General features: G+C 60.1%; 50 protein-coding genes and 1 tRNA gene (1 of these 51 running past the window's edge). 26 read left to right on the plus strand and 25 right to left on the minus strand.

What is annotated here, in order from left to right; all coding sequences use genetic code 11:
• Positions 1-305, plus strand: a 305-nt coding sequence (locus H567_RS0112510; RefSeq protein ID WP_028321659.1) for a transposase, incomplete at its 5' end; no start/stop codon positions are given.
• Between the two features lie 8 nt (positions 306-313).
• Here the strand turns inward: H567_RS0112510 and H567_RS0112515 are convergent.
• The 6 genes from H567_RS0112515 to H567_RS0112540 form a co-directional block, all read right to left on the minus strand.
• Positions 314-1,870 (minus strand): RNA/DNA-binding domain-containing protein, encoded by a 1,557-nt coding sequence (locus tag H567_RS0112515; RefSeq protein WP_028321660.1) that lies wholly within the window; start codon positions 1,868-1,870, stop codon positions 314-316.
• A 9-nt stretch (positions 1,871-1,879) separates the two neighbouring features.
• A complete protein-coding gene (locus H567_RS0112520) occupies positions 1,880-5,608 on the minus strand; it encodes a DUF6079 family protein (protein ID WP_028321661.1) in 3,729 nt (1,242 codons plus the stop codon).
• Between the two features lie 34 nt (positions 5,609-5,642).
• Positions 5,643-6,119 carry a BREX-3 system P-loop-containing protein BrxF gene (gene brxF, locus H567_RS0112525; RefSeq protein WP_028321662.1) on the minus strand — a complete coding sequence of 159 codons (477 nt, stop codon included), beginning with the start codon at positions 6,117-6,119 and terminating at the stop codon, positions 5,643-5,645.
• On the minus strand, positions 6,119-6,325 hold the full coding sequence (locus H567_RS0112530; RefSeq protein ID WP_028321663.1) for a helix-turn-helix domain-containing protein: 207 nt from the start codon (positions 6,323-6,325) through the stop codon (positions 6,119-6,121). Before H567_RS0112530 ends, brxF begins: the two co-directional genes overlap by 1 nt.
• 70 nt (positions 6,326-6,395) lie before the next feature.
• Entirely contained in the window at positions 6,396-6,722 is a 327-nt protein-coding gene (locus tag H567_RS30105; protein WP_153306180.1) for a gamma-glutamylcyclotransferase family protein, read from the minus strand.
• A gap of 98 nt (positions 6,723-6,820) precedes the next feature.
• Positions 6,821-6,896: transfer RNA gene (locus H567_RS0112540), tRNA-Asn, on the minus strand.
• A gap of 163 nt (positions 6,897-7,059) precedes the next feature.
• Here H567_RS0112540 and selB point away from each other — a divergent pair.
• From selB to H567_RS24735, 5 genes are read left to right on the plus strand one after another with little or no spacing between them, the layout of a single operon-like run.
• On the plus strand, positions 7,060-8,964 hold the full coding sequence (gene selB / locus H567_RS0112545; RefSeq protein WP_028321665.1) for a selenocysteine-specific translation elongation factor: 1,905 nt from the start codon (positions 7,060-7,062) through the stop codon (positions 8,962-8,964).
• Positions 8,961-9,788, plus strand: coding sequence for a selenium cofactor biosynthesis protein YqeC (gene yqeC / locus H567_RS24725; RefSeq protein WP_051184795.1), 828 nt, complete (start codon positions 8,961-8,963; stop codon positions 9,786-9,788). The genes selB and yqeC overlap by 4 nt, the downstream gene beginning before the upstream one ends.
• A complete protein-coding gene (locus H567_RS24730; RefSeq protein ID WP_051184796.1) occupies positions 9,763-10,893 on the plus strand; it encodes an XdhC family aldehyde oxidoreductase maturation factor in 1,131 nt (376 codons plus the stop codon). The genes yqeC and H567_RS24730 overlap by 26 nt, the downstream gene beginning before the upstream one ends.
• Positions 10,877-11,518 carry a lactate utilization protein gene (locus tag H567_RS0112560; RefSeq protein ID WP_244155471.1) on the plus strand — a complete coding sequence of 214 codons (642 nt, stop codon included), beginning with the start codon at positions 10,877-10,879 and terminating at the stop codon, positions 11,516-11,518. Before H567_RS24730 ends, H567_RS0112560 begins: the two co-directional genes overlap by 17 nt.
• Positions 11,519-11,809 (plus strand): hypothetical protein, encoded by a 291-nt coding sequence (locus H567_RS24735; RefSeq protein ID WP_051184797.1) that lies wholly within the window; start codon positions 11,519-11,521, stop codon positions 11,807-11,809.
• Here the strand turns inward: H567_RS24735 and H567_RS24740 are convergent.
• The 6 genes from H567_RS24740 to H567_RS0112595 all read right to left on the minus strand — a co-directional run bounded on the left by H567_RS24740 (position 11,746) and on the right by H567_RS0112595 (position 17,495).
• Complete coding sequence (locus H567_RS24740) at positions 11,746-12,306, minus strand: O-acetyl-ADP-ribose deacetylase (RefSeq protein WP_051184798.1); 561 nt, start codon at positions 12,304-12,306, stop codon at positions 11,746-11,748. The genes H567_RS24735 and H567_RS24740 overlap by 64 nt on opposite strands.
• Positions 12,307-12,348: 42 nt before the next feature.
• On the minus strand, positions 12,349-13,158 hold the full coding sequence (locus H567_RS0112575) for an esterase/lipase family protein (protein ID WP_028321667.1): 810 nt from the start codon (positions 13,156-13,158) through the stop codon (positions 12,349-12,351).
• 112 nt (positions 13,159-13,270) lie between these two features.
• Positions 13,271-14,170 carry a cytochrome b N-terminal domain-containing protein gene (locus H567_RS0112580; protein ID WP_028321668.1) on the minus strand — a complete coding sequence of 300 codons (900 nt, stop codon included), beginning with the start codon at positions 14,168-14,170 and terminating at the stop codon, positions 13,271-13,273.
• 132 nt (positions 14,171-14,302) lie between these two features.
• The gene (locus H567_RS27235; RefSeq protein WP_051184799.1) at positions 14,303-14,704 is read right to left on the minus strand and encodes a QcrA and Rieske domain-containing protein; all 402 of its coding nucleotides are present in this window, start codon (positions 14,702-14,704) and stop codon (positions 14,303-14,305) included.
• A 24-nt stretch (positions 14,705-14,728) separates the two neighbouring features.
• Complete coding sequence (locus H567_RS0112590) at positions 14,729-16,843, minus strand: PAS domain-containing hybrid sensor histidine kinase/response regulator (RefSeq protein ID WP_161626621.1); 2,115 nt, start codon at positions 16,841-16,843, stop codon at positions 14,729-14,731.
• 358 nt (positions 16,844-17,201) lie between these two features.
• Positions 17,202-17,495, minus strand: coding sequence for a hypothetical protein (locus H567_RS0112595; protein ID WP_028321670.1), 294 nt, complete (start codon positions 17,493-17,495; stop codon positions 17,202-17,204).
• A gap of 247 nt (positions 17,496-17,742) precedes the next feature.
• Here H567_RS0112595 and H567_RS0112600 point away from each other — a divergent pair, with 247 nt between their 5' ends.
• Both H567_RS0112600 and H567_RS0112605 read left to right on the plus strand, forming a co-directional pair.
• Complete coding sequence (locus tag H567_RS0112600; protein ID WP_028321671.1) at positions 17,743-18,531, plus strand: putative molybdenum carrier protein; 789 nt, start codon at positions 17,743-17,745, stop codon at positions 18,529-18,531.
• Between the two features lie 181 nt (positions 18,532-18,712).
• Positions 18,713-19,261 carry a hypothetical protein gene (locus tag H567_RS0112605; RefSeq protein ID WP_028321672.1) on the plus strand — a complete coding sequence of 183 codons (549 nt, stop codon included), beginning with the start codon at positions 18,713-18,715 and terminating at the stop codon, positions 19,259-19,261.
• Here H567_RS0112605 and H567_RS0112610 read toward each other — a convergent pair.
• Positions 19,248-20,519, minus strand: coding sequence for a M48 family metallopeptidase (locus H567_RS0112610; protein WP_028321673.1), 1,272 nt, complete (start codon positions 20,517-20,519; stop codon positions 19,248-19,250). The two genes, H567_RS0112605 and H567_RS0112610, sit on opposite strands and share 14 nt — an antisense overlap.
• Positions 20,520-20,534: 15 nt before the next feature.
• A complete protein-coding gene (locus tag H567_RS0112615; RefSeq protein WP_084517250.1) occupies positions 20,535-23,024 on the minus strand; it encodes a vitamin B12-dependent ribonucleotide reductase in 2,490 nt (829 codons plus the stop codon).
• 452 nt (positions 23,025-23,476) lie between these two features.
• Between H567_RS0112615 and H567_RS0112620 the strand changes: the two genes are divergently transcribed.
• The 3 genes from H567_RS0112620 (at position 23,477) to H567_RS0112635 (ending at position 30,062) form a co-directional block, all read left to right on the plus strand.
• On the plus strand, positions 23,477-26,134 hold the full coding sequence (locus tag H567_RS0112620; RefSeq protein WP_153306170.1) for a M16 family metallopeptidase: 2,658 nt from the start codon (positions 23,477-23,479) through the stop codon (positions 26,132-26,134).
• Positions 26,135-26,279: 145 nt separating this feature from the next.
• Positions 26,280-27,761, plus strand: a complete 1,482-nt coding sequence (locus H567_RS0112625; RefSeq protein WP_028321676.1) for a multiheme c-type cytochrome — start codon at positions 26,280-26,282, stop codon at positions 27,759-27,761.
• A 390-nt stretch (positions 27,762-28,151) separates the two neighbouring features.
• On the plus strand, positions 28,152-30,062 hold the full coding sequence (locus tag H567_RS0112635) for a SurA N-terminal domain-containing protein (protein WP_028321678.1): 1,911 nt from the start codon (positions 28,152-28,154) through the stop codon (positions 30,060-30,062).
• Positions 30,063-30,195: 133 nt separating this feature from the next.
• Here H567_RS0112635 and H567_RS0112640 read toward each other — a convergent pair whose 3' ends face one another.
• The gene (locus tag H567_RS0112640) at positions 30,196-30,705 is read right to left on the minus strand and encodes a DUF1285 domain-containing protein (protein WP_028321679.1); all 510 of its coding nucleotides are present in this window, start codon (positions 30,703-30,705) and stop codon (positions 30,196-30,198) included.
• 1,018 nt (positions 30,706-31,723) lie between these two features.
• Between H567_RS0112640 and H567_RS0112650 the strand changes: the two genes are divergently transcribed.
• Positions 31,724-33,019: a class II fructose-bisphosphate aldolase gene (locus tag H567_RS0112650; RefSeq protein WP_028321681.1), complete on the plus strand. Its 1,296-nt coding sequence runs from the start codon at positions 31,724-31,726 to the stop codon at positions 33,017-33,019.
• A gap of 37 nt (positions 33,020-33,056) precedes the next feature.
• A complete protein-coding gene (locus tag H567_RS24750; protein WP_051184800.1) occupies positions 33,057-34,100 on the plus strand; it encodes a 3'-5' exoribonuclease YhaM family protein in 1,044 nt (347 codons plus the stop codon).
• Here H567_RS24750 and H567_RS24755 read toward each other — a convergent pair.
• Positions 34,086-34,838, minus strand: a complete 753-nt coding sequence (locus tag H567_RS24755) for a protein-L-isoaspartate(D-aspartate) O-methyltransferase (protein WP_084517263.1) — start codon at positions 34,836-34,838, stop codon at positions 34,086-34,088. The genes H567_RS24750 and H567_RS24755 overlap by 15 nt on opposite strands.
• Before the next feature lie 392 nt (positions 34,839-35,230).
• On the opposite strand from H567_RS24755, the gene H567_RS0112670 reads away from it, so the two are divergent.
• Entirely contained in the window at positions 35,231-35,467 is a 237-nt protein-coding gene (locus H567_RS0112670) for a hypothetical protein (RefSeq protein ID WP_035254338.1), read from the plus strand.
• 112 nt (positions 35,468-35,579) lie between these two features.
• Here the strand turns inward: H567_RS0112670 and hemW are convergent, their stop codons facing one another.
• Positions 35,580-36,695, minus strand: coding sequence for a radical SAM family heme chaperone HemW (gene hemW, locus H567_RS0112675; RefSeq protein ID WP_028321683.1), 1,116 nt, complete (start codon positions 36,693-36,695; stop codon positions 35,580-35,582).
• A 10-nt stretch (positions 36,696-36,705) separates the two neighbouring features.
• The gene (gene lepA, locus H567_RS0112680) at positions 36,706-38,502 is read right to left on the minus strand and encodes a translation elongation factor 4 (protein WP_028321684.1); all 1,797 of its coding nucleotides are present in this window, start codon (positions 38,500-38,502) and stop codon (positions 36,706-36,708) included.
• Positions 38,503-39,113: 611 nt separating this feature from the next.
• Here lepA and H567_RS0112690 point away from each other — a divergent pair.
• The 3 genes from H567_RS0112690 to H567_RS0112700 all read left to right on the plus strand — a co-directional run bounded on the left by H567_RS0112690 (position 39,114) and on the right by H567_RS0112700 (position 44,013).
• Complete coding sequence (locus tag H567_RS0112690) at positions 39,114-40,784, plus strand: hydantoinase/oxoprolinase family protein (RefSeq protein WP_028321685.1); 1,671 nt, start codon at positions 39,114-39,116, stop codon at positions 40,782-40,784.
• Between the two features lies 1 nt (position 40,785).
• Positions 40,786-42,096, plus strand: coding sequence for a histone deacetylase family protein (locus H567_RS0112695; RefSeq protein WP_028321686.1), 1,311 nt, complete (start codon positions 40,786-40,788; stop codon positions 42,094-42,096).
• A 183-nt stretch (positions 42,097-42,279) separates the two neighbouring features.
• On the plus strand, positions 42,280-44,013 hold the full coding sequence (locus H567_RS0112700; protein WP_084517254.1) for a YcaO-like family protein: 1,734 nt from the start codon (positions 42,280-42,282) through the stop codon (positions 44,011-44,013).
• Between the two features lie 142 nt (positions 44,014-44,155).
• Here H567_RS0112700 and mobA read toward each other — a convergent pair whose 3' ends face one another.
• The gene (gene mobA, locus H567_RS0112705) at positions 44,156-44,800 is read right to left on the minus strand and encodes a molybdenum cofactor guanylyltransferase (protein ID WP_051184801.1); all 645 of its coding nucleotides are present in this window, start codon (positions 44,798-44,800) and stop codon (positions 44,156-44,158) included.
• Positions 44,801-44,976: 176 nt separating this feature from the next.
• Here mobA and infA point away from each other — a divergent pair, with 176 nt between their 5' ends.
• Entirely contained in the window at positions 44,977-45,192 is a 216-nt protein-coding gene (gene infA, locus H567_RS0112710; RefSeq protein ID WP_028321689.1) for a translation initiation factor IF-1, read from the plus strand.
• A gap of 51 nt (positions 45,193-45,243) precedes the next feature.
• On the opposite strand, the gene mce is transcribed toward infA, so the two are convergent.
• Positions 45,244-45,648 (minus strand): methylmalonyl-CoA epimerase, encoded by a 405-nt coding sequence (gene mce / locus H567_RS0112715; RefSeq protein WP_028321690.1) that lies wholly within the window; start codon positions 45,646-45,648, stop codon positions 45,244-45,246.
• Positions 45,649-45,704: 56 nt separating this feature from the next.
• Between mce and H567_RS28570 the strand changes: the two genes are divergently transcribed.
• From H567_RS28570 to H567_RS24765, 4 genes are read left to right on the plus strand one after another with little or no spacing between them, the layout of a single operon-like run.
• A complete protein-coding gene (locus H567_RS28570) occupies positions 45,705-46,088 on the plus strand; it encodes a hypothetical protein (protein WP_153306173.1) in 384 nt (127 codons plus the stop codon).
• 35 nt (positions 46,089-46,123) lie between these two features.
• A complete protein-coding gene (locus H567_RS29185; protein ID WP_035254340.1) occupies positions 46,124-46,372 on the plus strand; it encodes a hypothetical protein in 249 nt (82 codons plus the stop codon).
• 3 nt (positions 46,373-46,375) lie between these two features.
• Positions 46,376-47,281 (plus strand): hypothetical protein, encoded by a 906-nt coding sequence (locus H567_RS0112730; RefSeq protein ID WP_153306174.1) that lies wholly within the window; start codon positions 46,376-46,378, stop codon positions 47,279-47,281.
• Between the two features lie 7 nt (positions 47,282-47,288).
• Positions 47,289-48,194: a hypothetical protein gene (locus tag H567_RS24765; RefSeq protein WP_153306175.1), complete on the plus strand. Its 906-nt coding sequence runs from the start codon at positions 47,289-47,291 to the stop codon at positions 48,192-48,194.
• 4 nt (positions 48,195-48,198) lie between these two features.
• Here H567_RS24765 and glmM read toward each other — a convergent pair whose 3' ends face one another.
• From glmM to H567_RS28575, 4 genes are all read right to left on the minus strand, one after another.
• Positions 48,199-49,545 carry a phosphoglucosamine mutase gene (glmM, locus tag H567_RS0112740; RefSeq protein WP_028321692.1) on the minus strand — a complete coding sequence of 449 codons (1,347 nt, stop codon included), beginning with the start codon at positions 49,543-49,545 and terminating at the stop codon, positions 48,199-48,201.
• A complete protein-coding gene (locus H567_RS0112745; protein ID WP_028321693.1) occupies positions 49,542-50,813 on the minus strand; it encodes a hypothetical protein in 1,272 nt (423 codons plus the stop codon). Before H567_RS0112745 ends, glmM begins: the two co-directional genes overlap by 4 nt.
• Positions 50,814-50,833: 20 nt before the next feature.
• Positions 50,834-51,733: an RNase adapter RapZ gene (rapZ, locus tag H567_RS0112750; RefSeq protein WP_028321694.1), complete on the minus strand. Its 900-nt coding sequence runs from the start codon at positions 51,731-51,733 to the stop codon at positions 50,834-50,836.
• Positions 51,734-52,021: 288 nt separating this feature from the next.
• Positions 52,022-52,162, minus strand: coding sequence for a hypothetical protein (locus H567_RS28575; protein ID WP_153306176.1), 141 nt, complete (start codon positions 52,160-52,162; stop codon positions 52,022-52,024).
• A 65-nt stretch (positions 52,163-52,227) separates the two neighbouring features.
• Between H567_RS28575 and H567_RS24770 the strand changes: the two genes are divergently transcribed.
• The 4 genes from H567_RS24770 to H567_RS0112775 are packed head-to-tail and all read left to right on the plus strand — an operon-like array spanning position 52,228 to position 56,135.
• Positions 52,228-52,707, plus strand: coding sequence for a 4Fe-4S dicluster domain-containing protein (locus H567_RS24770; RefSeq protein ID WP_051184803.1), 480 nt, complete (start codon positions 52,228-52,230; stop codon positions 52,705-52,707).
• Positions 52,704-53,591 carry a CoB--CoM heterodisulfide reductase iron-sulfur subunit B family protein gene (locus H567_RS24775; protein WP_035254344.1) on the plus strand — a complete coding sequence of 296 codons (888 nt, stop codon included), beginning with the start codon at positions 52,704-52,706 and terminating at the stop codon, positions 53,589-53,591. Before H567_RS24770 ends, H567_RS24775 begins: the two co-directional genes overlap by 4 nt.
• Positions 53,575-54,597: an FAD-dependent oxidoreductase gene (locus tag H567_RS24780; RefSeq protein WP_084517257.1), complete on the plus strand. Its 1,023-nt coding sequence runs from the start codon at positions 53,575-53,577 to the stop codon at positions 54,595-54,597. Before H567_RS24775 ends, H567_RS24780 begins: the two co-directional genes overlap by 17 nt.
• Positions 54,594-56,135 carry a hydrogenase iron-sulfur subunit gene (locus tag H567_RS0112775; protein WP_084517259.1) on the plus strand — a complete coding sequence of 514 codons (1,542 nt, stop codon included), beginning with the start codon at positions 54,594-54,596 and terminating at the stop codon, positions 56,133-56,135. The genes H567_RS24780 and H567_RS0112775 overlap by 4 nt, the downstream gene beginning before the upstream one ends.
• A 269-nt stretch (positions 56,136-56,404) precedes the next feature.
• Here the strand turns inward: H567_RS0112775 and H567_RS0112780 are convergent, their stop codons facing one another.
• Positions 56,405-57,671: the 3' end of a hypothetical protein gene (locus H567_RS0112780; RefSeq protein ID WP_153306177.1), read on the minus strand. The gene runs 2,534 nt beyond the window's last position; only the last 1,267 of its 3,801 coding nucleotides appear in the window; its start codon lies off the right edge, out of view; the stop codon is at positions 56,405-56,407.

Genomic DNA, 57,671 nt, shown 5'->3' on the forward strand with positions numbered 1-57,671 from the left:
GTCCCACCGATATCCAGCAGAATCTGTGTGCCGATAAAGCCTATGATGGCAAACCCGCATTGAAGACCATCGTTGCCCACGGTTATATTCCCCACGTGAAAACACGGGGGGAGGAGCGCCAGGAAAAAAAGCGCAATCCCGCATGGAAAGCCAGAAGATGGGTGGTTGAAGTGAGTCATTCATGGTTCAATCGCTTCCGTAAAATCCTGGTTCGCTATGAGAAGCTCAGCGATACCTATATGGCTTTGCTGCATATGGCTGCTGCTATCATCGCCTACCGAAAAGTGGGCGTTATTTACGGATAAGATCTTAGTCACTTCCGGCCTCTTTCTATTGCTCTCATTACCTTCCGCCCCCTCTCAGTCAGCCGGTATTTCTGTTTTTTGCTTCTGGGCTTATCCGGAATTGTCATCTCCAAACAAGATAAATCCATCAAGCGTGAGAGCGCCTTCTTGAAGTTCCCCGTTCGGCTTTCGTATCCAAGCAGAGCAAGCAGTTCCGGTGTGTTTTGTGGAACATCGAGACAGGCGTGCAGGATCCTTTGTTCGATTTCGCTCATGGGCTCATGGGCCTCATCATGGGCCCCGTCATGGGCCTCATGGGCCTCATGGGCCCGACTCAGTCCCGACTTGGTCACCTGCTTCGGAGTGGCATCACCCGTCACTTCATCTGTAACTTCACCAACCGGTCCAAATTCAGGCACCTTGACGATGATTCGGAAAACGTCCCCTTCGATCATCTCCGGATCAGCGCCGCCATACGCCTTGCCATACCGCATCATCTTCCGCATACCCGAGCCGAGTTCGTCGGCACGGTGGATTTCCCGGAAGAATGCTCCGATTACCGGGTTTTTTGGGAAAGGCGTGAAATTCGCCGGGTCAAGAGCGCCGAAGCCGTTGGGTTTATTGCTGTTTTCAGTGCGGACCTGCCCCCGTTCGATGATCAGCTTGGCGGGAAAGGCGTTGGTGTATTCCCGATGGATCAGGATATTGGAGGCAACTTCACGGAAAATGGCATCGCGAAGACTTATGCGCTCCATGCCTTCGAGGAAAAAGGGGTCGGGCAGATGCTTCTGCACAAAGGCGATGATCCGTTCGTAGCTTTCAATCAGGTTGGTTCTGACCAGATCCCGGTCATCATAGCGATCCAGGTTGACCTTTCGCAAAATGAGATCGGTTCGGTGATGGGGTACTGCTGATAGAATAAGCTGGTCATTTCCAAGCAAAAGTATGCCTGCCAGCGTGATACCGCTTTTGCCGGTTTCCGGATCGGTCTGGTAAAGTTGGGCGCTTTTCAACAGGCCCATGTCGTCCATACCGAGCCAGGGATGATCATCCCGCCAGACTCCGGCCAGCCGGCGGCATTTGTCGATGAGATCAGAACGCAAATCGTCCAGCTTGGCAAAAGGATAGATTTTGTTCTCTGAGTAAGTGGCCTGTTTGCGCTGGTAGAGATCGCCCACCTGTCGAGTGTGATCAGTAATATCGAGATCACCATCCTCATTGCGGTCATAGATGCGCCCGTTGCATCTGTGGACCTGCGAGCTTTCAGGGACATACACGCGAAGTACCGGTTTTCCTTCAACCGTCACCTCATTTACCGATATGTAGGCCGGAGGGTGGATTTTTTGCGGGTTGTTGATGGTGGTAACAAAGTCTTTCTTTATTTGTGAAACAGCATCCGGTTCAATGCCTTGTATATCTCCGGAATCCGTGACCCCCAATAAAATCGTACCGCCATGCCGGTTCAAAAAGGCGCACACCGTTTCATAAACATCCCGATTGAGCTGGTTGCGGCAGGTCTTGAATTCAAGATCGAGGCTTTCGCCCTTGCGAATCAGTTGTATCAATTGGCGTTCGCTGGTGTTCATTCGCGATTCCTATTCCAACACGATCCGGACCTTTCCGGGCTCCTTGCCCTTGGTCAGCCCGTCCAGGTATTCCTCAAACCGCTTCCTCATCTCCGCTGGGGTGGCCGGTGAGCCGCCCGAGAGCAGGGCATCGCGCAGGTCTGCGATCTTGACCGAGACCTTAGTGAGCCCGGAGAGCACTTCCTGCAAGGCGTGGATGAAGTCCTGGTCCAGGTCGTCCGGCAGGGTCCGCTTCTTTATGAAGCCGTCCACCAGCTTGTGAGGCTCGGGCTTGAGGAGGCTCAGGTTCCCCTTGGTGGTCGGATCTTCAAGGTTGGCGAGCAGCGTCTGGGTCCAGTTCTCGACCAGCTTGTCGAGCTCGCCGTCCAGGGCGTCCAGTATCGTCGCCGCGGGAGTGGCAGGCGGTTCCGAACCCGGCTTGAAGTTGCAGTGCGGGCAGACCGGCGATGCTTCCAGTTCCTGCTCGGTGAGCGCAAAGCAGCTCCTTAATCCGGCGAGCCGGTTCTGGAAATCCGAAAGATGCTGGCGCGGCATCAGATCGATGGTGGAGAGCTTCTGCAGGTCCTTGAGCCGCTCGTCGCCCATGAGCTGGGCCTTGCGCTTGTCCTCGTTCACGCCGAGACGCGCTTTGGCGTGCATGGAAAGGTAGGCCAGCAGATAAGCCTTCTTGAGGTCGCCGAGCTTGCGCTGGGTCTGCTGGCGGAATGCCGCCGCGCTCCGTTTGGCCGGGTCACCGATTTGGGCGAGGACCTCGTCCCGCGCCGTCTTCATCTTGTCGATCCATTCGTGGCCGGTGGCCAGGACCGCCTCCGCGGTGGAGAGGTACGATGCCGTGGACCCGAGGTCCGCCACCAGTTCCTCGAGCGACTTGATTTCGGCAAGGGATTCGAGCCCGCTCCGCTGAGCGGTCACTTCCGAGGCGTCATAGCGGAAGTTCTTGAGCTTGCCGGTCGTGGTGTAGGCTTGCAGGGATTCGAGGAAGGTCTTGGTCTCGTCCAGTTTCGCGCGGAGCTTCTTGATCTCATCCTCGGCCAGCAGGTTGCGGCCCCAAAAGAACAATCCGGTCTGCATGCTTTGCTGCACGAGCACGAGTTTCTCCACCGCCGCGGTGACGGCCTTTTGCAGCTCCTGAACCGGCTCGTCCTTGCCCTGGGTGACCAGTTGCGCCATTCCCGGCGTGAGTCCGAGCAGTTCGAAAAGCGCCTTGAGCGCAGGAAGGTTCCAGTCCTTGGGTCGCTCGATGTGCTTGAACTGGGCCAGTTCGTCGATGCCGGTTCCGGCCAGTTGTGCCAGACCCGTGGCATCGAACTTCTTGCCCGGGATGGATAGGACCACCTCGCCGGCATAGACCAGCGCGGCCAGCACCACCACGGCCCATTCGGGTTCGAGGCGGAGCGATTGCGGCGCGAGGTATTCCACGCCGAGAACGTCCTGGATCAGCTCGGAGCGGTTGACCACCTGTCCGTGGCCCTTCTTCTTGGCGACACCGAGGATGTGTTTGGCGTATTTGGACCGGTAAGGATCGAGCCGCTCACCGTCGAGAAGCTCCAGGGCATCCAGTACCGCAGTGGCCTGCTTGGTGCGGTTCTGTCCGGCGATGGCGCGCAGGGTGTCCTGTGCGGCCTGGGCCCGGTTCGCTCCGGTGATGAGCACCGAGAAGAAGGGGTATTCGGGAGCCTGGTCCTGGAACTTCGTCCCGAGACAGATGCCCGCGGTGGTGTTCACCAGGTCGCGGAAGTTGATACGTTCGTAGGAGCCGATGCCGGAAAGCTCTCTGATGGACTTACCTTTGGCCCATTCAGTCAGGGACTTGGCGCGCCCCTGGTAGGTGACCTCGAAGGCCGTGGTCATGTTCTTCTGGAGCCACTGCACGAGATCACGGAGGAAGTTCGATGCCTTGGACTCGTAGGTGGACTTGGCGTGACCCGAAGCGGTGGATGCAAGGTCCAGGGCAGCGGCGTAGCTTCGAAGCGCGGTGCGGAATTCCTCGTCCGTGTTCGTCAGGCGCAGGAACAGCTCCTCGGGTTTTTTCTCGTCCTTGAAATGCGGCGCGTCAAAGGGCTGGATGAAGTAGAGGTAGAAGTCCCGCGGCGGCACCGCTGTGGAACGCTCGTTGGGCGCGCCGAAGAAAAGGTATCCCTGGCGCGCGGCCTTGCGCTCCAGCCATTCGAGTTCGTGCTGCCAGATTTTGTAGCCGGTCACGTAGGTCTGGTCCGTGCACTCCATGACCCGCCGGAGCGCCTCGTAGTAGTAGCGGTCGAGCTGCGAGGAATCGAGGCTCTCGGCCCGTTTCTCGATCAGCGCGTCGAAATCGTCGGTCTTCTTGAGGTCCAGGTAATACTGGCGGTTGTCCGGGTTGGACGAAATGAACTGCCCGCTCACCGTCTTGTGGATTTCCCGCAGGACGGTCTCCACCTGGGAGAGCAGGTCATCGGCGGGCTCGCCGCCCAGTTCCTCGATGCCCGGCTGGAAGAGGCACAACCCGTCGCGCAGTTCCTCCGCCGTCGCGCCCAGGGTGGCGTAGATATCGCCCGTCGTGAGCCTGTGGACGGACAGCGCATGGATGAGCTGGGTCGCCATGGGCTTGTATGCCGGGCGGGTGAGGGCCTGCTGGATGCGCGACTCGAGCACCATGCTGCAATCGATGACTGCCTTGATGTCCGGAACGGCGCGGAAGGACGGATTCTCGCGCAGGGTCGTCCAGTAGCCGTCATAGGCGATGACTCCGGGCCGGTCGTCGGGTACGTTCTGGTTGAGGAGCTTCTTCATGGCCAGGGACAGGGTCTTGAGCACCTCGCGCTTCTCCACCGCGGTGACCCGCTCGAAGGTATCGATGTAGTCCGGATGCACGGGGAAGAGGCGCACGAACTCGTCCATGCGCTCGTTCATGCGGCCATAGAACTTGGCGAAGGGGGTCAGGTACTCCCGGATTTTCACCTGCTGGTCGGCGGTCTTCTTGAGCAGACGCTCGGCCACCACGAACTTGACATCCTTGCGGGCGATGAGGATTTGCTCGAAGCGGTCCTTCACCCGACGGATGCTGTCGGCTACGAAAGAGAATCGAGGGCTATCGAAAATGGCTTCCTGGACGCCGGCGATGAAACGGAATCGTAGGTCCTTGCAGACCTCGCCGATCTCGCGCAGGAAGTTGAGATCGAGGATAAGTTCCTGATCCTTACGGGTGCGCAGATAGTCGAGCAGTTCGTCTACTACCAGGAGCAGGCCGTGGTCGGGAAATTCCTGGTGGAAGACGGTCATCATCTCTTCGAAGGAACGCTTGTTATTGGACACCTTGTCCGCGGGCGGAAAGGAATAAGACACACCCATTGCGGCCAGGTGCTCCTCCAGTTCGGCCAAGAGGATGTCGCGCAAGGACATGGTGGTCGCGCCGATCTCGGTTCGGACCACCTTGAAGCGCCCGCTGATCTTGCCTGCGGCGCTGGCCACGCTCTTGTCGTTAAGATGCGTGGCGAGATCGCCGTTTTCGGCCAGGGCGGAGATCACGGACATGAGGTGCGACTTACCGGTGCCGTAGTTGCCGACGACCAGCAGCCCCTTGTTGTCCATGGGCTGGTCGAACTGAAGCTGAGGAACGACGAGATTGACCAGTTTCTCAGCCATCTCCCCGGAGATGACATAGGTCTCGACAAGCTGTCGGGCAGCGGCGGCCTCGTCGGCGTCACGTAGCTGGACCACGGACTCGATAGGCTCGAATTGGATCAGGTCTCCGTATTTCATCGCTTTTGCCCTCCTGCGCTTTCGTTCCTTGTCTTCATGTAACGGCCTCCGGGTTCACTACCAGGAAATCTCGTAAGGGATACCGTTTGTACTCGGGGTGGTCCGGCGTCGCATAGACCATGTGCTCGCCGTCGATGGAGCCGCTCCAGGCCACGACCACCGTTTTGTTTCGGGAGAGCCCCTGCAGGAGCCGCAACGGGTCCTGCTTGAGCGAGACATCGAAGAGGACCTCGACGTTGTCGAGAAGAACCACATCGGCTGCGGATATGCCCACGATCTCCGCGAGGAGGCGGGGCAACTGTAATGCCCGCTGGCGCTCGGTGAGGTCGAGCATGCGCCGGGAAAGTTCGAGGTTGACGTTGACCAGAGGAGCCGCCGTACGCTCATGAACATTCTGGAGCGCGGCGGTCTTGCCCGCACCAGCCGGGGCCACCAGCATGACAAGCCGGTGGTACAGCTCGGCAGCCTGGCCAATTCTCTTTATGACTCTATCGGCGAGAGGCTCCGCCATTAGCGATCTCCTCCTGAACCGGGCTCGTTCGCTCGCGTTTCCTCAAGCCAGTGGTCAATGGCTCCTTTCCTGAAACGCCAGTGCCGGCCGATCTTCTGGGAGGGGATCTTGCCTTCCCGAATGAGCTTGTAGAGCGTCGATTTCGGTATCTTCAGGTAGGCGGATAACTCTTCGATGGTTAGAACATAGCCTTGTTTTTCTTCCATCAAGTGCAGCTCTCTGGCCTCAAAGCAAAATTCGACCCAGGATGCATTGTAGCAGTCACATAATTTACAGTTATTGACAGTTGCTGTCAAATGCCCTTAGGAGCGCAGATGGGAAAATCAGCCTCGGATTCCGCTGGTTAGCGCTTTTGAATGTTCCAATCCAGCGATCCCTCACCAAATAGAGCCAGGCCGGGAGCTTGGCACCGTTTGTCCGAACGGTGACCAGTACGCGGCGGTAGAGGCAGGGACCGTGTGGGTGGAACCCCTCCAGCCGGTCAATGGCCGGAAGGCGGGCCTCGGGGTCGTCGAAGGTGAGAAGTTCTCCGTACACGTGGCCCCAGGGCGCGCCTGTGCCCTTATTCGGGAGCCGGTCGGGGGTTGGCTCGGGATTGAACATACGGACTGTCACAGGTGGACAAAGAAAAAGCCCTGAGCTGTTCTTGCTCAAGGCTTCCTTTTAAATAAAATCGGTGCTTAATCGACCGTATTTTTATCTGGCTCCCCGGGACAGACTCGAACTGCCGACCAAGTGGTTAACAGCCACCCGCTCTACCAACTGAGCTACCGGGGAATGGCGTGATTCGAAGCAATTTTTTTAGCAGGATTCGTGTGGGAGGTCAACAAAAAATTTGGGCCGGGGGCGGCGGGCGGGCAATCCGCTTGACAGGTGCGGGCAGAGTCTCTATGTATCAGGTAGCTTGCACGTCTAAACCCTCAAGGTGAGAAACACCCTCATGAAGCAGATCGTTCTCGGCACCGCCGGCCACATCGACCACGGAAAGACCTCCCTCATCAAGGCCCTTTCGGGCATCGACACGGACCGTCTCAAGGAGGAGAAGGAGCGTGGCATCACCATCGAACTCGGGTTCGCCCACCTGGAGCTGCCGGGCGGGAGGCTGATCGGGATCGTAGATGTCCCCGGGCATGAGAAATTCGTCAAGAACATGGTCGCCGGGGCTACGGGGATCGATCTGGTGGCGCTCGTCATCGCGGCGGACGAGGGGGTGATGCCCCAGACGCGGGAGCATCTCGAGATCTGCGAGCTTTTGAAGATCCGGCACGGGGTCGTCGTCCTGACCAAGATCGACATGGTGGACGAGGAGTGGCTGGAACTCGTGCGGGAGGACGTGCGGGAGTATCTGTCGGAGACGTTCCTGGCCGATGCGCCGATCGTCGAGGTGTCCTCCCAGACCGGGGAGGGGCTGGACAGGCTTTTGAAGGTGCTGGAGGAGCAGGTTTTGAAGATCCCCGAGCGGGAAATGGGGCATCTTTTCCGGCTCCCGATCGACCGGGTCTTCAGCATGAAGGGGTTCGGGACGGTCGTGACGGGGACCACCATTTCCGGGAGCATCCGGCTCGGGGACGAGGTCACGATCTATCCCCAGGGGATCGATTCGAAGATCAGGGGGATACAGGTCCACAACAAGGAAGTGGAGGAGGTGCGGGCCGGGCTCCGCACGGCGGTGAATCTGCAGGGGGTCGAGAAGGCCTCGATCGAGCGCGGCAACGTGCTCGCGACGCGCAACGGCCTCAGGCCGACCTTCATGGTCGACGTCGAGCTGAACCTGCTCTCGAGCGCCTCCCGAAAGCTCAAGAACCGAGCGAAGGCCCGCTTCCACACCGGCACCTCCGAAATCATCTCGACGGTGGTCCTGCTCGACCGGGATCTGCTCGAACCCGGGTCGAGCTGCTACGCCCAGATCCGGCTCGACGCCCCCACGGCGGTCCTCAAAGGCGACCACTATGTCCTGCGCAGCTACTCGCCGGTCCGGACCATCGGCGGAGGGGAGATCCTCAATGCCCTGCCCGGGAAGAAAAAGCGCTTTTCCGAGGCCCCGCTGGCAGAGCTCAAGAAGTTGCACACCGGGGACCTGAGCGAGGTGGCGGAGGTCTTCGTCCGGCTGGGGCGCTTCAAGGGCGTGGAAGAGGGCGAGCTGCCGTTTCTGGCCAACACGGGCAGGAAGAAGATCGACGAGTGCCTGAAGGCCCTCAAGGCGCAGAAACGGGTCGTCCAGTATGACCGGGAGCGCGGGCTGCTCATCCATGCCGACTTCTACCAGCGGGCCAGGGAGGAACTGCTGCAGACCCTCGAGCGCTACCACCGGGACTTTCCTCTGAAGACCGGCCTCATGAAAGAGGAACTGCGCTCCCGCACGGTCGGGTCCGAGCAGCCGCGGCTCTTCCAGTTCCTGATGGCGCAGCTGACGGCCGAGGGGCGGGTGGTCCAAGAAAAGGAGGTCGTGCGGCTGGCCGAGCATCGGGTGGCCCTGGCCGAGGACCAGGAAAAGGTTCGCCGGGACCTCGAGGAGCTGTACCTGAAGGGCGGCCTGCAGCCCCCCTACTTCAAGGAGGTGAAGGAGCAGTTCCCCGGCAAGACCGCCGAGGAGGTGCTCAACGTCATGGTCCAGGAAGGGCTGCTCGTCAAGGTGAAGGAGGACCTCTTCTTCCACCGCAAGGTCATGGAGGACCTGGAGGCGCGCCTGATCGAATTCCTCAGGGAGCACGGCGAGATCACGACCCCGCAGTTCAAGGACATGACGGACGCCTCCCGCAAATACACGATCCCGCTGATCGAATATTTCGACCGCACGCAGGTGACCGTCAGGGTCGGGGACAGCCGGGTGCTGAGAAAGAGATGAACGGGCGGAGCGGCATGGAGGGCGCTGCGGCGGGCGGGCTTCGGGAGGCCCTGGGCCTGAGGGAAAAGGAGCTCGTGGCGGTCGTGGGGGGCGGGGGCAAGACCAGCCTCATGCTGGCCCTTGCCGGGGAATTGCAGGCATCGGGCGCCCGGGTGGTGGTCAGCACCACCACCAAGGTCTGGCAGAAGGAGGCCCGGCTGCTTCCGGAATCGGTGACGGCGGGGGGCGAAGGCTGGGAGGCCGCCCTCGTGCAGGGCCTCGAACGGCACGGGGCCGTTTTCCTAGGCAAAGGGCTTCTTCCTTCGGGGAAGGTGGACGGGATCGCCCCCGAGGAGGCGGACGCCCTTATCCGGCGCCCGGAGGTGGACTGTCTGATCGTCGAGGCGGACGGCGCGGCCGGACGGCCGCTCAAGGCCCCGGCGGACCACGAACCGGTCATCCCCGGGGGAGCCTCGCTCGTCGTGGCGGTGATGGGGCTCGAGGCCCTCGGGAAGCCGTTCAGCGACGAATGGGTCTTCCGGGCCGAACGGTTCGCCGCCCTGACCGGCATGCAGGCGTCGGAGATCATCACGGCGCCACGGCTCGCGCGGGTGTTTCTGGCCGGGGCCGGCCTGTTCAAAGGCAGCCCGCCGGGGGCGAGACGGGTCGTGTTCCTGAACAAGCTCGATCTCCTCGGTTCGGAGGCGGAGGCGCTTGCGCTTTGCCGCGCGATCCTGGAAGGGTCGGGCGGAGGGATCGAGCGGGTGGTCATGGGCGCCGTCAAACAGAAAACATTCAACGTCTTTATCGGGAAGAAGGATGATCAACATCTACGGCAAGGTTAGGGAACTCGCCCGCGAGGGGCGTCCGGCGGTCATGGGCACCATCATCCGGCAGGCCGGGCCGGCTCCGCGGGGGCTGGGCGCCAAGTTCCTGGTCATGGAGGACGGCTCCATCTTCGGGACCATCGGCGGCGGCGCACTCGAAGGGCAGGCGATGGCCGAGGCGCCGAAGGTCCTCGCGGCCGGGCGGCCCGCAACCCTCGAGTTCGACCTGACGGGGGTGGACGTCGCGGAGACGGACATGCTCTGCGGGGGCGAGGTGGCGGTTTTCCTGGAGCCGGTTTTCCCGCGCGACGATGCCCATGCGGCGCTTGCCGGCCGGGTCGTCAAGGCGCTCCAGCGGGGCGGGAGCGGCGGGCTGCTGGTAACGGTCCTCAACCCGGAAAGATGGGCGGCGGACCGGGCCCCCAAGTTTTTCATGGCGGGTGACGGGACCCGGACAGGCTACGGGGCCGAAGACCGCGCCCTCGGGGCGGCGCTGGAGCCCCGGCTGGGGGCGATCCTCGCGAAGCCGCAGCCGGTGCTTCTCACGGCGGCCGATGATTCGGGGGCGCTGTTGGACCTTTTCGTGGAGCCGGTCGTAGGCCGCACCGTCCTCTATGTCTTCGGCGGGGGGCACGTCTCGCAGCAGATCGTGCCGTTCGCCGCACGGGTGGATTTTCCGGTGGTGGTCATCGACGATCGGGAGGAGTTCGCCAACCCGCGGCTCTTCCCGGATGCCCAGGAGACCCTGGCGATGGCGTTCCCGGGCGTGATGCAGAAGCTGCCCATCGACGAGGCCGCCTACCTGGTGATCGTCACGCGCGGGCACATGCACGACAAGACCGTCCTGGAGCAGGCCCTCCGGACCAACGCCCGGTACATCGGGATGATCGGCAGCCGGCGGAAGCGCGACATCATCTATCGGAAGCTCCTGGAAGAGGGCTTCACCGAAGAGGACCTGGCGCGCGTGCACGCGCCGATCGGGTTGGACATCGGGGCCGAGACCCCGGCCGAGATCGCGGTCAGCATCGTGGCCGAACTGATCGTGGCCCGCGCGGGGGGGCCGTCGAAGACGGGCGGCGGGATCGCCGTCGAAAGAGGGGTGAAGGGTGGAAGAACATCTTGACTGGTTGATGGAGCGCTGGGCCGAAAAGGCGGTCGCCAGCCTGAAAAAACACGACTTCGACGCCGTGTTCGTCCAGACCGCGGCCGAGGCGCGGGAGCTGATCCTCGCGATGGTCGAACCCTATGACAGCTTCGGCTTCGGGGGCTCCGACACGGTCCGGGCCCTGGGGGTCGTCGAGGCGCTGCGGGAAAAGGGGAAGGCGGTCTATGACCACTGGCAGGCGGGGCTTACGAAGGAGGCCGATCTGGAGATCCGCCTGCAGCAGGGGCGTTCGGACTGTTTCCTCTGCAGCGCCAACGCCGTTTCCCTGACCGGGGAGGTCGTGAACGTGGACGGGATCGGCAACCGCACCGCCGCCATGTCGTTCGGGCCGCGCAAGGTCATCGTGGCGGCCGGCGTCAACAAGCTGACGCCCGATCTGCCCTCCGCCCTCCGGCGCGTGAAGGAGGTGGCCGCCCCCATGCGCGCCCGAAGCCTCGGCATGAAAACGCCCTGTGCGGAGACCGGCATCTGCTCGGACTGCAGCGCGCCTCAGCGGATCTGCCGGATTACGACGATCCTCGAGCGGCGCCCGCTCCTGACCGATATGACCATCATCCTGATCGGCCGATCCATGGGGTTCTAAATGGAAAAAAACCGCCATCGATTTTCGGAAAGCTACGACGGGCTCCTGGGCTTCGGCTTCGACCGGGACGTGGACGCCTCGACCCTGACCTATTTCCTGCAGCGCTTCGCCCAGGACGATCTGATGGCGCTCATCCGCCGCCGCATCTCTCAGGAGGACATCCACGCCCTCGCGGACCTCGTCATGCAGATCATGAAGAAATACCTGAACGAGCCCGAGTACCACCGCTATTTTCTGCGGGACGAGGAGGAGGAGCCCCCAGCCGATTCCTCCCCGAAGACCTCGCGGTAGACTGCCTGATAGGTCTCGAGGGCCTCCCTCCCGAAGCAGACGAACACCACCTCTTCGATCCGGCCGTCAGCGGCGAGGGCTTCCCTGGCCTCGCGGAGCGCGATGCGGGTGGCGCGCTCGAGCGGAAACCCGTACGCCCCGGTGCTGATGGACGGAAAGGCGATCGAGCGGGCGCCCAGCTCCCGGGCCACCTTGAAGCTGTTGCGGTAGCAGGAGGCCAGCAGGGTGTCCTCGTTCCGGGTGCCTCCCCTCCAGATCGGGCCGACCGTGTGGATGACCCATTTGGCCGGGAGCCGATAGCCCCTGGTGGCCTTGGCTTCCCCGGTGGGGCACCCGCCGAGCTGCCTGCATTCCTGAAGCAGCTCCGGACCTGCCGCCCGATGGATGGCGCCGTCCACGCCGCCCCCGCCGAGGAGGGAGGTGTTGGCGGCATTGACGATCGCGTCGACCGTCTGCCCGGTGATGTCCCCTTCCACGATGCGTATCTTCTTCTCCATGCGTTTGGACCTCCTGCGCTGAAGGTTGTCCGGTCCGGTTCCTCAATCGCCGAGGCCGTCGGCGATGTCCAGATACAGCCGGTTCATTGTTTCCCTGAAGGTGTTCCGGTTCTGCCCGCGAAAGGCGTCACGCCGGCCCCACCACCCGATCATGTTCAGGTGGTCGGCATCGATCCGGCGGATGAGGTAGCGCGGGTCCCAGACGGCGGACCGGAGCGCCACCAGGCCGTCGTTTTCCCCCTCCTCCCGTTGGATCAGACGAAAAGACGGTTTGAAGATCGGCCGGATCAGTTCATAGGGGCGGGCGCCGGCGACCGTTTGATAGCGGACGCCGCACTGCTCCTCGAAGGCGGCCAGACGGCGGTTCATGCGGGCGCACGCTGCGCGGGTGAGGTCGTGGAACCCGCTGAGGTCGAGCCCGAAGGCGTGGCCGGCGGAAAGGACCCAGCCGAGGCGCCGCGTCCCCCAGTCCGCGAGGGAGGTGCCCAGATGAGGGGTTCCGATGGTCGTCAGGGATGCGACGCGGTCTTCGAGCCGGTAGCGGTGAATCATGTTGCGGGCGTCCAGCCCGCCCATGCTGTGGGCGATGAGGTGAATCCGCGGGCGGCGTTTGAAATCCCGGGTGAAGAGCCGGATCTGCTCGAAGAGATCGTGCGCGCGCCGGTCGCACGAGGCGGCCCAGGCCACGCGCGCGTAGAAGACCTCGTAGCCGTGCGCCCGGAGTGCGCCGGGGATGTGGTGGAAATACTGGAACCGCTCCTCACGGGGTCCGTTCGACCGGACGAAGGGGTTCAGAAGGCGGTCGAAGGGGCAGATCCCGTGGGCGAGCACGATGGGACAGGTGGTTTTCATAGGGCCGTGGATCCCCGAAAAGGGTTGTTCTTTTGGACGCCGGAATGGGTTTAGAAGACCGTTTCCGGATGGAAACGGATTATAGCGCGAAACCGGGGGGGCGTGTCAAAGTTCAGGCGAGATTCAGAAGGCTCAGGACGATGTACACGGGAACCGCCGCCATGACGGCGGTCCGCACGAGACGCGACCAGGGCGGCCGGAGGAGGGGCAGGAACAGGAGGGTTGCGATCCAGAGGGCGGGGACGAAGACCCCGGCCCAGAAGGCGGGGAGGTGCCTCAGAAGATACTGGATGCCGTAGAAGAACCACGGGCCGTGGATGCGCTCGACGGCTGCGTCCGGCGGGACGGCGGGGTCCGGCGGGATCCACAGGGCGTAGGCCGCCAGTCCCAGCAGGGCTGCACCGAGATAGACCCGGTCGGGAAACCAGTCCCTCACGTGGTCGCGGATCAGGATGCACACGAGAATCGGAAGGAAGAAGGAATGGTACAGAAAGGGGAGGTAGAAAAAGGCCTCCCCTTCCGCCATTATCAAGCGGGAGAGGGACGGCCCCAGGAGCGGTACTTCGTTCAGGCAACTCGCCATGATCCGTCCCGCGAAGATTCCCTCCAGATCGCCTTTGAGGATGAATCCGGTAAAAAGGGTCAGGAAGCAGAGCAGGAGAGAGGCGACCAGACGGCACCATGTCCGGAAGGGATAGGCCGCATAGCGCCTGCGGAGGAAATAATCCGCCGTGTGGAGCAGCATCAGGATGACGAAGATCTGCCCGGAGCCCTGGTGCATCTGGCGCAGGAAGGCCCCGTAGGGCATCCCTGAGGTGATCGCCTCGACGGTCCTGAAGACGTCTCCCATGGGGCGGTACTGGATCGAAAGGACGGCCCCCGAGGCCAGGCAGAGGGCGAGGGATGCCAGCCCGAGGCGGGGAAGAACGGGGGAGAGTGACAGCAGCGCGCGCTTCAGTTCCAAGGGGGCCTCATCGTCGAGGAGCAGGCGTCTGCACAACGAGGCCTGCATCCGGACGTCGCCGGGGGGATGGACGCCCTTTTTCGTCCCTGTGTGGTGGCTAGGCAGAGAGACGCGATGGTCGTTTTTCCGCTCGGAAGCCGGTCGAGCCGATCGCTGAGGCGGATTCCGGGCGGCATCGCTTTAGAGGACATAGGAAACCGTGAGGTCTCCCCCCTTGGAGAGGGCGACCGGCAGGGTCTCGAGGTCCTTCTCGGCGGGCCCCTTGATCCGGCGCCCTTCGGCGTCGAAGGCGCTCCCGTGGCAGGGGCAGACGAAGCGGTTCGAGACCGGGTCGTGCTGCACGGTGCATCCGAGGTGGGTGCAGCGGGCTGAAACCGCTCTGACGCTCTGTTCCTCCTGCAGCAGGAAGACGTTGTCTTTGAAGGACACCCGGCCCCGGCGCTCCTGATGGGAGAAGATCACCTGAACCGTGCGGCGGCCTGAATGGAGGACGAAGGCGAACGCTGGATAGCCGACCGCGAGCGCCAGGCCGATGCGGGTGCAGAATGCAGCTGCTTTTTTGAGAAAATTTCGTCTGTCCAACCTGCCTCCTCTTCCTCGATCGGCTCAGGGGTTGGCGGGGTTCGCCCCCTGATTGGAGGGCCGGGCCAGGATATCCGCGAGGGTCCGCTCCAGGTTCTTGAGGTCATAGGGCTTCGCTGCGGCGGCGGAGAATCCGAAATCCCGATAGTGCTTCACGACGGGGTCTTCCACATATCCGCTCGAGACGATGGCCTTGATCCCGGGATCGATCTTCAAGAGCGCTTCCATGGTCTCCTTCCCCCCCATCCCGCCCCGGACGGTCAGATCCAGCAAGACGGCATCGAAGGGTTCGCCGTCGGTCTTCGCCTGTTGAAAGAGCCGGAGCGCCTCCTCTCCGTTTCCGGCGGTCACCGGTTGATAGCCGGCCAGCGTAAGCATCTGTTCCAGCACATCCAGGATCATTTCTTCATCGTCCATGACGAGGATTCTACCTTGGCCGGATATTGCCGCCGGTCCGCGAGGCAGGGCCTCTTCCGCCACACGGGGCGATGGGATGTGCGGCGCCGCTTCCTGAGGTGTTTCGACGGCCGCAGGCAGATAGATCGCAACGGTCGTTCCGAGATCGACGACGGACTGGACGTCGATGAAGCCGCCGTGATTGCGGATGAAGGCGTAGGATGTGGCCAGGCCAAGCCCCATTCCCTTCTGGGTCCCACGGGATTTGGTCGAAAAATAGAGATCGAAGAGTTTTGGGAGATGCTCCGCCGGAATCCCGACCCCCTCGTCCCGAATCTGGATCGCCACGTATGGAGCGCGGGGGCCGTAATGGGAGGCCGGGGCCCTTTTCGGATCGAGCGGCGTATTCCGGACGGCGATCTCGATGGTGCCTCCGCCGGGCATCGCTTCTTTGGCATTGGTCAGGACGGCGGTCAACACATCGGCGATCTGCACCTCGTCGAAGGCGACCGGCCAGAGATTCTGATCCACATCGATCCGGCAGAGCACCTGAGCCCCGGCGAGCACCAGCGAGCTGTAGTCCCGTATGATGGGCTCCAATGCCCCCTGCTGCTTACGGGGCGCGGCGTCTTTCGAAAGGTTGAGAAAGCGTTGAGTCAATTGAACGGCGCGCAGGCAGTTCGCCTTTGCCCTGTCGAGGTGCTCCGCAAGATTGGACCCGCCGCCTCCACGCATCGAGGCCAGTTCGAGAAATCCAAGGACACCGGTGAGCAGGTTGTTGAAATCATGCGCGATGCCGGCCGCCATCATCCTGAGCGACTCCAGCTTTTCGCCGTGGATGCGCTCATTCTCCGCGTGCCGCGCGTCGGTGATGTCCGTCGCGAAAACGGCGATTTGTTTGACCGACCCATCGGCACCCGGGATGGGGAACCAGTGATTGTCGAAGATCCGGCCGCCGCGTTGATCCTCTTCTCTGACCGGCAATCCCGTTTCAATGACCTTTTTCGCGGTGCTCGAACGGCGGGCGGCCACCTCCGGTGGAAAGAAATCGAAGATACGCTTGCCTTGCAACTCCTGCAGGGACTTGCCGACCCGCCTGCAGGCGACGTCATTGGCGGCGAGGACGATTCCGTTGCAATCGAAGAGGACTGCGGTTTCGGTGATCGCGTTCAGCAACGCAGAAAGCCGCCGCTCGCTTTCCTTCAGGGCGGCCTTGGCCGCGAGTTCATCGGTGATGTCCCTTCCGGAGCCCTTCATTCCGATCGGGATTCCGGCGGCATCGCGCGCAAGAGACGTCTTGTATTCGAGGATATGCTCGAGGCCGGCTTTGTCCTTGAGCCGAAAAAGCCCGGCCGCAGCCCCTTTCTGCTTGACGGTTGCAAGGTATTCGGGAAATTTGGGGGCGACATCCTGGGGCATGAAGGTCTGGATGTTCATGCCGCACAATTGGTGTCGATCGTATCCGCAGACCCTCTTCCAGGCCGGGTTTACATCGGAGATGCGACCGTCCAGATCGTGAAAGAAGAGGAGATCGGAGACGCCTTCGAAGATGTTGCGGAATTTCTGTTCGTTGGCCTCGAGGGCGGCCAGGCTCTGCTGTTGCTCCGCGATCTTCGATTGCATCTCCTGGTTGCTGCGCTGCAGTTCACAGATGTGGCGGACGATGCCGGCCTCGAGCTCTGATCGAAGTTCAGCGTCATGGATCTTATCGAGGATGGGTTTCAGAAAGCGTGTCGCGTCCATGAAGGAATCCATTGACAGTTCGTAGAACAAGGCCCATCGGCTGTGTTTTACTCATCATCCGCTGCAAAAGAGGCTGCAGGTTGGTCCTTGCTTGTCTTCGGAGCTCCGCCGGCCCTGCATCCGGACATTTTCGAGAAGCCTGGGAACAGGGTTTCTTCAACACACTGCCAATACGGGCCGAGGAGTCGATGAATGCGCTCCGTTGCTGCGCTCGATTCCCCCGAAGACCGCGTATCTCTATCCTTTTTGCCTAATGAAAACGCGCTATTCCAAAGACTGCACGTTTCGATGTGCAGGACGCGGGGTATGCAAAATGAAACCGGATTGTGTTTGGTCAAACTAAACCGTTTGTCCTAATCTAGAACAAATTCGCCTTTCTGTCAGCAAAGAAGTGATGCAGATTGCGGATGTCCGACACGGTCAGCCCCCGGCCTCGAAGCGGTGGAACCGCCGCTCCCGACACAGGATCGACTCCGGCTCTGAAACCTTCCTTTCTGGACTGCAGAAGTATAGGATGAATCAGTTCCACCGCTTCGCGGCGGGTCCCGGCTTGGTCAATATCAAGGAAATCAAGCGTTTGCGCAGAAGCGGCCTGCATCTCGCTGCGCCAGCAACCGTGCAGATTGACGCCGGGATTGGACAGAAAGAACATTTGCGGATGGCATCTACCTGCAGGTCGCCGTACGGGCAAGCGTGCAGATTGACATTGGGAAAAGTAAAAAAATACCATTTCCGGATGGCAACCGGGATAGTATGATGCCCTCCCGAGGGGATGGTCTGGACTTCCGAACGTCGAGACCGCCGGTGAAACGAATGGGTTGATGTAAGGTGGGGAGGGCTGTGAAGATCGTGGAGGCGATTGTGAAGGGAAGTGTATCATCGAACCGTGGAGCGTTCTCATGCTCTTGAAGATCGTATCAGGTGGTCAGACGGGTGTCGACCGCGCCGCGCTGGATGTCGCCATCGAGTGGGACATTCCTCATGGCGGGTGGGTTCCGAAGGGGCGCAAGGCCGAGGACGGTGTCATCCCGATGCACTATCAGGTTCGTGAGATGCCTACCGACTGCTACGCCGATCGAACCGAGCAGAACGTAAGGGATTCGGACGGGACGCTGATCCTGTCCCGGGGGGATCTCGAGGGCGGGTCCAGGTTGACCTTGGACCTGGCGCTTCGCCACGAGCGCCCGGTTTTGCATGTCGACCTGGCCAGGCAGAACGCCTTTCAGGCCGCTCAGGCGATTCAAACCTTTATAAGGCGGCACGGCATCCGAACGTTGAATGTCGCAGGGTCAAGGGCGAGCAAGGATCCCGAGATCTACGACCTGGCGCGCAAGGTTCTGAAGGCCGCCCTGTATCTCGACCTGGTCGAGAGCGCTGGAGCGGGGCCCCGGGCAGACGGCCCCGCCTCGGTGGAGGAGGCGGTGAAACGGCTTGCGGCGGATCTTTCCCTGAAGGACAGGATCGAGATCGCTCACATGCCGGAGAGCGGGCTCAGCGGGCTCGATGATACGCTGGGGGAGTATATCCGTGAGCGGTTCGGCCTTCGTTCCGGGAATCTGGCATTGCTCGAAGCGTGCCGCCGCATGGCCGGGCGCGACGTCCTGCTCGAGGAAGACGCCTCGGCGTTGATTATTCGCCGTTTGTGGGGTCATCTTAAAGAAACCCATCGGCTGAGAGTCATAAAATAGCGTCCATCCGGAGATGAGGGTTTTTCTTCACAAGCATTGCGCGCTCATTCCCACCGCTTCGCGGCGGGCAAAAAAGCCCCTTTCCTGATGGAAAAAAACTAGTCTCCATCCGGAAATGATTTCCCGGTACAACCCAGTTTCCGGATGGAAACAAATTAACCGTTGGAGGGACACACTGGATATGACTGAAGAACGGATCCGCGCCATTGAAGAGGGCAAGGCTTTTCCCTATCCCGTACCTGTAAACGAAGGGACCGTGATGGGTCTGTGGGATATCGGACTGGTGATGCTGACCCAGAAATTCAGGCTGAAGGATGATGAGTTGGCCGCTTATAAAGAAGGTTTCGGGAGATACAGCTACCTCGAAAGGCTGGATCCGATCCCCTTGGCGTTGTGGGTTTTCGAATTCCCGGAACCCCTGGGAAAGATCGATGCGCTTTTCAACGCGAGGCTCGCCCGGCCCGAGTGGCTCGATTCCTATCTGGACACCTCTGCCGGAGGGATCATGAATGCCCTCTACATGTTCCTGGTGGAGGGGAAGATCTACCGGGCGGGCAAATTGCTGGGGCTCGACCCGGAGGCCGTCGAGATGTTTCACGCTACGATTGCCAAACAGATGGCGGCGGAATACACGCTGGAGACCTTCAAACAGGCCGCCGCGGGCCTTTTCAGGCAAAGCGCGCCGGAGCTTTTCGAAGAGGGCCGGGTCTTTCAGTTCAGGGAAGACTGACCCCGGGTGTGCCGATCGGAGGATGGACCGTCTCGCGGATCGCCCGGACGCGGTCGAGAACCGGCGGGTGGCTGTAGTCGAGGAACACCTTGAGGGGGTGGGGGGTCAGGTTTGAAAGGTTTTCCACCGTCAATTTCTTCAGGGCCTCGATGAGGGCGAAAGGTCTGGTGGAGGTCTTCACGGCGAAGGCGTCCGCGGCGAACTCGAATCGGCGGGAAAGGATGTTCCCGACGATCCCGAGCAGCATGCTGAGGGGGGTGTAAAGAAGGCCGAAGAAGAAGAACGCCGCATAGGTGGAGGTCTGCTCCATGCGGAACGCCTCGAAAAGCCGCTGATTCCCGATGAACAGGAGGAGGAGGGCCAGCATCAGACCCGTGGTGAAGATGGACAACAGCAGGGTTTTCAGGGTGTGGTGGTGTTGGTGATGCCCGATTTCATGCGCCAGAATGGCTACGATCTCCTCCTCGTTGAGCTGTGAAATCAGCGTGTCGAAGAGGACGACGCGTTTATAACGCCCGAAGCCGATAAAAAACGCATTCGATTTGGTGGAGCGCCGTGAGGCGTCCATGGTGAACACGCCTTTGAGTTTGAACTGTTGAGATTTGGCGTAATCGAAGATGGCGTTGCGCAAAGGGCCTTCAGGAAGGGGCTCGAAGCGGTTGAAGACGGGCAGGATGAGGACCGGTGCGACAAAGAGCAGGAGCAACTGAAAAGCGGTGACGACCCCCCAGCACCAGATCCAGGCCCAGGGCCCTGCATGGTCGAAGAACCAAAGGACCGCAGCGAAGAGCGGACCGCCGATGAGAACGGCCAGGGCCCAGCCTTTCAAGATGTCCTGAAAAAAGATTCGCGCGGTCGTCCGGTTGAAGCCGAACGTTTCCTCGATGACGAAGGTCTGGTAGGCGGAGAGCGGAATGTCCACCAGTTCGCGCGCCAGAAGCAGCAATCCCGCAAAAATCAACCCGGTCCAGATCGGACCGACCCCGAACGACCGTGCGAGCGCATCCACCTGATTGAATCCGCCGAAGAGGATGAACCCGATGATCAACGCCGTCAAAACGGGCTCCGAAACCATCCCGAGCCGGGCGTTGGCCCTCAGGTAGGCCTGCGACCGCCGGTATCCGTCCTCATCGTAGTAACCGGCGAATTCCCCAGGAAGACGCGCCTCGAGGCTTTTGAGGTTGAGCCGCTCGACCAGCAGGTCGAGACAGCAGGACCCGATCAGGACGACGAGTACAAAGACGAGATAGGGGTTCATGACAGCGGCCGGGCCTCAGCCGCATTTCGTGAATCCACAGAAGTGGCAGGTCATGCAGCCTTCCTCGAAACTGATCACCTGACCGCACTCCGGGCAGGTCTCGCCCATGAGGCTGTTTGCATATCCCCCGTTCTTCCTGGCGTTTTTGCCTTGGAGGTATCGTTTTTCCAGCACGCGGCTGATCGCATCGGGGATGGAAAGCACCAGCCCGTCTTTTTGGAAGACCGGGTGCTCCCCGCCGATCCCTTTCAGTTGCTCGACGATTTTGTCGACCTTGACCCCTGAGCGGAGGGCCAGGGATACGAGACGCCCGATGGCTTCGGTCTTGGCCGTGGTCGACCGCCCCGATTTTCCGATGGTTGCGAAGACCTCGAAAGGCTGTCCTTCGTAATCCGTCACCGTGACATACAGGGTCCCGAGGCCGGTCACCATCTTGGTGGTGAAACCCTCGAGGGTTTCCGGCCGCTCCTTGACGGCCGTCATGAAGCCTTCGGTGCGCTTTTCCTCGTGCGCCACCGAAAGGACCTGGTGCTCCTTGCTGCCGTCGCGATAGATCGTGACCCCTTTGCAGCCCAGTTCGTAGGCCAGATCGTACACATTCCGGACATCTTCCACGGTGGCGTCCCGCGGCAGATTGACGGTCTTGGACACAGCATTGTCGGTGTGCTTCTGAAAGGCGGCCTGCATGCGGACATGCCACTCGGGCGTGATGTCATGAGCGGTGACAAAGACCCGCCGCACGTCTTCGGGGATCTCCTTAATTCCCTGGATGGACCCCTTCCGGGCGATCGTGTCCATCAGTTCCCGGCTGTAGAAGCCGTGCTGCCGGGCGGCGCCTTCGAAGCAGGGATTGACCTCCAGCAGTTCGTCGTTGTCCATGACCCGCCGAATGAAACTCAGGGCGAAAAGGGGCTCGATGCCGCTCGAACACCCTGCGATGATGCTGAGCGTCCCGGTGGGCGCAATGGTCGTGGTGGTGGCGTTGCGATAGGTCGCCCCCTTCTTGCCGTGGTAGATGCTCTTGTCGAAATTTTCGAACACGCCGCGCTCTACGGCGAGCGCGTGGGAGGCCTCGCGGGACTTTTTCTGAAAGAAGTCCATGAGCCGCTCGGCTGTCTCGATGGCTTCTTCGCTGTTATAGGGGATGCCGAGCATGAAAAGCATGTCGGCAAAGCCCATCACACCCAGGCCGATCTTGCGGTTGCCTTTGACCATGCGGTCGATTTCGGGCAGCGGGTACTTGGACATGTCGATGGTGTTGTCGAGAAAGCGCACGCTGTCGCGGATCAGGACGCTCAGACCCTCGTAGTCGATCGCCGGCTTTCCGCCCTTTTCGATGACGAATTTTGCGAGGTTGATGGAGCCGAGATTGCAGGCCTCCATCGGCAGAAGCGGCTGCTCTCCGCAGGGGTTTGTGCTCTCTATTTCGCCCAGCGAAGGCGTCGGGTTGTCCCGGTTGATCCGGTCGAGGAAGATGATGCCGGGGTCCCCGTTTTCCCATGCCTGTTTGACGAGGGCATGATAGACCTCCTGAGCGTCGAGGCTTCCTACCGGCCTTTGCTCCCTCGGGTCGATGAGATCGTAACGCTCGCCTTCGCGAAGGGCCTCCATGAAGACATCCGTGACGGCGACGGATATGTTGAAGTTGTTCAAGTCCTTGTTTTCTTTCTTGCTGGTGATGAATTCCAGGATGTCGGGGTGGTCGACGCGCAGGATGGCCATATTGGCTCCGCGCCTGGTGCCCCCCTGCTTGACCTGTTCCGTGGCGGTGTTGAAGATCTTCATAAAAGAGACAGGTCCGGAGGCGACACCGCCCGTGGTCCCTACCCGGCTGTTCTTGGGCCGCAGCCGCGAAAACGAAAAGCCCGTGCCGCCGCCGGATTTGTGGATCATGGCGGCGTTCTTGAGGGCGTCGAAGATGCCCTCCATGCTGTCTTCGATCGGCAGCACGAAGCAGGCAGCAAGCTGCCCGAGTCTTCTCCCGGCATTCATGAGTGTGGGGGAGTTGGGAAGAAATTTGAACTCCGTCATCATGTCGTAAAAGATTTCCTCCATCTCGGCCACCTTGGCGCCGTCGCCGTATCGTTCTTCGGCAAGCGCGATGTGGTGGGCCACCCTCCGGAACATCTCCTCGGGGGTTTCGAGGAGTTTGCCCTCTTCGTCCTTTCTCAGGTAGCGCCTTTCGAGCACGGTGCGGGCGTTTTGGGAGAGGCTGATGGAATCCTTTACGAAAAGGGATTTGTCGATGTGGACGGGGGAGGGTTTGGCGAGGCCGAATTCGATCAATTTGGCTTCGATCATCTTCTCGACCATGGGGATGGTGATGGTCTGGATCTCCATCTTGATCAGTTCCTCACGCAAAAAGCGGCTGACGGCCAGGGCGCGGGTCGCGTCGATGGGATTCGCCTTGACGAGCAGATCCGAGAAACGATGATCATCCAGTCTGTAGGCGGCCAAATCCAGGCTGCCGTCCTCTGTTACCAGGAATTTTCCCTTCTCCCCCATTGGTTGTGCCCCCTTCCTGATGGTCTTTGTTGGAATGCTCAGATAAAATACCTGGAAGAAACAAGAGGCTCAGCCAAAGGCCTTCCTCCGCCTCAAATCCTGATAGATGATCTGTTTGTGATGGATAGCCGTCCCGAACCGGAGAGGCATCTTTACCGTCCACTGATCCAGCCGGGGTCTTTACGTTCGGGGTAAGGATCAGATACAATCGACCCGGCTTGAACCCGCTTCCAGCACATCTGTGCCGATGCGTTCAAGCCGGCTGCAATCGTGATGCGGTTCGATGCCGAGGGCTCTATAGTACTAACTATATATTGTGTGTCAATAGAAAACAAACGCAATATATAAGATTTGAAGGACCATTTTTGATCCTATCCGATAACCTCCCGGAGATACTCGAAGAGTGCGGACATCGAGGAGGGGGTGTGTCGGCGAGGGAAAGGAAGGGCATTTTGAGAGCTTTGCAAAGACTAGGTACGTGTGTTCTGGCCATGGTGATCCTGCTGGCGGGTTCTGCCGCTTTGCAGGCCGCCTCGGTGGTCGATGGCGTCAAGCGCGTCCGGCTCGAAAACGGTTTGACCGTGCTTCTGAAGGAAGTTCAGGACGCTGCGGTTTCCTCCGTCCAGGTCTGGGTCGATGCAGGCAGCGCTGACGAGACGGAGGCCGAGGCCGGAATCACTCATTTTATCGAGCACATGATCTTCAAAGGGACGCCCAGCCGGCCCGCCGGGGAGATCGCCCGCACCATCGAGGCTGCAGGCGGCAGCATCAATGCCTATACCAGCCTGGACCGGACGGTCTATTTTGCGGAGATACCGGCTCCCGAAACCGCCACGGCCTTAGACGTCCTGCTGGATGCGGTGCAGTTCTCCCTTTTCGACGAGGAGGAAATCGCCCGGGAAAAGGAGGTGGTTCTCGAAGAGTACCGGCGCATGGAAGACATCCCGGAAAGGCGGCTCGGTCGCGAGATGATGGCTCTCTGTTACGAAAAGCATCCTTACGGGCGCCCGGTGATCGGCACCATGGACTCCATCCGCAGCTTCGACCGTACAGGCATCCTGGGATATATGGATAAATGGTACACGCCCGAAAACATGCTTCTGGTCGTGGTCGGAGCTTTCGATGGGCAAGCGATCCTCGATAGGATCCGGTCGCAGACGAACCGCTTCCCTGAGAGACGGGGAGCAAAGAAAGCCCTGCGGCTTGCAGAGCCGCCTCAAGAGAAAACCAGGACGCTCTTGATGCAGGAAAAGGTCGGACAGGTCTACATGGAGATGGCCTGGCACATCCCTCCCCTTCTGCATCAGGATATCCCCGCGCTGGATCTGCTGGGGGCGATCCTGGGCGACGGGAAGACCTCGAGGCTTCACTCGCAGTTGCGCATCGACGAGCGTCTGGTGAACTCCATTTCCGCCGGGGCCTATTCCTTGAAGGATCCCGGTCTCTTTTTCATCAGTTCCGAGTTGAGTTCGGAGCATCTCGGCAAGGTTCTGGGGATCATCGGGGAGGAGGCCGCGCTGCTCGGGAAGGAACCGGTGGACCCGCCGGAGTTGCAGCGGGCAATCAACCAGGTGGAGGCGGATTTTCTCTTCGCGATGGAAAGTGTTTCCGGACAGGCCCGGACCTTGGGGTTTTTCGAGATGCTGGGAGGCGGGTACCGGAGAGTGGAGACCTATCTGTCCGACCTGCGGGCGGTCGGTCCGGCGGAGGTCCAACGGGTCGCCGCCCGGTATCTCCGTCCGCAAAATCTGTCGATAGGGATCCTGCTGCCCTCGGAGGCGCCCTTTGAGGTCGGCACCGACGAGATCGCGGCCTTCTTCGAGCCCGCTTTGGACCGGGAGGCCGCCGAAAAAGGCGAAGCGGTTTCGAACCCGGTTTCCATGAGGGTTTTTCCGAACGGCATGCGGGTGATCGTCAAGGAGAATCACGATCTGCCCCTATTTTCCGCCACCGGTGTGTTCATGGGCGGGTCGCGGCTCGAACCGCCGGATAAAGCCGGGCTGTCCAAGTTCACCGCCCGTATGTTGACCCGCGGGACCAGGAACCGGACCATGAAGGAGATCGCGTCCACCCTGGACGGATGGGCCGGACAGCTCGAAGGCTTTTCCGGCCGGAACAGTTTCGGCTTGAGCGGCCGGTTTCTCAGCAAAGAGCTTTATCCCGCCATGCTGCTGTTCTCGGAGTGCCTTCTCCAGCCGGTCTTTCCGGGGGAGGAGATCGAAAAGGTGCGGGAGGACATGCTGGCGGCGGTTCGCGCCAAAGAGGACCGTCCGACGGCTCAGCTCTTCGATCTGCTGCAGGCGACCCTCTATCGGCATCACCCCTATGGGAAACCGGAGACGGGGACCGCTGAGAGCGTCGCCGGCATCGGGCGGGAGCACCTCCTGGATTGGTACAAGCGCATGGCGTTCCCGTCCGGATTGGTCATTGCGGTGGTCGGGGACGTGTACGCCGAGGATCTGTTCAGTTTCTTGGAGACGCTCTTCTCGTCCTTCACCGCCGCGCCGGATGGCCTGCCCGAAGTGTCGGGCGAACCGGCGCTTCTGGAACCTCGCCGGGCGCACCTCGAAAGGCCCGGGTCGCAGACGCACCTCGCGGTTGGATACCTGGGGGTTTCGATGAAGGATCCTGCCAACGCGCCCATGGCCCTTGTCGACGGCATTCTTTCCGGGATGGGGGGGAGGCTTTTTCGTGAACTTCGCGATAAGGAGAGCCTTGCTTATTCGGTGACGGCATTCAGGCGGCCGGGTCTCGAGACCGGCCTGTTTGCGGTTTATCTGGCTTGTGATCCGGCCAAGACCGTAACGGCCAAAGAAATGATCTTCAACGAACTGGCTAAGCTGCGGGATGCAGGGGTCTCTGAGGAGGAGCTGGCCGCATCCAAAAGATATCTGCTCGGACAAATAGCGATCGGGCGCGAGACCAACGGCAGCCAGGCGATGCAGATGTCGCTGGACGAGCTTTACGGGCTCGGCTATGATCACCAGGACCGCTTCATCGAGGCCATCGGGGCGGTTGCAACCGTTGACATCCAAAGGGCGGTCCAAGCCGTCTTCAGGCCCGAAGGCTGCGTCGTGGTGAGTGTTGGACCGGGGGCCGGCGAACCCTGAGCGGTGGCAGGCGGGCCGGCGTCTTTTATCGAAGCCCCTGCAGCATGATGCGGGGAGAAGAAAACGGACGATTCATGTGGCCCGGGTGTTTCCGGACGGCAGCCCTCCGGAACCGGTCCTGCGGCAAGAGAAAAGGGAGGTGAAAATGCACCCGATCCTGACAGCAGCGGCCATGGTCATCCTGCTTGCCGGAGGGGCGGCGGCCGAAGCCGGCCCGAGCGGCGACACGCAGGCGTGTCTCGAGTGCCACAAGCATCTGCACCCGGGAATTGTCGCCGAATGGCATAAAAGCAGGCATGGGGGGACGACCCCCGCTTCGGCGGTTGTCAAAACGGTGATCGAGAGGCGGGTTTCCTCCGGAGATATCCCGGAAACCCTGGCCGGTGTTTCGGTCGGTTGCGCGGAGTGCCACACGATGCGATCGGATGCGCATCCGGACGCCTTCGATCACAACGGTTACAAGGTGCATACCGTTGTAACCCCTGGAGACTGCGCCGTCTGCCACGCGAAGGAGGTGGAGCAGTATGGCGGGAATCTGATGGCGCATGCTTATGGAAACCTGGTCGAAAACCCGGTGTACCGGGATTTGATGGACAACATCAACGCTGTCTCCGTGATCGAGGGGGACGGCATGAAGATGAACCCACCTTCCGCAGAGACTCATGCCGATTCCTGCCTTTTCTGCCACGGAACCAAAGTGACCGTGGCGGGCAAACGGACCGTCGCTTCGGATTTCGGGGACGTGGAGGTGCCGGTTCTTTCGGGCTGGCCCAATCAGGGTGTCGGCCGGATCAACCCGGATGGAACGAAGGGCGCGTGCAGTGCATGCCACACCCGCCATCAGTTTTCCATAGCCATGGCCCGGAAACCCCACACCTGCGCGGAGTGCCACAAAGGCCCGGATGTGCCCGCCTATGCAGTTTATCAGGTCAGCAAGCACGGGGGGATCTATGCGGCGAAACAGGGGGATTGGGACTTTGAAGCCGTGCCCTGGACCGTCGGCAAAGACCTGACAGGGCCCACCTGTGCCACCTGTCACGTCAGCCTGCTGACCGGTCCGGAAGGCGAGGTGCTGGCCGAGCGGACGCACCGCATGAACGATCGGCTGCCGCATCGGATCTTCGGCCTCATCTATTCCCACCCGCATCCCATCAGCGCGGACACAACCACCATACGCAATGCCGCCGGGCTGCCGCTGCCGACGGAGCTCACGGGAGAGCCGGCGGCGGCCTTCCTGATATCGAAGCAGGAACAGGGCCTGCGGCTCGCGAAGATGCAGAAGACCTGCCTCGGCTGCCATTCGAGCGGTTGGGTCACCGGTCATTTCAATCGCTTGGAAGAAAGCCTGAAGACGACGGATGCCATGACCCTCGCGGCTACCAACGTTCTCCTGTCGGCTTGGAAAAAGGGGCTGGCCAAAGGGTTGGACAAGGGTGACAGCCCCTTCAACGAGTCGATCGAAAAGATGTGGGTGGAACAATGGCTGTTTTACGCCAACTCGACCCGGTTCGCTTCGGCCATGGCGGGAGCGGACTACGGGGCCTTCGCGAATGGAAGGTGGTATCTATCGAAGAACCTCCGGGATATGTTCGAACGGGTGGAGGCTGTTCCCGAAGCTGCCCCTTGATGCGCTGACGCCGGCGGGGCCGGGGCATGATCGCCGGACCGGGGACGCCGGCGGAGGGTCACGAAGGCTCCAAATAGTCATGGACATCCAAAAAAGATCGTGTTATCAAACGAATTTCCGTTTTGCCGACGCGGAAAAGAAACCGGTTTGAACGGGGTGAAGTCACTTCCGGATGGAAAAGAATCAGATCCATCCGGAAAACGTGTTTTTTTGCCAATGCCGGCGTCGTCGATCGGCACATTTGTTATCGCGGCCGCCAGGTCGTTTCCCTACAGGTTCTCGATGTTCTTGGCCTGGGCGAATGCCTTGTCGGCGGATTGGAAATCTGGTCGTCGTGGATGATCATTTCCGGATGGAAGCGATATTTCAGGTTCCAGGAGGGTTCACCGGATGCTGCTGAGTCTTATGAGGAAGCATGCCAAGTCGTGGCTGATCAAATTCTTGATAACCATTATCGCCTTGGTCTTTGTCTTTTATTTCGGGTACTCCTTTACCTCAAGAGAAGGTGTCAAGGTTGCTTATGTCAACGGTGAATTGATCAGCGGGCTGGAGTACGAAAGGGCCTATGCGGACTTCGTCGAGCGGATGCGTTCACAGTATAAGGATTTCTGGAACGAGGGCATGGTCGAGGCGCTGCAACTCAAAACCCGCGCGCTGGAATTCCTGATTCAACAAAAGCTGTTGGCTCAGGAAGCGGAACGCCTTGGTTTCAGCGTAACGAAAGAGGAGGCACAGAAGACCATCATGTCGTATCCCGCCTTTCAGGTGGATGGCCGCTTTGATTTGAACCGCTACCGACTGCTCCTCAATCACAATCGGATGGCGCCGGAGGATTTCGAGGCGGCGCTTAGGCAGGATCTGCTTCAGGAGAAGCTCAAACAGTTTATTTTTGCCTTCACGGAAGTGAGTGAAAAAGAGCTGCTGGAGCATTTTCGGTTTGATAACGAAAAGGTGAAGATCCAATACGCCCTTTTCAGCCCGAATGAAAACGCTGATGTAGAGTTGAATGAAAAAGCGATTAAGGAGTATTTCGAACAAAATCGGCCTAGGTACAAAATACCGGAAAAAATGAAGGTCAGTTATCTCGAGTTCAATCCCGATGACTTGAAGGAGCAGGTGACTGTCAACGAGGCCGACGTGGTTCAATATTACGAGAACAACGCCAAATTGTATACCAAGCCTGAGGAGGTCCGGGCGCGGCATATCCTTTTCAAGGTTCCTGAGGGTGCATCGGAAGCGCAGGAAAAGGCTGTGGCCGATGTGGCCGCGAAGGTCCATGCGCAAGCGCTGGACGGGGTGGGTTTCGCCGAACTGGCTGCTACGTATTCGGAAAGCGAGACCCGAAGCAAGGGGGGCGAGCTCGGCTTTTTTTCCAAGGAAACGGTTCCCGTGGATTTGGCGGTTGTCAAAGACATGATCTTCGGTTTAAAGGCCGGGGAGATCAGCGAGCCTGTTCGAACGCCTTCCGGATACCAGATCGTCAAAGTAGAGGAGCGCCGGGCGGGGGGTCTCCAGCCCCTGGATGAGGTGAGAGAGAAGATCGAGGAGATCCTGGTCAAGAAAACCGCTTCCGAGATGGCAAAAGACCAGGCCCTCTCATTGATGGACCGATTGCCCTATGAAACTCCTTTGACCGAATTCGCAGTCGAAAACGACTTATCGGCCAAAGAGTCCGATTTTTTTGATTCAAAAACCGGTCTGCCTGAACTTGGCCCAGATCCCAAGCGGGATCTCAGTACGCTTTTCGCTTTGCAAAAGTTCGAAACCAGCGAAATTGTCGAAATAGGGGGCAAATATTATCTGTTCCAGGTGGTGGAACGGCAAGAACCCCGTCTACCCGATTTCGGCGAAGTCGAGGATCAGGTGAAAGCGGACTACCGGGCGGAGGTTCTCCTCGATGAGGCAAAGAAGCGCGCCGAGTCTTTCCTCAAGGCCTTGCGTGGTGGGGAATCATGGGATGTCATGGTGAGCAAAGAAAATGTCGCCGTTGAGACGCCTCCGGCCTTCACACGCAGAGGCAGCGTCATCGGGTTAGGGCACAACCAGGCTTTCAACGATGCCGCATTTCGCTTGACCCATGAGAACCCCTATCCTCAAGAGGTTTTCACCAATGAGCGCGGTGCGTATGTGATGCGCTGGGAGGGAACGGAACCCGTAGACATGGAGTTGTTTGAAAAGGACAAGAGCCATTTACACGATTTGGTCATCGAGATCAAGCATCGCCAGGCCTTTGAAGGTTGGCTGGACGATTTGAGAAAACATGCCAAGATAGAGATTGTTTCCCCGGTGGAAAACCGATAGGTTTCGAGGTACGGGCTGGAGCCTTTGTACGACAGGGTTGAAACGGCCTTTTTCGGAAAATTTCCGGCCTTGAATGGTTTTCCTGGCTGATGTGGGACGGGTCCCCATGTTGGGTATCGGAAAATCCGTCTCTTTACAGAGGATAGCGCCGGCCGTCGGCCGGCAGGTAAAAATGCCCGTCGATTTCGACGATGTGTTGGGCGAGCTGGTAGTAGGCCTGCCTGTTGAAGCGCGCCGGAAAGGCGCCGTCCTTGATTTGGCAGTAGGGGATGTTGCCCTCTTTTATACGCAGTGTTTCCGGTTTGAGGAGTTCTTTGCTTCCGTCATTCAAATCGAGCAGGAATTTCCCCGATTCTGCTTCTTGCTGAGATGACCAGGTAACGGAGCGGACGACATAGGCCGTATCTTCCACATCCAGAAGGCACGGCTTTCCATTCCAGGTGATGATGTAGCGGCCTTTTTCGTCCAGCGTCATATTTTCGCAGAACATTCGGATCATGTCGATCCGGATGATCTCCGCGCCCTTGTGGTACCATTTCCCCTCCCGATCGACGTAAATCAGGCAGGGCGGCGGTGTCGTCAATCCCTCGCGCGGGTTGTCGTCTCTGTTTGGTTTTTCCATGTTGGCGCTGATCCCTCCCATCTTCGAACTTTTCCTTGAACAAGCGGTTGAAAAAGATCTGCCTGCTACGTTACGCTCACCCCGTGTCAGTGGGGCGCACTTATAGGTCGGCCGCACTGCCACGGGATTTCGCATGCATTGCATCCGGCCGTTTTTTTCAACAGCCTGCGCAAAACGGATTTTTCAACACGCTGTCAAGCAGTCTCGGAATACCGAAGCCGGGGACCGTGACCAATGCCTCCGGTCCTCCCTGCACGCAGAAAAATATACCTGCTGCGGCCCGGCTGCCAATCCGGAAAGGATGGTTTGGGTCGATGCCGGCAAACTCGAATGCCTTTTCCGAGGCGGCGTGGAGTTCATCCTGTGGGCGGCCTGAAAGGCTGACCCCGAGGCCGGCCGCAACGGGGCCCGCCCTCCAGGGGTCGGACCGGGCACGCGAAGCGTGTGAAGAGCCAGCCCTGTTCCGGATCAAATCAACTGTATCAGAAAGTGTCCCAGTCGGCAACGGGACATGTCTGGGCTCCACAAACGTCCGCTTGACAATTCTTGCCTGTATTCCCTATGCTCTACATGGGCTTTCGCCTCAGATCCCGCTTCAGGACAAGGTGTTTCGCTCCAGACGAACCGGGTGGTTTTGCCTAGCGCGCCCGGCAGCGAAATGCTCTTCAGGCCTTGTTCGAAGGTGAACGCCGGATGGTCGGGGGTTGGCGGTCGATAAAACCGTTTCAATCCCACGTTGTCGTTCCAAAATGATGTTCCGGTGCAACCCGGTTTCCAGTCGGGAAATGAGGGTGTTTTCTTTACACGCTTTGCGTGCGCGGTCCCACCCGTTCGGGGCGGGTCCCGGTTTCTTTACACGCTTCGCGTGCTCAGTCCCACCGCTTCGCGGCGGGTCCCGGTATGCCGATATCAAAGAAATCAAGCGTTTGCGCGGAGGCTGCCTGGCGGCTGCCACACAAGCAAACGTACACATTGACCCCGAGATTGGCCAAAAAGACTATTTCCAGATGGAAACCACTTATGACAGGAGGATCCTATCATGACATCTGCGCAGGGAAAGGGATCGTCAAATTTTGAAAAAGCGCTGGCGGTCGGTCGTCCCCCCAATGTGGTCAAGCTGTTTCCGCACTCGAGGGCGCTGCTTGTCAGTGGAAAAGTCGTCGACCGGGCCATGCTTGCCAAAGGCAAGGCCATGACGATAGCGGCCAACGGGCGGAATCACTTCGTGATCCGGGGCGCCCTGCGGGCCGCCCAGCGGGCCAACGCCGCCATCATCATCGAAATCGCCAAGTCCGAAGGCGGTACGGGCGCTTACTGCGCCGTCAACTATTGGAACATCGCACGGCAGGTGGATGCGGTGTGCAATGAGCTGGGGATTACGGTGCCGGTGGCTGTTCACGCCGATCATTACGGAATCAAGGGAGAAAAGGACATCGAGACCGCCCGTACCGAAATCCCGTCTCTTTTCGATGCGGGCATGACGTCCATTGCCATCGATGCCTCCCATCTGCCCGACGACGAGAACCTCCTGGCGAGCATCGAACTCAGCCAGTATGTGCCCGGTTGGGCCGGGCACGAGACGGAGGTCGGTGAGATCAAGGGAAAGGCCGGGTTGTCGACGGTCGACGAGGCCCTTTTTCTGATCCGGGGCCTCAATGCACACGGTATTTTCCCCGACTGGATCGCCCTGAACAACGGCACCACCCATGGCATCGAGGAGAGTGATGCGGGGATCCAGGTGCCCCTGACGGCTGACATCCACGCCGCGCTCACAAAATACAAGGTCTCGGGCGCCCAGCACGGGACGTCGGGCAACAGCTCCGAGCGTCTGAGGCGGATCGCCCAGGAGACGAGGACGACAAAGGCCAATGTCGCGACGGCCTTGCAGATGCTTACCTGGGGGGTCAAGGTCAATCCGTACGGCAACGCCCAGTTGGACGAAGCGGGACGCTTCATCAAGGAGCCGGACCGCGGGATGCTCGACTCGCAATGGGCGGAGATGGTGGCCTATGCCGAATCCAAGGGGCTGAAAGCGGGGGACTATAAGAAGCTGAACCTGCCGTTTGAAAACAAGCTCCTGAGCCAGCCGGCCGAGATCCGTGAGCGCATGGCAAGAGGGGTGGAGGATTTCGTTTACGATCTCCTGACCAACGTTTTCAATGCGGAGGACACGGCGCCGCTTGGCATCGAAGCCATTCTGGATGCCGGCTCCTATGACCTGGGCCCCAAAGGGCGGCGGATCGAAGACCCGGCGGAGTGGACCGAGGCGAAGATCCGGGAGGGGGCCAAGCGCCTTTCCGGAGACAAGGGGCCGTCCGGGCATTTTGACGATTGAAAGACAGACTGAACGTAACAGGAGGAGGCGGCTCCGCATGGAGGCAGACCTGAGCCGGGTTCCTGCACCGCACACATGGTTGAAGGATCTGGGCGAAAACGAGCGGATCACCGGGCTGTACCTGGTGAGGGAAAAATCGCTTGGCACCACGCGCAAGGGCGAACCGTTTCTGAGCCTCATCCTGGCGGACAGGACCGGCGAGATCGAGGCCAAGGTCTGGGACCAGGCCGAGCCGTTGTCGGCCCTGTTTCAAAAGGGGGATGTCATCGAGGTGGAGGGGGATGCGTCCTCGTACCGGACGCGCCTCCAGCTCAGGATAAGCCGCCTGAACGTGCCGCAGGAACCTTTCGACCGGTCGCTTTTCGTCGAATCCGCGCCCTATCCGCGGCCCGAAATGATGACGGGTTTAAGGGATGTTCTGAGATCGGTCAGGGACCGGCACCTGTCGAGTCTCATCGACCGGGTCTTTGCCGACAAGCCGTTGATCGATGCATTCAAGGAAGCGCCCGCCGCCAAGAACATGCACCACAACTATCTCGGCGGCCTCCTGGAGCACACCCTTTCTGTCTGCCGTTTGGCGCGCGCGGTGGCGGAGCATTACCCTTATCTGAACAGGGATTTGCTGCTGACCGGTGCATTCCTGCATGACATCGGCAAGGTCCGGGAACTCAGCTACGACCTGCTGATCGATTACACCGACGAGGGGCGGCTGCTCGGGCATGTGGTTCTGGGGATGGCCATCCTGGACAAAAAGATCGGCGAGCTGAAGCACTTCCCGCAGGATCTGGCGCTGCGGCTCAGGCATTTGATTCTGAGCCACCACGGGCAGTTCGAATTCGGCTCTCCCAAACGCCCGAAATTTCTCGAAGGGTTCGCCCTGCACCTTGTCGATGATCTGGATGCCAAGATGAACGGCCTGCACCGCTTTATGGAGCGGGATCGGCAGGAGGGGGCCTGGACCGAGTTCAATCGGATGTTCGAGCGTTACTTCCTCAAGGGCGAGGCCGGCCTGGCCGGCAAGCTCGATGAAACAGGCAAAGAGGAAGAAGCCGATCTGCAGGGAAACTTATTCGCCCATTGAGGGTGCAGCGGATGGGGCCGCCGGTGCATGGATCATGGGGACGAAGCGGACGTCCATCGTCTCTATGATGCTGAGCCGCCCCTGATGTTTGATCCCTTTCACCAGCTTCTGCACGCCGCCGGCCGCGCCCACCGGGATGATGATCCGCCCCCCCTCGGCCAACTGCTCTTGAAGGGCCTCGGGGATCATTTCCGGGGCGCAGCTCACGACCATGGCATCGAAGGGCGCCTCCTCAGGCCAGCCGAGGTAACCGTCTCCGGTTTTGACATGCACCCGGTCATACCCCAGCTCGGCGAGAAGCGAGCGGGCCTGTTCGGCGAGGGGCTCCAGGATTTCGATGGTGTAGACGCTGCCGGCGATCTCTGCGAGGACGGCGGCGGCATAACCGGACCCGGTGCCGATCTCCAGCACCTTGTCGTCCGGTTTCAGTTCGAGCGCAGCCGCCATAAAAGCGACGATGAAAGGTTGAGAAATCGTCTGCCCCAGGCCTATCGGCAGGGGCCGGTCGGCGTATGCTGCGCTGCGCCGGGATTCAGGTACGAAGAGGTGGCGCGGGACCTTCCTCATCGCCTCGATGACGCGGGGTTCGGTGATGCCGCGGCGGATGATCTGTGTTTCGACCATCTCGTTGCGCAGGCGCTCGGTCTCGACCGGGGCTTCCGCCGCCGCCGCCGTCACAGGAAAGACGGCGAGCAAAAGCATGGACCAGAAGAGGCGGGCTGGGCGGGTTCTTTGCATGATGACCTCCTGTGCCGACGGAACCGTGAAGTGATGTTGGACCACCTGTCCTCTATCATCCATAATTTCCACTGATCCCGAAAGCCCTTTTGGAGGGAAATTCCACCCGTTCCCGAAGCGACGGGTCTTCCCCCGGGTTTTCACTCGATTCCTGCCTTCTCGGAGAACGGTGCCGGAGCCCGTCGATCGCGGTGACCGGATCGAAGGATCTCGTCAAAGGATGTGTTTCAGCACGGGTCACGAGGCTGCCCTGTCACTGCCGGCGCAACGGGGTGGTTGCGGCAGGGCGACCCTGAGATGCTCGTTCGGCTGAACGTGCAGATCGATGCCGCGATCAGGCCGCAGGGTTTTCTGTCTCCAGATTCTGGCGCTACTTTCAGCGGTACGACTGGATGATGGAGCGCCTGTGGGATGCCGCCATGGTCTATCGGGAGGAGACGTCCTTCTTGAAGAGCCTGGCGCTCCAGAACCCGCCGCGCGCCATGGTCATCTGTCCGGACGACATGCCGCCGGCCCGTTTTCTGACGCGGGACCGGCGTAAGATCATCCTCACCGTGGATATGGGATACGCCAAGGTGCAGGCGTTGCTGCGTCCGATCAGACGGTTCCTGAAAGGAAGCAGCGAGTAGAACGTACCCGCCGCTCAGTGGTCCTGAGGCTGTTTCTCATTCCGGGGGCCCCTGGAGGTTGCATTCCGCTGATTTCCCTCAGCCGGTGAAAAGCGGGTTTTTAAACCCGCTGCTAGGGGAAGAGCTCGAGCGGCAGATGGTCCGCAACGAGCATCCCTTCGAGGGTCGGCCGGACCCGGGCGCCGCGCACTTCGATCAGCCCTTCGTCCTCGAGGCGCAGGAGACGGTCCGCCGGTATCCGGCGGGACATGTCCGGATCGAGGCGGAAGCCCTCGCGCATCCGCAGCCCGAGGGCCGCCTTCTCGAGCGCAATCTGTTCCTCCGTCAACGTTTCCCCTCCCTCCGCAGGGCTCCTCCCGCCTTCGATTGCCGTACAGTAGCGTCTGATCGATGGGGGGTTCCACCACCGCTTGTTGCCGAGAGAGGAGTGGGCCGCCGGGCCAAGTCCGAGATACGGCGTGCGGCGCCAGTATTTCCGGTTGTGGCGGGCCTCGAACACCGGCCCCCGGGCGAAATTGGAGACCTCGTAATGGTGGTAGCCGTGTGATTGGAGAAAGGCGGTCGTTTCGAGGAAGAGACGGCGCGCCCCGGATTCAGGAATCCGGGAGATCGTGCCCTTTCGGGTGCGTGCCTCGAACTCGGTGCGGGGCTCTATGGTGAGGGTGTAACAGGAAAGGTGCTCGGGTTCGTATTCGAGGACGCTGCGCAGCGTCCTTTCCCATCTCCGGTCGAGTTCCGGGACCCCCAGGGCGTACATGAGGTCGACGCCGACCACGGGGAACCCGGCCTCGCGCGCATGGTCCAGGGCCGCGCGGGCCTCGGAGGCGTTGTGCGTTCTTCCGAGGAAGCGGAGCACGTCGTCATCGAGCGACTGAACCCCCAGGATGAGGCGGTTGAAGCCGAGGGCGCGCAGACCGCGCGCCTTTTCGGGCGTCAGGTCCTGCGGGTTGGCTTCCAGCGTGATCTCGGCGTCTCCGGTGATGGTGAAACGCCGGCGGAGCTCGGCTGAAAGGGCCCCGATCTCCTCTATCCCGAGGATCGACGGGGTCCCGCCGCCCATGTAGAGACTGTCGAAGGCATCGAATGCTCCGCGGAAGAAGCCGGCCTCCCGGGGCAGGGCCGCCATCCATCGCGCCAGAGGGGAAAGATGCGCCACCGAAAAGAACCCGCAATAGGGGCACTTTTCGCGGCAGAAGGGGACGTGGACGTAAAGCCCGGGTTTTTCCAAGCCGACGCCCCTATTTGCTCTCCGAGCGGAAAACGGCCACGAAGGCGCTCTGGGGGATGGACACGGATCCGATGGTCTTCATCCGCTTTTTGCCCTTCTTCTGCTTTTCGAGGAGTTTCCGTTTGCGGGTGATGTCGCCGCCGTAGCATTTGGCGGTTACGTCCTTGCGGAACGGAGAGATGGTCGACCGGGCGATGATGGTGCCTCCGATGGCCCCCTGGATCGGGATTTTAAAAAGGTGGCGCGGGATCTCTTCCTTCAGACGTTCACAGGCCTGCAGCGCCCGGGTCCTGGCCCGGTCCCGGTGAACGATCTGGGAAAGCGCATCCACCTTTTCGCCGTTGACGAGAATATCGACCTTGACGAGGTCGTTGGCCCGATAATCCAGGAATTCGTAATCGAAGGAGCCATATCCCTGCGTGACGGTTTTCAGCCGGTCGTAGAAGTCGTAAAGGACCTCGGCCAGGGGCATGTCGAACTGGATTTCGATCCGCCCCTGACTCGGGTAATTGAACTTGCTGTTGACCCCGCGCCGCTCCAGGCACAAATCCATGACGGCCCCCATGTAGCGTTCGGGGATCAGGATGCTCGTGCGGATGTAAGGTTCGAGGGCCTCCTCGATGGTGGCCGGTTCCGGGTAATAGAGCGGATTGTCCACCTCGATGGTCTCTCCGTTCGTGAGGACGAATCGATAACGGACGCTCGGCACGGTCATGATGACGGATTGGCCGAATTCGCGCTCGAGCCGTTCCTGAAAGATCTCGAGGTGCAGGAGCCCAAGGAATCCGCAGCGGAACCCGAGGCCCAGGGCGGCGGAGGAATCCTTCTGATACACGAGGGCGGCGTCGTTGAGCTGGTATTTTTCGAGCGCTGCGGTCAGGTCTTCGTAATCCTCGGAACTCATGGGATAGACCGATGAAAAGACGACCGGTTTGACCACCTTGAACCCTGGCAGCGGCCTGGGGGCGGGCGCCGTGTCGAGCGTGATGGTGTCCCCCACCCGGGTGTCCTGGACCGTCTTGATCCCGGCGAAGATATATCCTACATCCCCCGCAGAGAGCTTCTTCTGGGGGACACGGGTCAGTTGAAAAAGGCCGACTTCTTCCACCTTGTAGGTGTTGCCGTTGGACATGAGCCGGATGACGTCGCCCGCCTTCAGCTCGCCATCGAAGATGCGGCAGCTGACGATCGTCCCCCGGAAAGGATCGTAGTTGGCATCGAAAACGAGCGCGGTCAGGGGCTTCGAAGGGTCGCCCTTCGGGGGGGGGACCAGCCGGGTGATGGCTTCCATGACCTCCTGGATGCCGACCCCTTCCTTGGCGGAGCAGAGAAGGGCCATATCCGAATCGAGGCCGAGGTCCATTTCGATCTGTTCCTTGACGCGTTCTATGTCGGCCGAGGGAAGGTCTATCTTGTTGATGACGGGAATGATCACCAGATCATGCTCCATCGCGGCATAGAGATTGGCCAGGGTCTGTGCCTCGACACCCTGGGAAGCGTCGACAAGGAGCAGCACCCCCTCGCATGAGACCAGCGCGCGCGAGACCTCATACGAAAAATCCACGTGTCCGGGGGTGTCGATCAGGTTGAGGTGGAAGGACCCTCCCTTCGCGTCGACATAGGGCAGGGTGACTGCCTGGCTCTTGATGGTGATTCCCCTCTCCCTTTCGATATCCATGTTGTCGAGGATTTGATCTCTGAATTTGCGATCCTCGACCAGGCCCGTCATTTGAATCATCCGGTCCGCAAGCGTCGATTTTCCGTGGTCGATGTGCGCAATGATGCTGAAGTTGCGTGTCTGGTGCATTCTGCTTTGCCCTTTTGCCCGATGATGGACAGCTTGGACGCCGAAGAGGCCGGGGAGCCTGCCGGGCGCTTACCGGTCGCTCCGCTGAAGATGGCCTGCTTTCCGTGTTCGGCTCCGAGCTGCGGAATGGTTTATGAAACAGCCTGCCGGATGCGCCGGTGAATCGCGCAGGGGTTTTCTGGACGCATTTTCGTCTGATCAGGCCGCAGCGAGGGAAGAACAGGGACGCTCTACCCGTATCTGAGCCGCTGTTTTATTTCGATAGGTGCCCCTCAGCCAGGGATGGTAGTAAAAAGACTCGAAATCGACCAGAGTGAACCTGAGATCCACCGGGCTCAAAATCGTTGTAAATATAAACAAAATATACATTGAATCAGCGGTGGATGCAAGAAGCGCTTGAGGTGGAAGGGCATCCTCACACGATCTGGAAGAAGTAGGAATATGCTTTGATTTTCTGAGCATTTCAGCTATCGTTAGCGTGCTTTTCGGTTGGCGGGTCATATCCTTTTGGGGAGGGCGAAACGGCTCTTGACGCAAGTTCGGCTGTCGGAGCGCGCTTGGGGCCAGATAACGCGACCAGACGATAATTCGAACGATTGGGTAGGGATAGCATGATTCTAGGATTGGACGTTGGCGGCACCCAGACCGATGCCGTCCTGATCGATGAATCCGGCGTTCTGCTGGAGACCAAAACGCCGACGAGCGACGATTTGCTGCAAACCCTCAGGGAGTCCCTCGACAAGACGCTCGATGGGGTGGAACCCGCCGGGATCGAACGGATGGTCTTTTCGACCACGATGGCCACCAACGCGATTATCCAGGATCTTCTCGAGCCTACGGGTATGATTGTCTCGGCCGGTCCGGGAATGAATCCGGAGTGGTTTTCCATCGGTCCTTCTTACCACGTTGTGCAAGGCGCCCTGGATCATCAGGGGTTCGAAACCCTGCCTTTGAGAAAGGAAGAGGTCGAATCCACGGCGGACGAGATCAGCCGTGAGGGCGTCCGCAACATCGGGATCGTCAGTAAGTTTTCCGTGCGCAATCCGGCGCACGAACTCCAGATGGCCCAGTGGGTCGGCGGCCGCTTTGCAGATGTCGCGCTGGGGCACTCGGTTTCGGGTGTGCTGAATTTCCCCCGCCGGATCACCACCACCTATCTCAATGCCGCCCTGACCGGGATGCACAGGCGTTTTGCCGGATGCCTCACAGAGATTCTGGAGGAAAAGGGGTTCAAAGCACCCCGTTATCTCCTGAAGCCGGATGGGGGCACCGTCGCCCTGGAGCAGAGCCTCGGTTTTCCTGCCAGGACGGCGCAATCCGGTCCGGCCGCCAGCGTCATGGGGGCCCTGGCCGTCGACGGATGCTGCGGCGTCTCTCTCGTATTGGACATCGGGGGGACGACGACGGACATGGCCGTAGTATTGAACGGCATTCCGCTTCTGGCCCCGGTGGGAATTCAGATCGGGTTGTTTCGTACGCTGATCCGGTCTCTCTACACCCGGTCCATAGGTGTAGGCGGCGACAGCGAGGTCCAGCTCCAGAAGAACGGGGCATTGAAGGTCGGCCCTGTCAGACAGGGGCCGCCGATGGCTTTGGGCGGGCCGGCGCCGACGCCGACCGATGCGATGGTCACCCTGGGGCTTTTGGACGTGGGGAGTCGCGAACGCGCCCGTGCGGCCATGGAGTCCCTCGGGGCACGATTGGGGGGGTTGGATCCCCTGACGGCGGCCGAGCAGGTGCTCGAGCGGATGGCCAAGACCATCGCGGAGGCCGCCCGGGCCTTCATCTTCGCGATCAACGAACGGCCCGTTTATACGATCTATGAAGTGCTGCAGGAGAGCCGGATCGAACCCGAATCGATCGTCATCATCGGCGGGCCGGCGGCACAATTGGCCGATTACGTGAGCGCCGCTCTGCAACTGCCTTACCGTCTGCCTCCTCACTCCGGCGTCGCGAACGCCATCGGGGCCGCGGTTGCACGAGTCACCTCCGAGATCAATCTGCACGCCGACACGCAGCGGGGTACGCTCGTCATTCCTGAGGCGCAGATCATGGAAAGCATCCCTTATCGTTTCAACGTCGATCAGGCCATCGACAGGGCCACGGACGTCCTGGCCGCGAGGGCGGAGCAGATCGGGGCCGCCGCCGGGGCGGCGCCCGTGACCATCGCTGAAAAACAGGTCTTCAACATGATCAGGGGTTTCTCCCGCACCGGCCAGATCATCCGGCTGAAGCTGTGCATCGTCCCGGGATTGATCCCCCAATGGAAGCGAGGCGGATGATATGCTGAAAGCTTCACGCAAGATCGGGCTGGTCTTTTTTCCGGCCTTTGACTGGGCCATCAGCCCGACGCATCCTGAAAGAGAAGAGCGCCTGCTCTATACCCAGGATCAGGTTATGGAGGAAGGGCTGCTGGATGTGGACGGCATCATCGAGTACCGGGTCAGGCCGGCCACGACGGCAGACATTCAGCGGGTGCATTTCTGCGTCCCCGACGAGGAGGCCGTGACCACCGAGAGCCACCTCATATCCGCCGGCGGGTGTCTGGTGGCGGCGGATGCCGTGCTCAGAGGAGAGGTGGAAAGCGCCTTCGCTCTGGTGAGGCCGCCCGGGCATCATGCCATGCGGGTTGTTCACGGCAACCGGGGGTTTTGCAATATCAACATCGAAGCGATCATGATCGAATATCTGCGGGACCGTTATGGAATCCGCAAGGTGGCCATCGTCGACACGGATTGCCACCACGGCGACGGCACCCAGGATATCTACTGGCACGACCCGGACACCTTGTTCATCTCGATCCATCAGGACGGGAGGACCCTTTATCCCGGTTCGGGTTTCCCCCACGAGGCCGGCGGGCCCAATGCACAGGGGGCCACCGTCAACATCCCGCTCCCCCCGAAGACCGGTGAGGAAGGTTTCCTTTATACGCTCGAGGAGCTGGTGATGCCGCTCCTGGAGCGGTTCGAGCCCGAGCTGGTGATCAATTCCGCCGGCCAGGACAATCATTTCAACGACCCCATCACCAACATGAATTTTTCGGCGCGGGGCTACGCCCAGCTGAATGCCCGTCTGAGGCCCGATCTGGCCGTGCTCGAAGGGGGATATGCCGTCGAGGATGCTCTGCCGTATGTGAATCTGGGGATCATCATGGCGATGGCGGGCCTGGACACCTCCTGCGTCAAAGAGCCGAATTACGATCGGGACTATCGGCCTCAGCCTCCGGATATCACCATGCACATCCATCGTGTGGTCGACGAGATCAAGACCCTTTTTCTCGAGGGCGGATTGAACAAGACCGCTTTCACCGAGGGGGAGATCGTCGAACGGAACCGCAACATTTTCTACGACACCGACATGATCTACGAAAAGCAGCGCGAGAGAATCCGCGCGTGCTCCCATTGCGCGGGGGCTTTGTCGATCGATTCGAGCGCCACCACCGGCCGCCACATCCTCGGCGTCCACATCCCGCGGGACGCCTGCGATCTGTGCCAGGCGACGGGGAGAAAGTGGTTCGAAGAGGCCGCTTCCGGCGGTTCGTTCAATCAAGTGTATCTGCAGGACCGTGTGCGGCGGGTTTATGAAAAAATCTGATTGGCTGCGGGAATCGGCCGATGGCCGGCGTTTTCGGCTGAGGCCGGGCACTCTTCCGGGCATCGATGGCGCATGACAGGGTCGATGCCCCACGAAGGTTCGCGGGGTTGCCCATCGGTCCGGCCTGTTGCGCAGGTCTGAGGGCTGACGCGGACGAAGCAGCCGGACAAGAGCGGTTTCTGCATGCAAAGCCATGTGAGAGGGATGTCTTCGCAGAGAGAAAGGGTCAGGTACCGGCTCGACCGGATCGGAGCCGGGCAGGGCGTCGGCTGGTTTGCTTGCGTGCCGGAGAACGAATGGACCCTGCCGGACGGGTTGGCCTATCTTCGCGATCACCCCTATGATTCTTTCATGCACAGGCATCTGCTCGGGGTTGTCGGCAGGATGGAAGAGGATGAGGCGCGCTCCCTCTTGAGCGGCAGCGATTCGCCCGGTGATCCCGTGCGCCTGGTCCTTGCCGCGGAGCGGCTGGTCGCGAAGGACCGGCTTGGAGAGCTGCCGCCCCTGCTCGGCGGAATCGACCGGGCGGTCTTGCGGGCGGCTTCGCCCCTGATCGATCTGGAGTGGTCGCAGCTGGGCTTCGCCCAGGGCCACCTTTACTGGCTGCGCTGTTTCGCCCGGAACATGATGCGGCATGAACCGCTGCCTGATCCGGATTGCGCGGAGCACGAGATTCCTTTCGATCTCCCTGCGCTGGCTCTCTGGAGGGGATCCGTGGTTCGTCTGGACGAACGGCAGGCCTGCTGCAGGGTCGACGAGGCGCCGAAGGGCGGGGGGGCTCTGAAGGAGACGTGCAGGGCCTTGACCCGTGCCCTGGAGGGCCTGGGGGTGCTCCAGGGGTGGGAGTCGAGGACCGAGGCCACTGTGAGCCCATACGCGGTGGAGCGGCCCTGGCGGACCACCATCGGGGTGGCGGCCGGGCGGAACCGGTTCGAACTGGAGGTGAACCAGATCAGTTACGGCCGGGGGTTCAACATCCATCAGGCCCGGATCTCCTGTTTGATGGAGATTGTAGAGCGCTTTTCCGCCTTTGCCGCTGTCGAGGATGGGAGATGCCCCGGGTACAGGTGCGAACATGCCCTGTTGAAGGGTACTTATGAGGAGCTCGAGGCTGGCGGCGTTCCCGTACTCGATCCTGCGGCGTTGACCCTGGAGGTCCCTTACGCAGGCGATCCCCTCTATTGGGTGGATGGCGAGAGGGTAATCGGCGGCCGGAGCGAGGCTGTCTATCTGCCGGCGCAGCTGGCTTTTCTATTCGCCAATCTGGACGAGCCGGACCTGACCAGCGGACTTTCATCCACGGGTTTCGGGGCCGGGCGGTCGCCCGCGGCGGCCAAGCTGAGTGCGCTGCTCGAAGTCATCGAGCGCGATGCCGAAAAGGTGGTGCCGTTCACGGAGGAGCGCTGCTTTCTGATGGACATGGAAGGCGCCGAAGGCGCCGAAATTCTCGACAGCCTGGCGCTGAAAGGCATCGTTATCCAGTTCCGGGATATGACTTCGGAGTTTGGCATTCCCTGCTACCAGGCCTTCATCGTGGGGCCGGGGGGCGTCATCCTGAAAGGGAGTGCCGCTCACCTCGACGGCCGTCGCGCCCTCCTCTCAGCCTTGACGGAAATCCCATACCCTTATCCTTACTGGTTCGGTGCCGTGCCGCCGCCTCCCACCCTGCCGGTCCGGCGGATGCGGGATATCCCCTGTTACGCCTCGGGAGACGCGGAAGCCGATTTGGGGAGGGTCGAAGGTCTGCTCGAAGCGAACAGGCTCGCTCCCATCTACGTGGATCTGACCCGTGAGGACCTCGGGATCCCGGTTTATCGGGCGCTGGTGCCGGGGCTCGAGATGATGACGGTGTATGATCGGTTCTCACCTCTTTGTCTGAGGCAGTTCGCACACTATCTTCATAGGGCCGACAGTTGACAACCTCCCGAGACCCGGAGTCCTCCTGCGTCGGGCCGGAAGCGCTTTTTTGACGGAGTCCGGCGCTTTCTGAAAGACAGGCATCTTCAGATCTGGAAGGCGTGTCCGCTCGGATGGACCGGTGTGTCGGGTTGAAAACGCCTCACAGGGTTTGCCGCCCTTTTGTTCTCATGAGGCGTTCTACCTCCAACGGGCTGTTGATGTTGAAAAATGAGGCCAGCTGCGGATCGAAACGCCGCAATTCATCTTCCTTCACATATCGGACGGAGACGTGTTCGAATAACCGTATGATCTGCAGCGTGTTTTGAAAAACCAATTGCTTGACAGGGGCAAGGCAGGCAGGCCCGTAGAGGGCATGAAGGGCTTCGAAACGATGTCCGATCATCGGGACGACGATGTCGAACCCCTCTGCGGCCGCAGCCATGTGACGGATCAATTCGGCATTGAGCGTGGGCATATCGCAGGCCACTATGAATCCGGGTTTCGGAAAGAGGGCACTGAGCGCCGTAAGTAGACCACCCATGGGACCTTTCCCTTTGTAGATGTCTTCGAACATGGGGCGGTCGAGGTAGCCGTAGAGGTTCGGTGTATTGGTGATCAGAATGACTTCTTCGAAAACGGTGTCCATGACGTTAAAAACACGCTCGATCAGGGGAATGCCTTCCAACTCCACAAACGCCTTGTTCGTTCCATAGCGAAGACTTTTCCCACCTGCCAGAATGACTCCGGCAACGTCGGCGATTTTCGGGGCGGTTGGTAACGGGGGTGTTTTTGCTTCAATGGTCATAATGAATTGCTTTTACAGGATCTCTGCGGCTGGTGCGCCTCAGTCCGAGCGGTTCGTCAGGGCTGCTCCGCGGAACCGGGCGGGTCCGAATGGGGGGCCTCCGGTTGACAGATGTAGAAAACCTGGTATTTTTGAAGGGTAACGCTTCATAACACCACAATGACAGGGAGACGATTTTGAGCAAAGATGAACTCATCAAGCTGGAGGGTCAGGTGACCAGAATCCTGGGCGGAGGGGCTATGGAAATCCAATGCGAAAACCAGTTGACCATCCGCGGTGTTCTTTCAGGGCGCATGAAGAAAAACCGCATCAGGGTCATGGCGGGCGATCGCGTCCAGATCAGCATCTCCCCTTATGACACGACCCACGGGCTGGTCACATATCGCTTCTAGTGGAGCACCGTTCTGAAAAGCCCGGCAAAGCCCCCTAAGACCGGTGGAAACTCAGTCACGTTCGCATATTTCAATCAACACCCCATTGGTCTCCTTAGGATGAATAAAGGCGATTTTAGCGCCTCCCGCTCCTCGCCGCGGCGTCTGGTCGATCAGGCGCACGCCTTTGGACTTCAACTCTTCCAGAGCCTCTTCGATGTTTTCGACACAAAAGGCGATATGCTGGATTCCCTCACCGCGGGAATCGATGTACCGGGCCACGGGGCCGTCGGGCTCGGTGGATTCGAGCAGTTCCACTTCACTGTCTGTGATGGGGAGGAAGGCGACTTTGACCTTCTGGTCTGCGACAGTCTCGATATCCTTGATTTTCAGCCCGAGCACATCGGTGTAAAACTTGCCGGCTGATGCGATTTCCTTGACTGCGATGCCAATGTGGTCGATGTGTTTGACTTTCATAGATTTTCCTCCCGGTTGAACTGAAGGTGTCAGCCCTTGGAGACTTGCTTTCAGGGATGGTGCTTCTTAGATTCCGTCTGGAAATGGTCTTTTTGTCCAATCTCTGGGTCAATCTGCGCGCCTGCTTGTGCGGCGGCCTGCAGGTCGCCTCCGCGCAACTGCTGGATTTCCTGGATCTTGGACAAAAACCGTCATTTCCGGCTGGGAAGCTATTCCGTTTTCAAAGCTTTATTTCCGGGTGGACACTTGTTAGGATGCTTTCATCCGGAAATGGTCTTTTTGTCTCATCTGGGCGTCAATCTGCCCGTTTGCTTGTGCGGCGACCTGCAGGTCGCCTCCGCGCAAGCGCTTGGTTTTTTTTGATATTGGCAAAAAACCTCATTTCCGGATTGGAAACTGGGTTCTACCGGGAAATCATTCCCGAATGGAAACTAAATTAGCATGATTCGTCGACATTTTTCAAAAGGTTTTAAAGATGAATAGACGTCAGTTTGTCTTTTCTCAAGCCCCGGCAAAAAGAAACCATCAACCCCAGGCTCACTTCGATCAGCTGGAGGCGACGGAGCTTTACTGCCCGAACTGCCGGCGGGCCGTTCCTGTGAGGCAGTTTCTGCTCCTGGTCTTGCCGGAGGGCGACAAGTATGAATATCGATGCCAGTTCTGTGGAACAAAGGTCGGAGACAAGATCGATCGCCCGGCCCCCTTTCCGGGGCTGGTCAGGTAAAAGATGACAAGCGATCCTTTGGCGCCGGTCGCCGGCGGCGGGACCACCCTGTGTTATCCGGACGGGGCGAAGAGTTGCTTCGCCTGCTGCCCCCCAATACGACCTGCGGGCTATGAGCATATCGACTATCGAACTATGATCCAGCGCATGCTGCGGGAGAACACGCGCTCCTTCGACCGCCTCGGCAAAGATGCCTCCCCGATTACGGGCTTCAGCTGCTGGGCCCTTGGGTACTTGGACCGGGAATGCCGGCTGGTTGGATGCCTGCTCCACCCGGCAACGAACAACGGCGTGGATATGCGCTACCGCGTCGATTACGGGGATAAGTGCCGCCGTGAAAAATGCCCCCAAGCCGTTGAATTCGAACGGCTGTCGCCCGGCTCGCAGCGTTTCTGGCTGAGATTGACCAGGGACCTCGACAGCTTCGCGTATTCGAGCCGCAGAACGAACCCTCTCTTCACCCTACTTGACTGGGGCGCCGAGGTCCTGGAGGCGGTTGCCCGCGGAGTGACGGAGGAGATCGCGTCTTCGAGGGAACTGTGCGAGCGGCTGCCGTTTTTCCGCACCGCACTTCAGCCGAAGGCCCATGGCTACTTTCTCAAGCGGGCGATGGATCATGCCGGGACGGCCCCCCTGAAGCGGACGGACTTCTCTGCCCGATTCGAGGGCTTCACCCGTTTTGCCGCGGATCGAGTCCGCACGGCTTTGGATCCGGCGGATGAAACTGGTCCTTTTACGCATCGCCTGCCGCTCGACCGTCATTTCCTCGATTTTGTCCGCCTCTCGGGGGGTGGAAAACGCATGGGTCTTGAAAAGGCCCTGGCGATCAAAAAAGCGCTCGACGCAGCCTTCGAAGATATGCTGTCCAGTGGTTTCGGTGTCGATCGGCGAGACGCGCTCCCGGGATGATGGGATCATGGAAGAGCGAATCATTCGTCTGATCGAAGAGAGGGGTCCGCTTACGGGCACCGATCTGTATGATGCCCTCGAGGTGGACGGCATCGTTCTCTGGCAGACCTGCAAAAGGTCCGGCCGCCTGCTGGTGCGGAGCGTGGGGACGCATTACCTGAGGCTCGACCGGCGCTTGGAAAGGCTGGTGCGTCTTTCCCCGTCGATCTGGCGGGAATTCCTGACCTACTCGGTGATCGGGCTTCGGTCCGCGCCGGAGGCGGTGGAAGAGCGTGCGGAGCAGGTGCGCCGGCATATCGAGGAGGTGAGCCGCGCCAAGGTCGATCTGGTGTATCGCATCGTTTCCGGTCTGGGGATGTGGCTGGAGTCGGAGTATCAGTCAGGCTGGCGGTATTGTTTCATCATCGCCGGTGACATCGTTTACAACATGGCCCACGATGTTCCCCGCCCCGAGCGCAGCACCGGAAGGCTGGTGCAGGGATCGGACATGGACCTGGTCGTGATCGTGGAAGACGGCTGTCCGGCCGAGGTTTGCCGCCGGATCGATGCGGCGATCTTCGAGGAGAAATCCCGGCTCCTGATGACGCCCCACCTGCGCGAAGAAATAGACTACGTTGTCAAGGATCTCAGCAGGGTCCGGGAGCAGATGCATTTTGACGACTTCAAGCGGATGGTGGCCTGCAAGATCCTGCACGAAGGCGCGTTTCTCTATGGCGACGAGGGTCTTTTCCAGACGGTGAAGGCCCTGCTGCGATCGGAGGGTGTGCTGGAAAAACTCCTGGACATGGAGCGTTCCGCCCGTATTTTTCGGCGGCAGGCGGAGGAGATGCTCCTGACCGGGGATCCGGACGCGATTCGCCTTGAAAACCTGTCGAGTTTTTATCCTGCTGAAGAGTCGGAAGAATTCGAATGAGGGGTCAGCCGAGCAACGCCTGTACGATCTGTGCGATGCGGTGGGCGTAGTCCTCGACCGACTTTTCGTCCTCGCCCTCCACCATCACCCGGCACAGAGGTTCCGTCCCCGAGTAGCGCACGAGCACTCGTCCTTTTCCGTTGAGCGTTCTTTCCACTTCAGCCACCACGTCCTGCAGGGGCGCCACCGATTTCAGATCCGGCTTTTGTTTGACGGGAATGTTCAGGAGGATCTGAGGGAAGATGCGCATCCGCTTGGCCAGCAAAGACAGGGGAGCTCCAAGCAAGGTCATGGCCTTGAGCACCTGCAGACCTGAAAGGATGCCGTCGCCGGTCGAGTGGTGGTCGAGGAAGATCATGTGTCCGGAGTCTTCGCCCCCCAGAACCGCCCCTTCGGCGATCATGGCGGCCAGGACATGCCGGTCCCCGACGGAGGTGGTGATGTGCCGGATGCCCATCGCTTCCAGGGCCGGTCGCAGTCCGCAGTTGCTCATGATGGTGCTGACCACGGCGTTGCCTGCCAACATGCCCTGCCTCTGAAGCATCTCCGCGCAAACCGCCAGGGTTTGATCCCCGCTCAGGACGAGGCCGTTTTCGTCCACGGCGATCAGCCGGTCGGCATCTCCGTCGAAGGCAAGCCCCGCATCGGCTCCGCGTTCGATGACGGCCCTGCAGAGCGCCTCGGGATGCTGGGATCCGCATCCCTGATTGATATTGGTGCCGTCGGGAGCGTCAAAGAGGACATGAACCCGGCCCGTAATCCGTTTGAAGAGGGCCGGCGCCACGGAGGAGGCCGCTCCGTTGGCGCAGTCGATGACAACCGACAGATGCTGCAGGCGGGGGCCCCCGGCGAGAGAGGATTCAAGAAAACGCCCGTAGCGGTTCTGGGCGCGCGGGACTCGGCGATACCGGCCGGGCGCCGCAGTTTCCTTTGACGACTGCTGCGGCGGGCCCGCCAGCAACTCCTCGATTTCGGCCTCCTCGGGATCGGAGAGTTTGAGCCCCTCGGATGAGAAGATCTTGAAGCCATTGTAAGAATAGGGGTTGTGGGAGGCGGAGATGACGACGCCGAAACCCGCTTTCAGGCGCCGTGCGAAGTAGGCGATGCCGGGTGTCGGCAGAACCCCGGTTGCATACGCGTCTCCCCCCGCAGAAAGGATTCCGGCCGCGAGGGCCTGTTCGAGCATGTCCCCGGATTGCCGGGTGTCGCGGCCGATCACGATGGCCGGAGGCTGACCGTGCTTCCGGCAGATGGAGATCAGGGTGCGGCCGAGATGAACGCCCATGTCGACGGTGACGGGATGCTCGTTGGCGATGCCGCGGATTCCGTCCGTGCCGAACCATCTTTTCATGATGAAACCTCTTTACCGAAGGTGACGGGGAGCATCTGCATGGCGGCCTCGACAGGGTGATCGACGATATCCTGAAGCCACAGGCTCCCCTGACCGCTCGAGGCCTGGTCGAGTCCGCGGATGGTGTCCAGGTAATCCCTGCCGCGTGGACCGGCGGTTTTTTCGAGTCCGTTCAGGAAGGCATCCAGCAGAGCAGGGCTTCCCGCATACTGGAGGGTCTGATCGAAAGTCCCCGAAATCTCTGACCACCGTTCATGGAACTCGCGCTGCTGATGCCACGCCTTCGGCGGTGCTTTCCCGCCGCCGGCCTTCTCGATCAGGTCCATGGACCGGGGGAGCCTCTGCGCGACCTCGCCGAGGCGCTTGATCCGTTCCCCGATGGCAAGCGTGATGGTTTCGACGGCGGCGTCGTGAAGGGTGGAATCCATAGATCCGATGGCGATGAACCGCGAGCGGACGACCTGGTACCACTGCCGGAGGGCGGCAAGGTTTCCGAGGTATACCAGGTTCAGATGGACGATCCGCTTAAGCTGGGAGTAAAGCCCGGGATGGTGCGCGATGTGCCTTGGGACCGGTTTCTGCCCGAGGATCAACGTATTTTCTTCCAGCACGTCCTTTCGAAGGATATTTCCGGCGGCGGCTACCGTGCCGTAGGCGACCGTCATGGGGCCGACCATCCCGCCCTGCCCGCCGAGGAAGATCGGCGGCTGATTCAACATCACGCCGCGGGGCACATCGCCGATCAGGGAGGCGGTGGCTTTGTCCTGGTTCGGGGTGTAGTTGAAGTGGATATAGCTGCTTCCAATCTCGCTGTGGTTCTTTTCGTCCGTGCCGCCGGCCATGAGGCAGTCGCAGAAATTGATCAGGCTGCCCAGCGTGACGAAAGGCAAGAGGATCGTCTGCTTCAGGCCCACGCAATGGGCCGCGCGGGACTTCTCCTCCAGCAGGCACCCGGATCGTATCTGGGCCCCCGACCCGGCGGAGGCGCCTGAGAGAAAGCAGGAGCCCTCGAAATAGCCTCCTTTCAGCTGGACGTCGGCACCCACTTGGCAGTCTTTGACCGTGGCGGGGGCTTCGTAGCCGAGCTCGACCCGGGGTAGGATGAGCGTCTTGGAGCCGAAGATGCGGCACCCGGCATGGAAAGTGACCCCTTCGCCGGATATGCGGTCGAGGCGGACCTCGGGCCCTATCTCGACGGTGGATGGGCACGGGATTCGGACGCCCTTGCGCTCCAGGATTGCGACAGGGTGATCGATGGATGCTTGCATGACGCCTCCTCGGGACAGGCTTACGCCTTTTGGTTCTGAGTTTCCCGTTCCTTCGAGACGAGGTTCAGGTCCCGGTGTGTCAGGATGATCTCACGGCCGGGGTCCTGCAAATGATCGAAAACCTTTTCGGCCGCGGTCACGGAACGGTGCCGGCCGCCGGTGCAGCCGAAGGCCAGGGTCAGGTAGGCCTTTCCCTCTTTCTGATAATGCGGGAGGAGAAAGTCCAGGAGTCCGAACACGCGGTCGAGGAAGGCGATGGTCTCCGGCCACTTGAGAACGAACTGCTGCACCGGGGGGTCTGTTCCGCTGAGGGGCTGAAGTTCGGGGATGAAATAGGGGTTGGGGATGAAGCGCACGTCAAGCACGATGTCGGCCTCGGCCGGGACGCCGTACTTGAAGCCGAAGGACAGCACGTTGATCCGCATGCTTCCTGACCGAATGTGGCGGGAGGTGTGGTTCAGGATCCATTCCTTCAACTGATGAACGGTCATGGCCGACGTGTCGATCACCTGGTCGGCGATCTGTTTGAGACCTTCCAGCTGTTTACGCTCGAAGCGGATGCTCTCTCTCAATCCTTTGCGGTGGCCGATGGGGTGCTGACGCCGCGTCTGGCTGTAGCGCTGGATGAGGACCTCCTCGGCGGCCTCCAGAAAAAGGATGTGCAGCCGGTAGCCCTCTTGCCTCAAGGAAGCGAATACATCCTGGTAATGCTGGAGGAAATCCTCTTCACGCAAGTCCATCCCGAAAGCGAGTTTCTGTATTTCAGAGCCACTGCCGGAGCGCAATTCCAGGAACCTTGGCAGAAGGAGGACGGGCATGTTGTCCACGCAGAAAAAGCCCGCATCCTCCAGGGCGTGGATCGCCGTGCTCTTGCCGGAGCCTGATAGACCGGAAATGATGAGTAGATGGAATTTCTTCATGAACGTATCCCTTCAGGGCGTTTGACCAACGGCCACACATCATGGCCAGGCACGGCCCAGGTTCCCGAGAGGGTAAAAACCCTTTCCGGGCGACCTTGATCGTCCATCCGGGCGCCGAGAATGGATGGTTTCCTGCTCACGGTCCTCCGGAATGTATACCGCTTTTTGCTTGTGGCACCAAAATTCATGGATATAATAAAAATTTGGCCTTGTAGATGCAAGGACTCTTGCACTCGCCGGTTGTGTAGCCGTGTGAGCAAGCCCGCCCCCTGCGGGGAGCCGGTGTCTTCACACCCTTTCGGTGAGCAGTCCCACCGCTTCGCAGGGGGTCCCGGTTTGGGCGGTATCGAGGAAATCAGGTGCCTGTGCGGAGGCGACCTGCAGGTCGCCGCACAAGCAAACGGGCAGATTGACGCCGAGATTGGCCAAAAAGACCATTTCCGGATGGAAACCAGGTTGAATTCAGTCCGTTGGAGAGCAGACAGGAGGTTCACGTGTCCCAGATCAACCCGGATGAGGTGTTTGACGATTTTGCAGAAATGGTTGCCGCGGAGCCCGGCGGCGAGGCTATTCGATCCTGCTATGCCTGCGGCACCTGCAGCGCCGGATGCCCGGTGCGGCGGGTGAACAGCGCCTACAATCCACGCAAGATCATTCGCATGATCCTCTTAGGCTTGAAGGACAGGGTTCTGGCGAGTGATTTCATCTGGCTTTGTTCGAGCTGTTACACCTGTCAGGAGCGGTGTCCGCAGGGTGTGAAAATTACCGACCTGATGACGGCTGTGCGCAACATCGCCGTAAGAGAGGGGTTTTCTCCCTCGGGTGTGGCGATGCAGGCCGATTTGATTCGACGTCATGGCCGACTGTATCCTCTGGATGATTTTGACCATAAGAAACGTGAAAAGGCCGGGCTTCCACCTCTGCCGTCCGAGATCGAGGAAGTGGCCCGTCTGCTGGAAACGAGGGAAAAATGAACCGATATGCATTCTTCCTGGGCTGCACCATACCCGCCCGCTCCCGCAATTATGAGATGTCGGCGCGAGCGGTTGCGAAGCGGCTTGGATTGGAGATCGTCGATATTGCGGATTTCGGGTGTTGCGGATTTCCGATGAAGGCGACGGACCAAGCGGCGGCGGGTTTGCTTGCGGCCCGAAATTTGGCACTGGCGGAGGCCGCAGGGATGGACATCTGCACCCTCTGCAGCGCCTGCACCTCGATGTTGTCGGAGGAAGCGCACCGCCTGGCTCACGACGCGGGGCATCTCGCAGAGGCCAACCGGCATCTGGCAGGGATCGGCCGCAGTTGCAGCGGGACGGCGCGAGTCAGGCATTTTGCCCGGGTGCTCATTGAAGACGTGGGGCTCGACCGGATCAGAGAGAGTATCACCGTGGACCTGAAAGGTCTTCCAGTGGCGATTCATTATGGGTGCCATTACCTCAAGCCTTCGGAGATCTATCCCGGCTGGGATGATCCCGAGGCCCCGAAATCGATCGAACGGATCCTGGAGGCGATCGGTGCGCGGCCGGTGGCCTATGCGGGTGAGAAGGACTGCTGCGGCGGCGCGGTCCTCGTGGCTGATGAAGATACGGCCCTTGGCATGGCAAAAGGAAAACTCGATCATGTCAAAGCAGCCGGGGCGAAGACCCTGTGCGTTGTTTGTCCCTTTTGCAGTGTCATGTACGACGACAACCAGAAGAGCATCGAGAACAAATTTGAGACGCGATACCAGATCCCGGTCCTTTTCCTTCCTCAGATCATGGGCCTTGCCATGGGGGTGGACCGCAAGGAATTGGGGCTCAATATGAATGTGGTCAAGACGAAGCAGCTGACGGGGGAGATCCTTGGACAGGACGAGTGAAGATGTTTTGGTGATTGGTGGAGGGATCGCCGGGCTCACCGTGGCGCTGGGGCTGGCAAAGGAGGGCTGGCGCCCCTGGCTGATCGAAAAGGAAGATCGGTTGGGGGGGCATGCAGCCGCCTATGTCTGCAAGGCGGTCGAAGGGGAGTGTCAGAGGTGCGGCGCATGCCTGGTCGACCTGGCCTTGAAGGAGCATGCGTCGGAGGCCCGGATCAAGACGCTGGTGAACGCCGCGATCGAGAGGATCACGCCGTCGGGAAGCGGGCACCTCGCTGCTCTGGAAACCCCGGATGGTTTGGTCGAGCAGCCTTTCAGGGCTGTCGTTTTGTGCCACGGTTTCACCCCCTTCGATCCCCGCTCCCGGACCAACCTGGGATATGGGCGTGTTCCGAACATCATGACCGGGCATGAGCTCGAGGCGATGCTCAAGGTTACCGGCAGGGTGCTTCGGCCGAGCGACGGGGCGGTTCCGCGGCAGATGGCCTTTGTGCAGTGCGTGGGAAGCCGGAACGCCAGGCTGGGACATCCCTACTGTTCCCAGGTCTGCTGCGGCTACGCGCTGCGGATGGCCAGGCAGATCAAGAACCGTCTGCCCGAGACGGACCTGACCTGTTTTTATATGGATATCCAGACCTATGGGAAGGATTTCCCCGACGTCTGGCCCGGGTTGGGCGGGGAGATCCGCTTTGTTCGGGAGATCCCGGGCGATTACTTCAGCCTCGAAGGGGATAGGGTGGGAGTCCTGGTCGAAACGGGGGATGCCGTCGAAGAGCTGTCGTTCGACTTGCTGGTGCTGTCCGTGGGCATGGCGCCCTCTCCGGATCAGGATCGCTTCTGCGAATGGTTGAACGCACCGGTGGGGGCTGAAGGATTTCTGCGGTCGGATCCTGACAGCGGCGTATTCGTCGCCGGTAGTGCTGCAGGCCCCATGAGTATCGTCGACAGCATCGCCCATGCGCGGGCTGCGGTGAGGGACGTGGCGGGTTTTCTGGAGGGTCGGAAATGAAGTTGGGAGAATACGATAAGACAGTCTTGGTTATAGGAGGCGGACCGACCGCATGGGAAATGAGCCGTTCCCTCGCACAGGATGGAATCCCTGTCATGGTTGCCGCGCCTGACGACGCGGAGCGGGCCGATATGCCGTCCGGGGTCGAATGGATTTTGGGGGCGCAGGTGACGGATGTCATCGGGCAGGTCGGGGATTTTGCCGTCTGGTTGAAGGCCGGGGGCAAGCGGTTCGAGCGGCGCGCGGGGGCCATCATCCTGGCCCTGGATGCAAACCGTCAGCCGGGAGTGCTGCCTGCCGGCGCGGCCTTCGGTGAACGTATCCGGGCCATGACCGAGGCCGAAGACGTGCTGTTCGGTCGACAGGGGCATCCGTCCCTTCGAAGGGTGATTGTCCTGGACCGTTTGGATGGGTTGTCGACGGCGGCATCGCACGAGCGGCTTCTGCGGTTTGCCGTCAGGGTTCAGGAAGAGTGCAACGCCACGGTTTATGTCTTGACTTCCCAGGTGAAGGTTGCTTCGATCGGTCTCGAAATCCTGTATGGTCGTTTGAGGGACGGCGGAGGGCTCGTTGTCAAGCCGGATGCCGTTCAGGTGGAGACGGGAGACGATGCGGTCAGGATTCGTTTCAGGGATACGGTTCTGGACGAAGACGTGGTTCTGGAGGCGGATATGCTGGTCGCAGCCGAAGACGAGGCCCCTTCTCCGGAGCTGGAGCGTCTTGCGGGGGTGCTGCGCATCGAGCGCGACAAGCAAGGGTTCCTGCAGGCCGACAATGTCCTGCGGCGGCCATGCCTGACCAACCGCCGGGGCGTTCTTTCAGTCGGTTCGAGCGCCGCCCCGTCGACGCAATGGGATACAGAACAAGGCGTCACGGCTGCCACGGTCGAGATCCGTGAGCTTTACCGCTGGATCGAAGAGGAGGACCATCCGGACACCATCCTATACAACCGGGATTTCTGCGCATTCTGTTTGACGTGTTTCCGGGTCTGCCCCCACGGCGCGATTCATTTTACCGACCGGCCGAATTTCCTGCCGCTTGCCTGCCAACGTTGCGGACTTTGTGCCGCCGCCTGCCCGGGCGAGGCGCTGGAACTTGTCGGCTACGAGAAGGAAACCTTTTTCAAGACGTTGAGTAGCCTCAAACCCCTTGATGTGGAGGGTTCGAAACGGATCGTCGCCATCGCCTGCACGAAATCCGCCGGCCGGGTGCTGAATGCTGCGCCAGCGGATGCGGAGATCAGAAAGGGGCTGGCTTGGGTGGAGGTCCAGTGTGCCGGGACGATTCGGACCACCTCTCTCCTGCGGCTGCTCGCCCGTCCCGGACTGGTGGATGGAGTCCTGGTTCTGGCTTGCCACAATGGGAACTGTCGATCGGGGACGGGTACGGTCGTTGCCAAGAACCTGGTGGAAAGCGTCAAGGTCCTCCTGAAGGCCATTGGCGCGGACCCGGGGCGGATCGGCTACATCTCGACTGCGGCCAATGACGAGGTCGAGTTGGCCCGGCAGATCACCGCGTTCCGCGACGGACTTCGCTGATCTGCAGCCGTGGCCGATTTTTCGGGAGTCGATGCCGGGTCGCCGAAGATTCTGGAAAGACCTGTGCCAGATAGCTTCCAATCCGGAAATGAGGATTTTTGGATAATATCAAGGAAATCAAGCGTTTTCGCCGAGGCGACCTGCAGGTCGCCGCACAAGCAAACGTGCAGATTGACGCACAGATTGGCCAAAAAGACCATTTCCGGATGGAAACTGAGTTCTACCGCAAAATCATTTCCGTATGGAGACCAGATAACGAATCGGAGGTTTCAGGGTTCGTTGGGCGAGGGTATGCTTTCGAGTGCCTGATCGAACTTACGGGCGATCAGGTACTCGAATTCTTTGCCGATGAAGTCCCTGTTTTTTTTCAAGAATGATTTGATGCTATTCCAATAGTCCACCAGATCTTCAGGGTTGTGAATCGTCAGGAGGATGTTCTCGATCTCTGTCAATTTTTCCCGTCTCAGATTGTCCTTCCTCAATTCATAGAAGTCGTTCAGCCGTTGCTTCTGCTCTTCGAGAAGGCCGATTTCCCACGAGCGGTCTGCAAGATCACGGAATATCGCGTGCATTTCACCAAAGTCGTGGCATAAGGTCATTTGCCTGTCCGCCTGATGCACCAGCATGTCCGTGATTTCTGTCAATCGCTTTTCATAAGACCTTTCGAGCTTCAACTCATAATCGTCCGTTTGAAAGGGATATCTCCTCAGCGATCTGAGGCTGTAGTGGAAGTAGTCTTTGAGTTGATCTATTTTGTCGATACTTTGCATGTAAACGATCTTTTCTTCGATATCGAGCTGGTCTCTGAAGTCGACGGAGAGGGTATTGGGGAACTCCTGCTTCCTCAAAATGAGGTCGGTCTTGCTGGTCAGCAGCCGTTCCAGTTCCTGCCTGTCGTTCCAGATCTTTTCGATCGTAATGCTGTGGAGGTAATCGTTCAAGGCTTCGTATCGTTTGTCGATTGTCCGGCTGACAGGATAAAAATTCAGGAAGAGCGGCTTTTTCTGGGCGAATGCGCGTTTGGCGACCAGGAGCACCAGTGCAAGGAGCTTGATCTGGTTGTCATAACTCAAAAAGTTGCTTACGCGTTCATACCAGAAGATGCGGATTTCGTCGTCGACGAGGTGATTGAGCAGAAAATGGCGGAGCGATTCGGGGAGCGTCTGGAGCGTGTTGTAGATTCTCAGGGCTTCGAAGGCCTCTCTTTCGAAGGTCGCGTAACCGATGCTGGTGAATTTGTGCCGTTTGTAAATATACTCCAGAGGTGTTTTCAGGACCAGATTGGCTATATCGATGAATTCCACATACCGGATGCCGCGCAGGCGCAGGATACGTTCGACCGAGAAAATCATCTTGCCGGCGGAGACGCGTTTCGTTTTCGGCAGTTTTTCCCATCGGGTCGATTCGAGATAATCCCAAGGGGTTGTTTCCTCCGTCAGCCCGGTCTGCTGATACTCTTCGAGGGCGAAAAAGATCCCGCCGCGCAGAGCGAAACGCTCCTCGACAGCCTGGGACAGAGTGGTTTTCCCGTCCAGG

Source organism: Desulfatiglans anilini DSM 4660 (assembly GCF_000422285.1).
In the GTDB taxonomy this organism is placed as follows: domain Bacteria; phylum Desulfobacterota; class DSM-4660; order Desulfatiglandales; family Desulfatiglandaceae; genus Desulfatiglans; species Desulfatiglans anilini.

Excerpts from the sequence above, each read along its gene's own strand:
- H567_RS0112515 (WP_028321660.1), bottom strand. The coding sequence starts at position 1,870 with ATGAACACCAGCGAACGCCAATTGATACAACTGATTCGCAAGGGCGAA.
- H567_RS0112520 (WP_028321661.1), bottom strand. The coding sequence starts at position 5,608 with ATGAAATACGGAGACCTGATCCAATTCGAGCCTATCGAGTCCGTGGTC.
- brxF (WP_028321662.1), bottom strand. The coding sequence starts at position 6,119 with ATGGCGGAGCCTCTCGCCGATAGAGTCATAAAGAGAATTGGCCAGGCT.
- H567_RS0112530 (WP_028321663.1), bottom strand. The coding sequence starts at position 6,325 with ATGGAAGAAAAACAAGGCTATGTTCTAACCATCGAAGAGTTATCCGCC.
- H567_RS30105 (WP_153306180.1), bottom strand. The coding sequence starts at position 6,722 with ATGTTCAATCCCGAGCCAACCCCCGACCGGCTCCCGAATAAGGGCACA.
- selB (WP_028321665.1), top strand. The coding sequence starts at position 7,060 with ATGAAGCAGATCGTTCTCGGCACCGCCGGCCACATCGACCACGGAAAG.
- yqeC (WP_051184795.1), top strand. The coding sequence starts at position 8,961 with ATGAACGGGCGGAGCGGCATGGAGGGCGCTGCGGCGGGCGGGCTTCGG.
- H567_RS24730 (WP_051184796.1), top strand. The coding sequence starts at position 9,763 with ATGATCAACATCTACGGCAAGGTTAGGGAACTCGCCCGCGAGGGGCGT.
- H567_RS24735 (WP_051184797.1), top strand. The coding sequence starts at position 11,519 with ATGGAAAAAAACCGCCATCGATTTTCGGAAAGCTACGACGGGCTCCTG.
- H567_RS24740 (WP_051184798.1), bottom strand. The coding sequence starts at position 12,306 with ATGGAGAAGAAGATACGCATCGTGGAAGGGGACATCACCGGGCAGACG.
- H567_RS0112575 (WP_028321667.1), bottom strand. The coding sequence starts at position 13,158 with ATGAAAACCACCTGTCCCATCGTGCTCGCCCACGGGATCTGCCCCTTC.
- H567_RS0112580 (WP_028321668.1), bottom strand. The coding sequence starts at position 14,170 with ATGCAGGCCTCGTTGTGCAGACGCCTGCTCCTCGACGATGAGGCCCCC.
- H567_RS0112590 (WP_161626621.1), bottom strand. The coding sequence starts at position 16,843 with ATGGACGCGACACGCTTTCTGAAACCCATCCTCGATAAGATCCATGAC.
- H567_RS0112595 (WP_028321670.1), bottom strand. The coding sequence starts at position 17,495 with ATGTTCTTTCTGTCCAATCCCGGCGTCAATCTGCACGGTTGCTGGCGC.
- H567_RS0112600 (WP_028321671.1), top strand. The coding sequence starts at position 17,743 with ATGCTCTTGAAGATCGTATCAGGTGGTCAGACGGGTGTCGACCGCGCC.
- H567_RS0112605 (WP_028321672.1), top strand. The coding sequence starts at position 18,713 with ATGACTGAAGAACGGATCCGCGCCATTGAAGAGGGCAAGGCTTTTCCC.
- H567_RS0112610 (WP_028321673.1), bottom strand. The coding sequence starts at position 20,519 with ATGAACCCCTATCTCGTCTTTGTACTCGTCGTCCTGATCGGGTCCTGC.
- H567_RS0112615 (WP_084517250.1), bottom strand. The coding sequence starts at position 23,024 with ATGGGGGAGAAGGGAAAATTCCTGGTAACAGAGGACGGCAGCCTGGAT.
- H567_RS0112625 (WP_028321676.1), top strand. The coding sequence starts at position 26,280 with ATGCACCCGATCCTGACAGCAGCGGCCATGGTCATCCTGCTTGCCGGA.
- H567_RS0112635 (WP_028321678.1), top strand. The coding sequence starts at position 28,152 with ATGCTGCTGAGTCTTATGAGGAAGCATGCCAAGTCGTGGCTGATCAAA.
- H567_RS0112640 (WP_028321679.1), bottom strand. The coding sequence starts at position 30,705 with ATGGGAGGGATCAGCGCCAACATGGAAAAACCAAACAGAGACGACAAC.
- H567_RS0112650 (WP_028321681.1), top strand. The coding sequence starts at position 31,724 with ATGACATCTGCGCAGGGAAAGGGATCGTCAAATTTTGAAAAAGCGCTG.
- H567_RS24750 (WP_051184800.1), top strand. The coding sequence starts at position 33,057 with ATGGAGGCAGACCTGAGCCGGGTTCCTGCACCGCACACATGGTTGAAG.
- H567_RS24755 (WP_084517263.1), bottom strand. The coding sequence starts at position 34,838 with ATGCAAAGAACCCGCCCAGCCCGCCTCTTCTGGTCCATGCTTTTGCTC.
- H567_RS0112670 (WP_035254338.1), top strand. The coding sequence starts at position 35,231 with ATGATGGAGCGCCTGTGGGATGCCGCCATGGTCTATCGGGAGGAGACG.
- lepA (WP_028321684.1), bottom strand. The coding sequence starts at position 38,502 with ATGCACCAGACACGCAACTTCAGCATCATTGCGCACATCGACCACGGA.
- H567_RS0112690 (WP_028321685.1), top strand. The coding sequence starts at position 39,114 with ATGATTCTAGGATTGGACGTTGGCGGCACCCAGACCGATGCCGTCCTG.
- H567_RS0112695 (WP_028321686.1), top strand. The coding sequence starts at position 40,786 with ATGCTGAAAGCTTCACGCAAGATCGGGCTGGTCTTTTTTCCGGCCTTT.
- H567_RS0112700 (WP_084517254.1), top strand. The coding sequence starts at position 42,280 with ATGCAAAGCCATGTGAGAGGGATGTCTTCGCAGAGAGAAAGGGTCAGG.
- mobA (WP_051184801.1), bottom strand. The coding sequence starts at position 44,800 with ATGACCATTGAAGCAAAAACACCCCCGTTACCAACCGCCCCGAAAATC.
- mce (WP_028321690.1), bottom strand. The coding sequence starts at position 45,648 with ATGAAAGTCAAACACATCGACCACATTGGCATCGCAGTCAAGGAAATC.
- H567_RS28570 (WP_153306173.1), top strand. The coding sequence starts at position 45,705 with ATGGTGCTTCTTAGATTCCGTCTGGAAATGGTCTTTTTGTCCAATCTC.
- H567_RS29185 (WP_035254340.1), top strand. The coding sequence starts at position 46,124 with ATGAATAGACGTCAGTTTGTCTTTTCTCAAGCCCCGGCAAAAAGAAAC.
- H567_RS0112730 (WP_153306174.1), top strand. The coding sequence starts at position 46,376 with ATGACAAGCGATCCTTTGGCGCCGGTCGCCGGCGGCGGGACCACCCTG.
- H567_RS24765 (WP_153306175.1), top strand. The coding sequence starts at position 47,289 with ATGGAAGAGCGAATCATTCGTCTGATCGAAGAGAGGGGTCCGCTTACG.
- glmM (WP_028321692.1), bottom strand. The coding sequence starts at position 49,545 with ATGAAAAGATGGTTCGGCACGGACGGAATCCGCGGCATCGCCAACGAG.
- H567_RS0112745 (WP_028321693.1), bottom strand. The coding sequence starts at position 50,813 with ATGCAAGCATCCATCGATCACCCTGTCGCAATCCTGGAGCGCAAGGGC.
- rapZ (WP_028321694.1), bottom strand. The coding sequence starts at position 51,733 with ATGAAGAAATTCCATCTACTCATCATTTCCGGTCTATCAGGCTCCGGC.
- H567_RS24775 (WP_035254344.1), top strand. The coding sequence starts at position 52,704 with ATGAACCGATATGCATTCTTCCTGGGCTGCACCATACCCGCCCGCTCC.
- H567_RS0112775 (WP_084517259.1), top strand. The coding sequence starts at position 54,594 with ATGAAGTTGGGAGAATACGATAAGACAGTCTTGGTTATAGGAGGCGGA.